The organism is Cyanobacteria bacterium QS_8_64_29 (genome assembly GCA_003022125.1).
In the GTDB taxonomy this organism is placed as follows: domain Bacteria; phylum Cyanobacteriota; class Cyanobacteriia; order Cyanobacteriales; family Rubidibacteraceae; genus QS-8-64-29.
The window spans coordinates 18,627-60,737 of record PXQH01000057.1 but is presented as its reverse complement, the minus strand read 5'-3'; the positions used below and the strand labels follow the sequence as shown (position 1 = coordinate 60,737).

The 42,111-nt window shown below is 65.2% G+C and carries 47 protein-coding genes; 30 read left to right on the top strand and 17 right to left on the bottom strand.

Going from position 1 to position 42,111, the window contains the following annotated elements; all coding sequences use genetic code 11:
• Positions 1–91 precede the first annotated feature (91 nt).
• From BRC58_09375 to BRC58_09360, 4 genes are all read left to right on the top strand, one after another.
• Positions 92–742, top strand: coding sequence for a steroid 5-alpha reductase (locus tag BRC58_09375; GenBank protein ID PSP16438.1), 651 nt, complete (start codon positions 92–94; stop codon positions 740–742).
• 68 nt (positions 743–810) lie between these two features.
• On the top strand, positions 811–2,076 hold the full coding sequence (locus BRC58_09370; GenBank protein PSP16437.1) for a hypothetical protein: 1,266 nt from the start codon (positions 811–813) through the stop codon (positions 2,074–2,076).
• Between the two features lie 17 nt (positions 2,077–2,093).
• Entirely contained in the window at positions 2,094–3,290 is a 1,197-nt protein-coding gene (locus BRC58_09365; protein ID PSP16436.1) for an FAD-dependent oxidoreductase, read from the top strand.
• Between the two features lie 64 nt (positions 3,291–3,354).
• Positions 3,355–3,672: a peptidase gene (locus BRC58_09360; protein ID PSP16445.1), complete on the top strand. Its 318-nt coding sequence runs from the start codon at positions 3,355–3,357 to the stop codon at positions 3,670–3,672.
• Here BRC58_09360 and BRC58_09355 read toward each other — a convergent pair.
• Positions 3,669–4,562, bottom strand: coding sequence for an alpha/beta hydrolase (locus tag BRC58_09355; GenBank protein PSP16435.1), 894 nt, complete (start codon positions 4,560–4,562; stop codon positions 3,669–3,671). The two genes, BRC58_09360 and BRC58_09355, sit on opposite strands and share 4 nt — an antisense overlap.
• Positions 4,563–4,616: 54 nt before the next feature.
• Positions 4,617–5,573, bottom strand: a complete 957-nt coding sequence (locus BRC58_09350) for a glycosyl transferase family 2 (protein ID PSP16434.1) — start codon at positions 5,571–5,573, stop codon at positions 4,617–4,619.
• Between the two features lie 358 nt (positions 5,574–5,931).
• On the opposite strand from BRC58_09350, the gene BRC58_09345 reads away from it, so the two are divergent.
• From BRC58_09345 to BRC58_09320, 6 genes are all read left to right on the top strand, one after another.
• Positions 5,932–6,231, top strand: a complete 300-nt coding sequence (locus BRC58_09345) for a ferredoxin (protein ID PSP16433.1) — start codon at positions 5,932–5,934, stop codon at positions 6,229–6,231.
• A gap of 100 nt (positions 6,232–6,331) precedes the next feature.
• Entirely contained in the window at positions 6,332–7,129 is a 798-nt protein-coding gene (gene panB / locus BRC58_09340; protein ID PSP16432.1) for a 3-methyl-2-oxobutanoate hydroxymethyltransferase, read from the top strand.
• Positions 7,130–7,214: 85 nt separating this feature from the next.
• The gene (locus tag BRC58_09335; protein ID PSP16431.1) at positions 7,215–8,195 is read left to right on the top strand and encodes an MFS transporter; all 981 of its coding nucleotides are present in this window, start codon (positions 7,215–7,217) and stop codon (positions 8,193–8,195) included.
• 7 nt (positions 8,196–8,202) lie between these two features.
• On the top strand, positions 8,203–9,003 hold the full coding sequence (locus BRC58_09330; GenBank protein PSP16430.1) for an ABC transporter permease: 801 nt from the start codon (positions 8,203–8,205) through the stop codon (positions 9,001–9,003).
• Positions 9,004–9,012: 9 nt separating this feature from the next.
• Positions 9,013–10,548: an ABC transporter gene (locus BRC58_09325; GenBank protein PSP16429.1), complete on the top strand. Its 1,536-nt coding sequence runs from the start codon at positions 9,013–9,015 to the stop codon at positions 10,546–10,548.
• Positions 10,549–10,555: 7 nt separating this feature from the next.
• Positions 10,556–11,149, top strand: coding sequence for a hypothetical protein (locus tag BRC58_09320; GenBank protein PSP16428.1), 594 nt, complete (start codon positions 10,556–10,558; stop codon positions 11,147–11,149).
• A gap of 17 nt (positions 11,150–11,166) precedes the next feature.
• Here the strand turns inward: BRC58_09320 and BRC58_09315 are convergent, their stop codons facing one another.
• A complete protein-coding gene (locus tag BRC58_09315; GenBank protein PSP16427.1) occupies positions 11,167–12,678 on the bottom strand; it encodes a GTP-binding protein in 1,512 nt (503 codons plus the stop codon).
• Positions 12,679–12,862: 184 nt separating this feature from the next.
• On the opposite strand from BRC58_09315, the gene BRC58_09310 reads away from it, so the two are divergent.
• The gene (locus BRC58_09310; protein PSP16426.1) at positions 12,863–13,126 is read left to right on the top strand and encodes a DUF3146 domain-containing protein; all 264 of its coding nucleotides are present in this window, start codon (positions 12,863–12,865) and stop codon (positions 13,124–13,126) included.
• On the opposite strand, the gene BRC58_09305 is transcribed toward BRC58_09310, so the two are convergent.
• The 3 genes from BRC58_09305 to ntcA all read right to left on the bottom strand — a co-directional run bounded on the left by BRC58_09305 (position 13,123) and on the right by ntcA (position 15,792).
• The gene (locus BRC58_09305; GenBank protein PSP16425.1) at positions 13,123–13,524 is read right to left on the bottom strand and encodes a resolvase; all 402 of its coding nucleotides are present in this window, start codon (positions 13,522–13,524) and stop codon (positions 13,123–13,125) included. The genes BRC58_09310 and BRC58_09305 overlap by 4 nt on opposite strands.
• Positions 13,525–13,529: 5 nt before the next feature.
• Entirely contained in the window at positions 13,530–15,044 is a 1,515-nt protein-coding gene (locus BRC58_09300; GenBank protein ID PSP16424.1) for a DUF3084 domain-containing protein, read from the bottom strand.
• Positions 15,045–15,111: 67 nt separating this feature from the next.
• Positions 15,112–15,792: a global nitrogen regulator NtcA gene (gene ntcA / locus BRC58_09295; GenBank protein PSP16423.1), complete on the bottom strand. Its 681-nt coding sequence runs from the start codon at positions 15,790–15,792 to the stop codon at positions 15,112–15,114.
• A 239-nt stretch (positions 15,793–16,031) separates the two neighbouring features.
• On the opposite strand from ntcA, the gene BRC58_09290 reads away from it, so the two are divergent.
• The 4 genes from BRC58_09290 to BRC58_09275 are packed head-to-tail and all read left to right on the top strand — an operon-like array spanning position 16,032 to position 19,216.
• Positions 16,032–16,808 carry an enoyl-[acyl-carrier-protein] reductase FabI gene (locus tag BRC58_09290; protein ID PSP16422.1) on the top strand — a complete coding sequence of 259 codons (777 nt, stop codon included), beginning with the start codon at positions 16,032–16,034 and terminating at the stop codon, positions 16,806–16,808.
• A gap of 35 nt (positions 16,809–16,843) precedes the next feature.
• On the top strand, positions 16,844–17,488 hold the full coding sequence (locus BRC58_09285) for an imidazoleglycerol-phosphate dehydratase HisB (GenBank protein PSP16421.1): 645 nt from the start codon (positions 16,844–16,846) through the stop codon (positions 17,486–17,488).
• 12 nt (positions 17,489–17,500) lie between these two features.
• A complete protein-coding gene (xth, locus tag BRC58_09280; GenBank protein ID PSP16420.1) occupies positions 17,501–18,289 on the top strand; it encodes an exodeoxyribonuclease III in 789 nt (262 codons plus the stop codon).
• 51 nt (positions 18,290–18,340) lie between these two features.
• Complete coding sequence (locus BRC58_09275) at positions 18,341–19,216, top strand: oxidoreductase (GenBank protein PSP16419.1); 876 nt, start codon at positions 18,341–18,343, stop codon at positions 19,214–19,216.
• Here BRC58_09275 and BRC58_09270 read toward each other — a convergent pair.
• Genes BRC58_09270 through BRC58_09255 form a run of 4 tightly spaced genes read right to left on the bottom strand, consistent with a single transcriptional unit; the run spans position 19,213 to position 21,032 of the window.
• Positions 19,213–19,593 carry a hypothetical protein gene (locus BRC58_09270; GenBank protein ID PSP16418.1) on the bottom strand — a complete coding sequence of 127 codons (381 nt, stop codon included), beginning with the start codon at positions 19,591–19,593 and terminating at the stop codon, positions 19,213–19,215. The genes BRC58_09275 and BRC58_09270 overlap by 4 nt on opposite strands.
• A complete protein-coding gene (locus tag BRC58_09265; protein PSP16417.1) occupies positions 19,493–19,918 on the bottom strand; it encodes a hypothetical protein in 426 nt (141 codons plus the stop codon). Before BRC58_09265 ends, BRC58_09270 begins: the two co-directional genes overlap by 101 nt.
• A 12-nt stretch (positions 19,919–19,930) precedes the next feature.
• Positions 19,931–20,407 carry a signal peptidase II gene (locus BRC58_09260; GenBank protein PSP16416.1) on the bottom strand — a complete coding sequence of 159 codons (477 nt, stop codon included), beginning with the start codon at positions 20,405–20,407 and terminating at the stop codon, positions 19,931–19,933.
• Positions 20,408–20,444: 37 nt separating this feature from the next.
• On the bottom strand, positions 20,445–21,032 hold the full coding sequence (locus BRC58_09255) for a biotin transporter BioY (protein ID PSP16444.1): 588 nt from the start codon (positions 21,030–21,032) through the stop codon (positions 20,445–20,447).
• A gap of 133 nt (positions 21,033–21,165) precedes the next feature.
• Here BRC58_09255 and psb27 point away from each other — a divergent pair, with 133 nt between their 5' ends.
• Positions 21,166–21,570 (top strand): photosystem II protein Psb27, encoded by a 405-nt coding sequence (gene psb27 / locus BRC58_09250; GenBank protein ID PSP16415.1) that lies wholly within the window; start codon positions 21,166–21,168, stop codon positions 21,568–21,570.
• A gap of 68 nt (positions 21,571–21,638) precedes the next feature.
• Positions 21,639–22,253 (top strand): ATP-dependent Clp endopeptidase, proteolytic subunit ClpP, encoded by a 615-nt coding sequence (clpP, locus tag BRC58_09245; GenBank protein ID PSP16414.1) that lies wholly within the window; start codon positions 21,639–21,641, stop codon positions 22,251–22,253.
• On the opposite strand, the gene BRC58_09240 is transcribed toward clpP, so the two are convergent.
• Positions 22,250–22,939: a hypothetical protein gene (locus BRC58_09240; GenBank protein ID PSP16413.1), complete on the bottom strand. Its 690-nt coding sequence runs from the start codon at positions 22,937–22,939 to the stop codon at positions 22,250–22,252. The genes clpP and BRC58_09240 overlap by 4 nt on opposite strands.
• Positions 22,940–23,232: 293 nt before the next feature.
• Between BRC58_09240 and BRC58_09235 the strand changes: the two genes are divergently transcribed.
• From BRC58_09235 to BRC58_09205, 7 genes are read left to right on the top strand one after another with little or no spacing between them, the layout of a single operon-like run.
• Positions 23,233–25,524 (top strand): iron ABC transporter substrate-binding protein, encoded by a 2,292-nt coding sequence (locus BRC58_09235; protein ID PSP16412.1) that lies wholly within the window; start codon positions 23,233–23,235, stop codon positions 25,522–25,524.
• Positions 25,521–26,126 carry an aromatic acid decarboxylase gene (locus BRC58_09230; protein PSP16411.1) on the top strand — a complete coding sequence of 202 codons (606 nt, stop codon included), beginning with the start codon at positions 25,521–25,523 and terminating at the stop codon, positions 26,124–26,126. Before BRC58_09235 ends, BRC58_09230 begins: the two co-directional genes overlap by 4 nt.
• Positions 26,127–26,171: 45 nt before the next feature.
• Positions 26,172–26,768: a hypothetical protein gene (locus BRC58_09225; GenBank protein ID PSP16410.1), complete on the top strand. Its 597-nt coding sequence runs from the start codon at positions 26,172–26,174 to the stop codon at positions 26,766–26,768.
• 4 nt (positions 26,769–26,772) lie between these two features.
• A complete protein-coding gene (locus BRC58_09220) occupies positions 26,773–27,312 on the top strand; it encodes a shikimate kinase (GenBank protein ID PSP16409.1) in 540 nt (179 codons plus the stop codon).
• Positions 27,313–27,371: 59 nt separating this feature from the next.
• Positions 27,372–28,295, top strand: coding sequence for an acetylglutamate kinase (gene argB, locus BRC58_09215; GenBank protein ID PSP16408.1), 924 nt, complete (start codon positions 27,372–27,374; stop codon positions 28,293–28,295).
• A gap of 19 nt (positions 28,296–28,314) precedes the next feature.
• Positions 28,315–28,836, top strand: a complete 522-nt coding sequence (locus BRC58_09210; GenBank protein PSP16407.1) for a hypothetical protein — start codon at positions 28,315–28,317, stop codon at positions 28,834–28,836.
• 10 nt (positions 28,837–28,846) lie between these two features.
• Complete coding sequence (locus BRC58_09205) at positions 28,847–29,644, top strand: DUF3153 domain-containing protein (GenBank protein ID PSP16406.1); 798 nt, start codon at positions 28,847–28,849, stop codon at positions 29,642–29,644.
• On the opposite strand, the gene BRC58_09200 is transcribed toward BRC58_09205, so the two are convergent.
• Positions 29,584–30,063 (bottom strand): hypothetical protein, encoded by a 480-nt coding sequence (locus BRC58_09200; protein ID PSP16405.1) that lies wholly within the window; start codon positions 30,061–30,063, stop codon positions 29,584–29,586. The two genes, BRC58_09205 and BRC58_09200, sit on opposite strands and share 61 nt — an antisense overlap.
• An 89-nt stretch (positions 30,064–30,152) precedes the next feature.
• Here BRC58_09200 and BRC58_09195 point away from each other — a divergent pair, with 89 nt between their 5' ends.
• Positions 30,153–30,959 carry a 4-amino-4-deoxychorismate lyase gene (locus tag BRC58_09195; protein PSP16404.1) on the top strand — a complete coding sequence of 269 codons (807 nt, stop codon included), beginning with the start codon at positions 30,153–30,155 and terminating at the stop codon, positions 30,957–30,959.
• A gap of 114 nt (positions 30,960–31,073) precedes the next feature.
• Entirely contained in the window at positions 31,074–32,921 is a 1,848-nt protein-coding gene (locus BRC58_09190) for a cell division protein FtsH (protein PSP16403.1), read from the top strand.
• A 279-nt stretch (positions 32,922–33,200) separates the two neighbouring features.
• Here the strand turns inward: BRC58_09190 and BRC58_09185 are convergent, their stop codons facing one another.
• Entirely contained in the window at positions 33,201–33,980 is a 780-nt protein-coding gene (locus BRC58_09185) for an ABC transporter (protein ID PSP16402.1), read from the bottom strand.
• Between the two features lie 5 nt (positions 33,981–33,985).
• Positions 33,986–34,930, bottom strand: coding sequence for a multidrug ABC transporter ATP-binding protein (locus BRC58_09180; protein PSP16401.1), 945 nt, complete (start codon positions 34,928–34,930; stop codon positions 33,986–33,988).
• A 138-nt stretch (positions 34,931–35,068) separates the two neighbouring features.
• Here BRC58_09180 and BRC58_09175 point away from each other — a divergent pair, with 138 nt between their 5' ends.
• Positions 35,069–36,292 carry a hypothetical protein gene (locus BRC58_09175; GenBank protein ID PSP16443.1) on the top strand — a complete coding sequence of 408 codons (1,224 nt, stop codon included), beginning with the start codon at positions 35,069–35,071 and terminating at the stop codon, positions 36,290–36,292.
• Here BRC58_09175 and BRC58_09170 read toward each other — a convergent pair.
• On the bottom strand, positions 36,289–37,698 hold the full coding sequence (locus BRC58_09170) for an isochorismate synthase (GenBank protein ID PSP16400.1): 1,410 nt from the start codon (positions 37,696–37,698) through the stop codon (positions 36,289–36,291). The genes BRC58_09175 and BRC58_09170 overlap by 4 nt on opposite strands.
• 248 nt (positions 37,699–37,946) lie before the next feature.
• Between BRC58_09170 and BRC58_09165 the strand changes: the two genes are divergently transcribed.
• From BRC58_09165 to BRC58_09155, 3 genes are read left to right on the top strand one after another with little or no spacing between them, the layout of a single operon-like run.
• On the top strand, positions 37,947–38,858 hold the full coding sequence (locus BRC58_09165) for a 2-carboxy-1,4-naphthoquinone phytyltransferase (GenBank protein ID PSP16399.1): 912 nt from the start codon (positions 37,947–37,949) through the stop codon (positions 38,856–38,858).
• Positions 38,858–39,781 carry an o-succinylbenzoate synthase gene (locus tag BRC58_09160; protein ID PSP16442.1) on the top strand — a complete coding sequence of 308 codons (924 nt, stop codon included), beginning with the start codon at positions 38,858–38,860 and terminating at the stop codon, positions 39,779–39,781. The genes BRC58_09165 and BRC58_09160 overlap by 1 nt, the downstream gene beginning before the upstream one ends.
• Positions 39,754–41,145 (top strand): 2-succinylbenzoate-CoA ligase, encoded by a 1,392-nt coding sequence (locus BRC58_09155; protein ID PSP16398.1) that lies wholly within the window; start codon positions 39,754–39,756, stop codon positions 41,143–41,145. The genes BRC58_09160 and BRC58_09155 overlap by 28 nt, the downstream gene beginning before the upstream one ends.
• Here the strand turns inward: BRC58_09155 and BRC58_09150 are convergent.
• Positions 41,142–41,549: a 1,4-dihydroxy-2-naphthoyl-CoA hydrolase gene (locus tag BRC58_09150; protein ID PSP16397.1), complete on the bottom strand. Its 408-nt coding sequence runs from the start codon at positions 41,547–41,549 to the stop codon at positions 41,142–41,144. The genes BRC58_09155 and BRC58_09150 overlap by 4 nt on opposite strands.
• A gap of 9 nt (positions 41,550–41,558) precedes the next feature.
• The coding region (locus BRC58_09145) for a hypothetical protein (GenBank protein PSP16441.1) at positions 41,559–42,111 on the bottom strand (553 nt) is incomplete at its 5' end.

Sequence of the window (42,111 nt, the reverse complement as noted above, 5' to 3'; positions counted from 1 at the left end):
ACGACTCGCAACTGCAGCAGCAGGTGATGCAACTGTTGCTGGATCGCATCTTGCAAGAGCAGCAGCCAACGCAGTCCTAGCCGCGATCGCCATGAAAGTCAGATACCTCATTGATGCGCACAAAGGCGTCACGTTTATTGTTGTCGCGGCCCTAATGGTGGCCTACAACTGTTTCACCCCGACAGCCTGGATTTATCTGGCCCTGCACGGCACCTACGGCATCCTCTGGGTGCTCAAAGACGCGATTTATCCCGACAAGCGCTGGAACCAATCGGTGGTGCCAGGAGCGGCCGCGATCGCGCTGGTCATTCTGTCGCTTTACTGGGTGGCGCCCTACCTGCTGACCGGCCGCGGGGTCGATCTGCCGCCATGGTTGCTAGCGCTGGCTGTGGCCCTCAACCTAATAGGCGTGTTTCTGCACTTTGCCAGCGACGCCCAAAAGTACTACAGCCTCCAGTACCGGTCCGGGCTGGTCCAACAAGGCCTATTCGCCCGCACGCGCAACCTCAATTATTTGGGCGAGCTACTCATCTACCTCAGCTTTGCCATGCTGGCCAACCATTGGCTGCCCTATCTCATCCTGGCGGGTACCATCGCTGGCCTTTGGCTGCCCAACATGCGGCAAAAGGATCGCTCCCTCGCGCGCTACGAAGGGTTTGAGGCCTACCGGCGCCGCTCGGGGTTGTTGCTGCCCCAGCTCGTGCCGCCTCGCCAAACAGAATCGCTCGGCCAATCGCGCTAGCCAGCAGTGGGGACCAATCGCCCTGACACGTAGGAACTCGATGGGGCAAAATCCTTCTAGATGGAATAATGGCGACCGCACGTGAGGGGATTGGGATGCAGGCGCTACACCCCCGCCGGCTGGCGGCCCTTGTCACGGCGGCTGGTTCTGCCCTGGCCCTAGCAGGCCCCACGCAGGCAGCCGGCCCCGACTTTGGCGCCCAAAAGCTCCAGCGCAGTCAAGTAATTGCCATTGCAGAGCCCTACGGCAAAAACAAAGACAAGTACAGCCTAATTATCCTGGAGCAGCAAAGCGACAAGCGCCAGTGCTGGGCGACCCAGGGCTCGCCCGATAGCCCACCCGTTCGCGTCAAGCCGCTACTTAATGAGTTTGACTTTAGCGGCATTTGCGGGCGCGCCACCGATAGCAACGGCTACTCCCTCCGGCGCAACGGCACCGATCTGGGTCAAAAATACCTACTGGAGATCGTCCGGCGGGATGGGGCACTGCACCTGATGGCCGATCCGCGCAGCGCGGATCGCCAACCCATCCACATTGGCAGCACCCGCGGCCTAGGCGAGGGCTACCTCAAAATCTTTCTTGACGAGCAGTGGCGCTTTGCCAAGCGCACCTATCAGGGGGAAACGCTCGGGCACTTTTATTTGGCCCATCCCCAACCGGCGCCCATGCGTAGCGATGGCACCCGAACGGCATCGCTTGAGGGAGCCAGTTCGGCTGCAGCCTCTTCTGATGGAGCACCGGCCGAGGACAGCGACCCGAGCGACGAGAAGGTCCTGACCTGGCAGGCCGATGCCGACTCGGATGAGGCAGCCTCAACGGGCAAAGGCTCGCAAGAAGGCTCTAAAGCGAGTTCGGCAAGCGATCGCCAAGCAGCCTCCCAGTCGGAGGCATCGCCGTCCTCAGCCAACGCCGAAAGCACTGAAAGTAGCTCAGACGGGGCTCGCCAAGTTGCTTCCCGCTCGAGCCGGCTGCCTTCGCCACCCAGCTCGAGCGCCAAGGACACAGGCAATTCTGATCGGTCCCTAGCGCAGCTAGTCGACAACCTGGAGGACGGTAGCGCTCCCAAGCGCGAGCCCGTGCCGGTCCCGGATACCGCCATCCCCCAGGGCAATAGCGGCGGCGGCTCGGCCAGCACGGCCTACGAGGTCATCGTCATGCCCGAGGGGGCCCAGCAAAAATCGCAGCTAAAATCGCTAGCCCCCGAGGCCTTTAGCACCACCCACCAAGGCAAACCGGCCATGCAGGCGGGGGCGTTCCAAAGCAAAAGCAACGCCCAAGCCCTGCTGCAAAAGCTGCAGGACCAGGGCATGAAGGCTGAGCTCGTCGAGCGCTAGCCGCTGCGCCGGCTTGCATGCCTGCCGCGCCACGCCAGACTGACATTGCCATTGTGGGGGCTGGGCCGCACGCGCTGACCCTAACCCTGCGCTTGCTGTGCGAGCCAGGGGTGGATCGCAATCAGCTCGTCGCGCTCGACCCTAGCGGCGATTGGCTGCAGCAGTGGCGGCAGCGGTTTGCTGCCTTGGGCATTCCGCAGCTGCGATCGCCCTCGGTCCACCATCCCCACCCGGAGGCGCGGGCGCTGCGCGCCTTTGCCCGCGCCCGCAACCGCACCAGCGAGCTGCATGCGCCCTACCAGCGCCCCAGCACCGCCCTGTTTAACGATTTTTGCCGGCATGCCATCGGTCGCTGGCAGTTGGCCCAGCAGCTTCGAGCCGGCTGGGTGAGCGATATCGTTTCGGTTGAGGGCGGCTTCCGCTTGCCCCTGGCCGATGGCGCGGTGATCGCGGCCCGCCGGGTGGTGCTGGCCGTAGGCGGCGGACGCCTGGCCTGGCCCGAGTGGGTGCGGCGCATCCCAACTGCCTATCCCCCCGAGCGGTTGCGCCACGCCTACCAGCTCGATCTGCGCCAGCTGCCGCTAGCCGGCGAGCGCGTAGCGATCGTGGGCGGCGGGCAAACGGCCGGCCGGCTGGCCCTGGGCGCGATCGCGCGCGGCGCCCAGGTCATGCTGCTAGTGCGGCGCGCGCTGCGCGTCCGACAATTCGATACCGATCCGGGCTGGCTGGGGCCCAAGCGGCTGCGCGCCTTCCGGGCCCAGCCCGATTGGCAAGCGCGGCGGGCCGTCATTGCGCAAGCGCGCGGGGGCGGATCGGTACCGCCCGGCGTCATGGCCCGGCTGGAGCATGCCCAGCAGGACCGGCAGCTGGCGATCGCCGCTCCCTGTGAGGTCAGCGAGGCCCGCTGGCAGGGCCAACGCTGGCAGCTGCATTGCAGCGACGGCCGCCAGCGGATCGCGGACCGCGTCTGGCTGGCAACGGGCGAGAGCTTCGATGCCGCCCAACTGCCGCTGCTGCAAGGAGTCCGCGCGGCCCATCCCGCGCCACTGGTGGGCGGGTTGCCGGTGCTAGACGAGCAGCTGCGCTGGCCGGGGTGCCAGCTGCATGTCATGGGCGGTCTGGCGGCCCTGCAGCTGGGGCCGGTGGCGCGCAACCTCTCGGGGGCGCGCATGGCCAGCGAGCGCATTGCGGCTGCCCTGGTGCCCCAGCGGTGATCGCCGGTTGCAACCGGCACGGCTCGCTAAGATCGGGCGCGGCGTTCCCTACCCGGCACCGACCATGACCCCGCGCGCGCTGCGCCAGCTCCACCGCCGCATTGCGCCCATCGTGCTGCTGCCGCTTTTGGTCACGGCAGCCACCGGCATTACCTACCGGCTGAGCCAGGACTGGTTCGGCATCGATAACGACCGCGTCAGCTTTTTGATGACCATCCACGAGGGCGAGTACCTGGGGGACTTCCTGGAGCCCATTTACGTGCTGCTCAACGGCTTGGGATTGCTGCTGATGATGGCAACCGGCACCGGCATGTTGCTGCGCGGCATTGCCAGCTGGTTTCCCAATCGCAACCGCCAGAACCTGGGCGAGCAGAAGCGCTAAGCCAGCGGCAAAAATCCCCGCATGGCCTCAAAGGTGGCCTCGGGGAACTCTTCGTGCGCGCCCAGCGCGCCCGGGATGCGTGCTGACTGCACCTCGGGCAGCGCTGCCAGCGCTTCCATATTCGCCCGGGACTGGCGCAGGGCATCCTCGGCCACCAGCACGAGGGTTGGCAACGGCGGCGGCTGCAGGCGAGCGAGCGCCGCGCTGCACTCGGCAACCGGATCCAGGGCGCCGGTGACGAACGCCGCCGGGGCAAACCGGGCGCCCGGCTGGCGCGCGATCTGCTGCTTGGCGCGGATGAAGGCTGGCGTTAGCTGCTGGTGATCGCAGTAGACGTGGCCGGCGTACATGGCGCGCAAAAAGGCCGGTAGCGTGTTGAGCCCATAGAGCGCGCTGCCAATCCCGGGCGCCCGCACCAAGCGGCGGACGAGCGCGTGCCAACGGCGGCGCTGGCCGCTCATGGCCACCAGCGGACCTTGCCAAGTGGGTGCCACCAGCACCAGCTGCGAGGCCAGCGGTGGCTGGCGCTCGGCCAGCGCGATGGCGTAGCCGGCCGCTTGACCGGGTGCCACGACCGGCACGGGCGCCGCCAGCACCTCGCGCCCAAAATCCTGCAGGAACTGCCGGTACAGCTCGGGGGTATAGGCCAGCGGCGGGCGATCCGAGTCGCCCAAGCCCGGCCAATCGAGCGCCACGACGCCAAATCCAGCAGCCAGGCGCTGGGCTAGCCCGCGCAGTTCCCCGCGCGAGGCAACCGTGCTGAACGCCGGCAGCAGCAGCGGCTCGCCTTGGCCCAAGGTTTCGTAGGCGACGGCTAGCGGCTGCCCCTGCCAGGACCAGCGGTAGTGCGGCGCGTGCCGCCAATGTCGGCGGTGGTTGCGCCATCGCAGTGGGTGGCCGTCATGGGGAATCGGTCGGGCTGTCTCTAGCTCAATGGTCGCGCGCTAGAGCGCAACCGTTTGCCCGGTTTCGGCGGAGCGGCGGGCGGCATCGCTCACCTGCAGCGCGTAGCAGCTGCGCTCGGGGCTGAGATAGAGCGGTTGTTGCCCCACGAGCGCGTCCAAAAACGCCGTCGTGTCGCGCGCGAACAGGCCGCGGCGGCTCTCAACCTCGATGGGCATGTGATCGCCGTTGCGGATGAGCGCGCCCTCGCTGCCTTCAAAAACCAGCGTGCCCTGGGTGCCGTGCAGCTCCAGGGTGCGGCAGCTGGTGCCGATGGCATTGCCTTTGCCATAACCCGCCTCGGCAATGAGCTCGCTGCCAAAGCGCAGCTGGGCGTGGCAAAAGCACGCGTTGTAAAAATCGGGATCGGCGCTGGGCCAGTAGCGGGCCTGACAGCTGACTGCCCGGACCGTCCCAAACAGGTCAATCAAGCGGTGGAAGCGCGAGAGTGCACCGCTGAACGGGAACCCAAACAGGCTATGGCTGTAGCTCCAGGGGCGCGAGGTGCGCTGCTGGGCCACTAGGGTGAGGTAGCGCGCGTAAACCGGCGTGCCAACTTCGGGTAGGTAGCGGCGGACTGCCTGATGGACCCCGCCCAGCAGCTCGATGTGCTCGACGTGCAACAGCAGCTGCCGCTGCCGCGCCAGGGCAACCAGCCCCTGGGCTTGGTCGGGATCGAGCGCAGGCGGGTACTCCACCACCACGTGCTTGCCCGCCTCTAGCGCGGCGCGGGCAATGGGGGCGTGGTCGCGGTTGACGGTCGCGATGCCGATGGCATCAACCTCGGCATCGGCCACTGCCGCCTGCCAGGACTCGGCAACGCGCGCCCCGTAGGCTTGCGCCAGCTCGCGGGTATTGTCGGGGGTGTGGCCGGCAACGGCGACCAAGCGCGCTCGGGCATCGGCGTGCAGCGCTTCGGCCCGGCGTTGGGCGGCAAAGCCAGTCCCCACCAGCGCCATGCGAACGGGCGGCTGGAGCGGCGAAGGTAGCAATGAAGCCACGGTCGTTCCCTCTAAAGACGAATCATTACCTGCTTTATAAAAATAACTAATGCTAATACCGAGACTTAACCCAATCAATATTGGGTGCAGAAGCCCCACCAGATGGTATTTCTGGCGACCGATCGAGCCAAGAGATAGCCCAAATGACGGCGCAAACTGCATAAGAAGGGCTTATCCAAACTTGCCTCCAGAATCTCATTCCTAATGCTGCCCAACACGAGCGCCTATTTTGCCTAATATCAGAGATGGGGTTGCTGCAAGCAGCGAGCGTAAAACGCAGCCTGGCAACCCGACAGCGAACGAGGAGCAACGAGTTATGGCAACTTACAACGTCCGCGTTGTCAACGAAGACGAAGGCTTAGACGAAACGATCGAAGTTCCGGACGACGAATACATCCTGGATGTTGCCGAGGAAGAAGGCATCGATCTGCCCTACTCCTGCCGCGCGGGTGCCTGCTCCACTTGCGCCGGCAAGATTCTCGAAGGCGAAATCGATCAATCGGATCAGTCCTTTTTGGACGACGATCAAATCGAGGCAGGCTACGTGCTAACTTGCGTTGCCTATCCCACCTCGGATTGCACCATCCTCACCCACCAGGAAGAGGAACTTTACTAAGCCCAACGCCCAAACGGTATGGGCCGCCGCTGCGGCAGCTGGCAGGGACCTCGGTTGAGGCCCTGCTTTATTATGCCCGCAGGGCTCTCAGGACGCGATCGTGGCAGTCACCATCCGGCAGCTAGCGCAGTGGAAGCAGCAGCAGCGCCCCATCGTCGCGCTCACCGCTTGGGATTTCACCCTGGGCCAAATTCTGGATCGCGCCGGGGTCGATGTGATTTTGGTGGGCGATTCGCTCGCGACCCACGCCCTGGGCTATCCCAATACCCTGGCCGTCACCCTGGATGAAATGCTGCACCATGCGGCGGCCGTGCGTCGCGGCGTCGAGCGCGCGCTGGTGGTTTGTGATCTGCCGTTTTTGAGCTATCAGGCCAGCCCCGAACAAGCCATCCAGGCTGCCGGCCGCGCGCTCAAAGAGGCGGGCGTCCAAGCCGTCAAATTGGAGGGCGGAACGCCTGCGATCGCGCAAACGGTGGCGCGCCTGGTCGAGATCGGCATTCCCGTGCTGGGGCATCTGGGCCTGACGCCCCAATCGGTCCACCAATTGGGCCACCGCCAGCAAGGCACTACCCAGGCCGGCGCCGAGCACCTAGTGCAACAAGCCGACGCCCTGGCCGAGGCCGGGGCGTTTGCCCTGGTCTTGGAGCACCTGCCTAGCGCGCTGGCAGGCCGCATCCGCGATCGCCTCGCCATTCCCACCATCGGCATTGGTGCTGGGCCCGGCTGCGACGGTCAAGTCCTGGTCACCAGCGACTTGCTGGGCCTATCGCAGCAGCTGCCGCCGTTTGCCCGCGCCTACGCCCAGCTGCGCCAGCAGGCCGAGGCAGCTGCCCAAGCCTTTGCCAGCGACGTGCGGCAGCAGCAGTTTCCGGAGGCGGATGGCACCGAGCGCGCCTGATCGGGCAACAGGGCCGCTGAGCTTGCGGTCGGACGTTCCGCATGTACAATGGCCCCGCAATTGGGTACCTGAGCCAGCACCGCCCATGATTGAAGTCGAGGGCCTCAGCAAGGTTTACAGCACGACGGCCGCCCTGCACGATGTCAGCTTTACAGCCCAGCAGGGCGAGATTTTGGGGTTTCTGGGCCCCAATGGCGCCGGCAAGACCACCACCATGCGCATCCTGGCCGGCTATCTGCCCGCTACCAGCGGCACCGCTCGCATCGCCGGCTACGACGTCCATCGCGCCGCGCTAGAGGTGCGCCGCCGCATTGGCTATCTGCCCGAGACGCCACCGCTCTACGACGACATGACGGTGGCCGGCTTTTTGCATTTTGTGGCCCAGCTCAAAGGCGTTCCCGGGCGCAATCGCGCGCAACAAGTTACCTCGGCGATGGAGCGCTGCAACCTGGCCGAGAAGCGCAACGTCCTCATCCGCAAGCTCTCGCGCGGGTTCCAGCAGCGCGTGGGTATCGCGCAAGCCATCGTTCACGATCCGCCCGCCATCATCCTGGACGAGCCCACCATCGGCCTCGACCCGCGCCAGATCATCGACGTGCGCAACCTGATCCAAACCCTGGCCGGCGATCGCACCGTCATCCTCTCCACGCACATCCTGCCTGAGGTCAGCACCACCTGCGATCGCGTCACCATCATCAACGCCGGTACAGTGGTGGCCACCGATACCCCGGACAATCTCACGTCCCGGCTAGCCGGCGGGACCCGCTACGAAATCGAAACCGACGGCAGCTTCGAGCAGCTGCAACCCCGGCTGGCCAACGTGGCGGGTGTGGCGCAAGTGGAGCGAGGCGATACCAGCGACCGGACTGTGCTGCGCGCAGTGGCCGAGGCGGGCGCCGAGCCTGGGCGCGAGCTGGCAGCCGCGCTAGTACAAGCCGGTGCCGGTCTCTACGAAATGCGGCGCACGCGCGCCAGCCTGGAGGATGTCTTTTTGCAGCTAACCACGCAGGAGCCAGCCACCGGCAGCACGGCGCCCGCAACGGCGGAAGGGACTGCGACCGGGTAACGATTCCATGCGCACCATCCTGGGCAACGTCATTGCCATCTTTCGCAAGGAGCTGCAAGGCTATCTGGCCTCGCCGCTGGCTTACATCATTGCAACGCTCTTTTGGCTGCTGGCGGGATATTTTTTCGTCACGCTTCTGCTAGGGCCGGGCGGGGTTTTGCAAAGGGCCGCGCAGCTGGAGCAGCAAGGGGCAAATGCCCCAGCGGTCGACGTTGCCTCTCAATTCCTAACCACATTTCTCCGCCAGCTGGGCGGGCTAATCCTGTTCGTGCTGCCCGTGCTGTCGATGGGGACCTACACCGAGGAGCGCAAGCGCGGCACGCTAGAGCTGCTAGCAACCTCGCCGGTGACCAATTGGGCGGTTGCCCTGGGCAAGCTTTTGGGGGCAATCGCGTTTTTTACGGTCATGGTCCTGCCGCTGTTTGCCTACCAAGCTGTTGTGCTCAGAGGTGCCGAGCCGCCCCTGCCCTGGCACATTCCGCTGCTGGCCAACGCAGCTTTGATTTTGCTGGCGGCCGCCATCCTGTCGCTGGGCCTATTTGTCTCCTCGCTCACTAGCAGCACGACGCTGGCCGCCATCGGGACGTTTGCCCTAGTCCTACTGCTTTGGGTCGCAGATTCCATCGCCCAGAATGTGGGCGGGCCGCTGGGGGATTTGCTGAGTCACCTGTCGCTGCTGCAGCACTATCAGGATTTGGTGCAGGGGGTGGTGAGTGCTGGCAGCATTGCCATGCTGGTTAGCTACATCCTGCTGGGGCTGTTCCTAACAGCCCAGTCCATCGATATTCTGCGCTTTGCGCGTCGCTAGGGAGCGCCCATGCAAGCGATCCGCAGCTCGCTCAAGTACCTGTCGCTGGTAGGCCTGGCACTGCTAGTGGCCGGTTTGGTGGTGGGCCTGGTAACGGGCCAATGGGTACCCACAGCAGCCAGCTTGCTGGGAGTGGGGACAGTCGCCCTATTGGTGGGGATCGCCTTTTGGCGCCGCCCGGGCGCGGTCGCGGCGGCCCTGGGCCGCTTTTTGGGCCAGCGCTCCACCCAGGCCGGGGGCAACGCCTTGGTGGCAACGCTGGCGGTGCTGGCGATCTTGGGGGCGCTCAACTTTGCCGCCGCTCAATATGGCGGCCGCCTCGATCTGACCCAGAACCAGCGGCTGACGCTTGCCGAGCAATCCCAGCGGGTCGTCCAAAACCTGCAAAAGCCGCTCAAGGTATGGGTCTTTAGCGCCAATCCGGGCAGCAATACGCGCGAGTTGCTGCAAAAGTACGACCGCCAAAGCCACAAGTTTGACTACGAATTTGTCGATCCCCAAAAGCGGGTCCGGCTCGTTCGCCAGTTTGGGGTCAGCCAGCGCGGTGAGGTCTATCTCGAGTACGGCGAGCGGCGGCAGTTGGTGCAGACGCTGGGCCGCGGTTCCCAGCTCTCCGAGCCCCAACTGACCCAAGCCATCGTCAAAATCCAGCGCGATCAGGCGCAGTCCGTCTACTTGCTGCAAGGCCATGGCGAGGCCCCGCTAGAATCCGGGCGCCGCAGCGTCTCGCAGGCCGTCAGCCGGCTCAAAAATCGGGGGTACGAGGTCAACAGTGGCGATCGAGTGCCGCAGCAAGCGGATACTGTCGCCCTCATGGGTCCACAGAATTCGCTGAGCGAAGCTGCGGTGGGCGCCTTGCGCGACCACCTCAATGCCGGTGGTGGCCTGCTGCTGGCGTTCCAGCCGCAAACCGATCCTGGCTTGGGGCTGCTACTGGCCGATTGGGGCCTGCAACGAGACGAGCGCATCATTATTGACCCCTCCGGCCGCGGTCAAGCCAACGCGCTGGCGCTCGTGCGCAACTACGGCGACCATCCCATCACCGAGGACCTAGCGGGGGTCTCGCTCTACCCATTGGCGCAACCGCTCAACGCCAGCGAGACAGAAGGCATCCGTGCGACTCCGCTGCTCCAAACCAGCGAGCAGAGTTGGGCGGAGAGCGATCCCCGACAGGAAGAGGTCAGCTTCGATGCCGAGGGGGGCGACACGCGCGGACCGCTAACCGTGGGCATTGCTTTTGAGCAGGCCGAGGCTGAGGGTGAGGGGCAGAGCCCGGCGCGCATGGTTGCTATCGGCAGTGCCGCGTTTGCCACGGATGCTGTCTTGAGTAGCGGCCGCGGGATCAACAGCGACGTGTTACTCAACGTGGTGGGTTGGTTGAGCGGTAGCGAGGAAGAAGAACTGGGCATCCGGCCCAACAAACCCGCCAACCGCCGGCTCAACCTCGTCCCCTGGCAGATAACAACCGTTTGGGCGGCTGCCCTCATTGCAGTGCCGGTTTTGGGCCTGCTGGCGGCCGCGATCGCGTGGTGGCGCAGGCGCTAGGGACAGCATGCAGCGAACGACCCTGGGACTGGCAATTGCGGCAATGGCGATCAGCGGCGGCGTTGCCGTCTACGCCGGCTACATTGCGCCCCAGCAGCAAGCCGCCCAACAAGCGCGCAAGCAACTGTTCGACTTTAGGGAAGCCCAAGTCCAGCGTCTGCGCGTTAAAACCCGCGAGCGCACGCTCGAGTTCGAGCGCAGCGATGACAGTCCCACCGGCTGGCAGATGCTCGCCCCCGAGCAGGTCCCGGCCTCTAAATCCACCGTGGTGTTTCTGCTCGATTTGCTCGCCAACGAATCCTACGAACGCCGCTTCTCAGCGCCGCCGCAAAAGCGCGAGGCATACGGCCTTACCGAGCCGCTGGCCCGCATTACAGTCGAGCTCCAAGGCGATCGCCGCCACACTTTGGTGCTGGGCAACACGGGCCTGGAAGGCCAATCCGTCTACGCCCTGCGCGATCCCCAAAAGGCAGACGGCAACCCCTCGGTGCTGCTGGTCGCCAATGACTTTAAAAAGGCGGTCGAGCGCGAGCTCGCTGGGTGGAAGCAGCCGGAGGCCCCCAAGGCCTCAGCGGAGAGCGAAACCAACCCCGATGGCTGACCCGGCGCTGCGCGCCCCTAGCACGACGGCGAAGGAGCGGGCCTGCTGGTTGCCTGGAGCCGCTCGCCCAGGTCGTGCTTGATGCGGTGCAGGATCGAGCGCTCGTCGAGCGAGTCCAGGATGGCCGCGATCGCCGCTTTGGGGCCGTGCCGTCCCCAGGAAGCACCGTTGGCGAGATAGGTTTTGCTGGCGTGGCCGATGGCGTACGCGGAAACGCCCGCCACGCCAGCTTGGGTTACCGCGACCGAGGCGTAAGGCGCCAGCGCTGCTCCCCCCGAGGCGGGCACGGAGATGCCCAAAACTCCCTTGAGCGAGCTCAGGCCCAGCGTGCCCAGAACGTCGCCGGCTCCAATGCCGCCCATGCTGACCGCAATTTGCTGCAGCAGGCCCACGGCTGCCTGCTGCGTCATGGGAATGCCGTAGAGGCGCGCCAGGGCCAGGATGGTGGCGACATCCACCACCGATCCGGTCAGCAGGTCGATGGCCGTGACAGGGTTGAGCGCGACGACCGTGGCTTTGGTGAGGGCCCCTCGCCGGATGAGCTCGTCGGCAGCCGCGGCGCGCAGCACCATTTTGCGCTGGGTGAGGCGCTCGCTGAGGCCATCAGCGTAGAGCATGGTGTTGAGCGCCACCAGCGATTTGCCCTCGCGCTCCAGCAGTGCCAGGATTTGCTGCCGCAGGGCTTCGACTTGGGACGCGCCGCGGCGGCGCTCCAGGTGGAGGCTGCCATCGGGCTGCCGCACGGCTTCGGTGGCGAGCGGGTCGGCAGCGACCGTCACGATTTCCGCCGGTGCGAGCACCTCTCGGAGGCGCTCGTCGCGCAGCTGGCGGTAGATGGCGTCGCGATCGGCTGGCGCGTATTGGTCGATTTTGTTGAACGCTAGCAGGATGGGCTTGCCCGAGGCGCGCAACTGCGCCAAGGCATCGTACTCCAGCTGGGTCAGATCCCCGGCGACCACAAACAGGATCAGGTCGGCTTGTTGGGCGATCTGGTGGGTGAGGGCTTCGCGCGCCTCGCCGTCGATCTCGTCCAGTCCGGGCGTATCGACCAGCTCGATCTGGGCGCGATCGCTGCTGGTGCGGGTTAAGCGAATGACCTCGCGATCGCTGCGGCCGGCTGCCTGGCGCGACTGCTGCCACGTGGCACTGGCCACCGCCTGCGTCACGCCGTGCAGCGGTCCGGTTTGGAACGCCGCTTCGCCCAGCAGGGCATTCAGCAGGGCCGACTTGCCACGCCCCACCGCGCCGACAGCTGCAATTTGGAGGCTGGCGCGATCGAGCTTGTCCAGCAGGGCCGTGAGCTGGCCGATGTCGGCCTCGAGCCCCGTCCGCTCCTCGGGGCGCAGATCGAGGTTGCGAACCAGGCGGCGCAGCGCCGACTGCGCTCGCTGGTAGTTGAGATCGGCCTGGATGGACTCAAAGCTGGCAATGGCCTGCTCCAGCTCTTGCAGGTCCCATCCGGATGGAATGCGGGCAGACGGCGCGGACACGAAACCCCCTCCACCCCATCGGTCGGCGTGCGAGTGCATTCGTTAGCGATCTTATACCAATTCTCGTGGCTTGTGCACTAGATTGCGATCTCCAAAAATCCTTCAATATGGGAGTTATGTCCTTTGGTTAGCGTGCATCCGCTGCTCAAATTGGTATTAGCCCTGGCGGGCGGTGGCTTTGCTACCCTTTGCCAGGGAAAGCCGCTTTGGGAGCGTACCGACGTTGCCTGCCCAGCGCTTGCCCGAGACCATCGCCCGCGTCCGCATTACCTGGCAGTCGCTGCAACAGGGGGAGATTGCGGGTGAAGTGCAGGCAGCGGCTTACCGCTGGCAGTTTCAGTGGCGCTTTCGCGACGGGCAGTTGCTCGTTCGCCCCTCGCTGGGTCGGGCGCTGATCCGCGAGCCGCTGAGTCGCTTCCTCGAGCGCTGCGACTACCAACTCGAGCCCGGCGGCGATTACGAGTTCAAAATTCGGGCGCGGCTCTAGGCATCTGCCTGCTGCCAGTAGCGCTCGATCAGCAACCAGGCGACGATGCCGTCAATGGGGCCAGGCGGCGTGCGCAACCCCCGCGGAACGAGGCGCAGCAACCCGCGGGGCGGATGCAGCTTCCAGTAGCGATCACGGGCCTCCAGCGAGCTGTGGCGTTCATCCACCAGCGTAATGGGCACGGGATGGGACAGGCCCTCGCGCAGCCGAGCTTGCCACTCACCGGCAGTAGTGCCGTTGCCCATGACAATGCGCTCGATGGGATAGTGGCGGCACCACCGCTCGACCGCGGCCAGCACCGCCTGCGAGCCAACCGATTGATGCGCGCGCAGCTCGCCTGCCTCGTCGGCTAGCGCCAAACCGCATTTATCCCGGCCGGGGTCAAAGCCTACTATCACGGCAGCTAGCTGGCTTGGGGGGAGTTGGTTCCCAGTTCCGAGCTACTAAAAACGACTTTGCCATCTTTGAGCGCAACCAGCTTGAGCTCGAGCGGTCCGGCCGTCTCGGCCGGCTGAGCCGCCTGGGCCTGGATGCGATCAAACTGGCCGGCTGAGGCTTGGTTGAGCCGCTCGAAAAAGTTGGTTAGCGCCAGCGTACCGGTCTCGACGCGAACGTCGCCTAGAATGCCAGAGCGGCGCGCGCGGAACTTGGCGGCCGATAGCAACCGGTCGAGCCGGTTTTGCAGTTGCGAGCGCCCCATTTGCTCCGTGTCGATCGACACGGTCGAGATCGCCTCGCCTGCGCCAAATATTTGCTTGTTGGGCGCCACGATCGTAAAAACGCCCACTTTGTCCTCACCCATGACGTAGTTGCCATCCGAGCGGATTTGGAGCACGTATTCGCGACCGTCGCTGATTTTTTGCCTGAGGTTTTTGACCTGGGCCTTGGTTATGGCAATGACGCGCTCGTCAACCTGGTTGTTGTTGGGACGCGTCGCGCGGTAGGCGCGCTTGTTGGCTTCCTGCAGCAGCTTGTCGACAATTTGCTGGGCGTCGCTAGATTTCTCGATGCGCGTAATGGCGCTAGCGAGCACCCGATCTTTAGGCAAAACCACATCGCCCCGCCGCAGGGTCTGGTACTCCTGGCGAAAGCGGCTCGCCCGCCTTTGCAGTAGCGATAGTTCTTGTTGGAGGTCTTGGAGGCGGGCTTGCCGCTGCTTGAGGGTCTCGTTTTTCTGGGCGATCTGCTCGTCGAGCTGAGCGATTTTATTATCGCGCTGCTCGATTTGCGCTTTGAGCTGTTGTTGCTGCTCCCGCAACGCTTGCAAGCGGTCGCGGGTTGCCTGCAGCTTTTGTTGCTGTTGCGCGATTTTCTGTTCGCGCTGCTCGATTTGGGCTTTGAGCTGCTCTTGGCGCCCCTGCAGTTCCTGCAGGCGGTTTCGGCTGGCTTCCAGTTTTTGCTGTTGTTGGGCGATCTTTTGCTCGCGCTGCTTGAGCTTGCCATCGAGGCTCTCAATTTTGTTGGCTAGGCGATCGCGCTCGGCAACTAGCGACTGGCGCTCGCTGCGCAGCGATGCCACTTGCGATTGGAGCTTGTCGAGTTGCTTGGAGGTGCGATCCAGCTTCGATTGGGCGTGCTGGTAGTCGCGGTTGGTGGTTTGCTGGCGCTCCTCCAGCTTCTGGAGCTTGTCGCGCGCTTGCTCGAGCTCGCGCTGGGCTTGCCGGCGCTTGGCCAGAATTTCATCCAGTCGAAAGACGCCTTGGCGCAGCGATTGGCTCGTGGCGAACAAGATGCCCAGCGTGGTCGCCGCAATCGAGACGCCCGTCAAGAAAGTAGCGGCGATGGCCGTTTGGCGCGGCCGCAGCTTGAACAGCCGCAACCGCGATTTGCCCACTTTGCTCCCCAGGTGATCGCCGAGGATCGCCAGCACGCCCCCCAGAAGCAAAACGGCGGCGATGAGGATGTAGGCGCTGGTCATTGCGGCAGTGGCAGCGGCTGGGCGCGCCCTTCCACTGTAAGCGATTGTCCCGATGGCCGGGCCCGCGCTAGCTGAATTGCTGGCTGAGCGCTACTGGATTGTGTACGGTAATGCGTTTTTTGCGGATCGAGATTTGGGCTTGCTCGCGCAGCTCGCCCAACAGGCGCGTCACGGTGACGCGGGTGGAGCCAATGGCCTCGGCAATGGCTTGATGCGAGAGCTTGAGGTCGATGCGCACGCTACCATCCGGGGTGGACTCGCCAAAGTCTCGGCACAGCACGAGCAAAAAGCTCACCAAGCGCGACTCCATGTCCCGGTGGGCTAGGGTTTCGATCATCGTCTCGGTCTGCAAGATGCGCGAGGCGAGTCCCTGCAGCATCAACCGCGACAGCTCGGGGTTCTGGTGGAACGCACGCTCGGCGCGCTCGATGGGGGCCGACAGCAGCTCGACGGGGGTAAACGCCACGGCGTGGTAGAAGCGATCGGAGTTCTGGCCGGTTAGCAGCGATAGGACGCCGAAAACGCTGTTCTCGCGCAGCAGCGCCACTGTAATTTCCTCACCGCTTTCGTAAACGCGCGATAGCTTGACGGCACCGGTTAGCAAAAAGTAGACGCGCTCGGCCGGATCCCCGGGAAAAAAGACGGTTTTGCCACGCTCGAAGGTCTCCACGATAGGCGGTAAGCCATCGCCGCCCATTTCGCGAAAAACGGTCTCGAGGGAGCGATGGGAGGCAACAAAGGCGTTCATCGGTCCCTGTTGCGGCTGCGAGTTGGGCGCGTTCGTCCGGGTCTGGGATGGACTCACCATTCGGCCACGCTTGCGCTCGCTCACGATCGATGCTGCCGCTTGCCTGCTCCCAACGCTGTATTGCCCGATACAACACGAGCATTGCCAGCCGCCGCGCAGGCAATAGGCGCCTGCTCCTTTCATGGTAAGATACTCGCCGCCGCTGGCCTGGCAGGCATCGCCCGAGACGGAGCGCCATTGTGCTGGATTTAACGGGAAAAACGGCTTTAGTGACCGGCATTGCCAACAACCGCTCGATCGCATGGGGCATCGCCCAGCAGCTCCATCAGGCGGGGGCAAAGCTCGGCGTTACCTACCTGCCCGATGACAAAGGGCGCATGGAGAAAAAAGTCCGCGAGTTGGTCGAGCCGCTCGGGCCCAGCCTGTTACTGCCGTGCGACGTTCAAAACCAAGCCCAGCTGAGCGCAACGTTCGAGCAAATCGGCCGGCAGTGGGATCGCATCGACATTTTGGTGCACTCGCTGGCATTCGCCTATAAAGAAGAGCTCTCGGGCGCGTTTAGCGAGACCTCCAAGGAAGGGTTTCTCAAAGCCATGGAAGTCAGCACCTACTCGCTGACGCAGTTGGCCCAAGCAGCCAAACCGCTGATGGGCGATGGCAGCAGCATCATTACCTTGACTTATTTGGGTGGCGAGCGCGTGGTGCCCAACTACAACGTCATGGGCGTTGCCAAGGCTGGATTGGAGAGCAGCGTGCGCTATCTGGCTGCCGAGCTGGGCGATCGCAACATTCGCGTCAATGCCATCTCGGCCGGGCCCATGCGGACGCTGTCGTCATCGGCCGTGAGCGGCATCACTGAGATGATCCGCCACGTGGAGGCAACGGCACCGCTCCAGCACACCGTTACCCAGGCCGAGGTGGGCAATGTGGCAGCGTTTTTGGCCAGCGATTTGGCCAGCGGCATTACCGGCCAGGTGCTGTATGCCGACGCCGGCTATAGCATTATGGGCATGTAGGCCGTAGTGCCGCCACCTCTGCGCAACGAGCTTCCATGCCAGCCAGCGACAGCCTCGCTCCAACGCAACTATCCGCTAGCCACGCCCCGCCCGCGCGCCAGGCGCAGGTGCAGCGCACGACCGGCGAGACCGCGATCGCGCTCAGCCTCGACCTCGACGGTCAAGGTAGCTGCCAGGCTGCGACCGGGATTCCGTTTTTGGACCACATGCTGCAGCAGCTGGCCTCGCATGCGCTGCTGGATTTGACCGTGCAGGCGAGCGGCGATTGGGCCATTGACGACCACCACACCAACGAGGATGTCGGGATCGCCCTCGGGCAAGGGCTCAACCGGGCGCTGGGCGATGCGCGCGGCATTCACCGCTTCGGGCATTTTTTGGCACCGCTCGATGAAGCCCTAGTCCAAGTCGCTCTCGATTTCTCCGGCCGCCCCCACCTGAGCTACGAGCTGGCTATCCCCACCGAGCGCGTGGGCACCTACGACACCCAGCTGGTGCGCGAGTTCTTCGCAGCAGCGGTCAACCACGCCCCCATGACGCTGCACCTACGCCAAATGGCGGGCGTCAACTCGCACCACATCATCGAGGCCGCATTCAAAGCATTTGCGCGATCGCTGCGCATGGCCATCGAGCGCGATCCCCGCCGCGCAGCCCGGGTTCCCAGTTCCAAGGGCATGCTGTAGCCGCATTGCGCCATGCAGGTCGCCACCTGGAACGTCAACTCCATCCGCACGCGCCAGCAGCAAGTCGCTGCCTGGTTGCAGGAGCATCCCGTCGAGGTGCTGTGCTTGCAAGAGACCAAAGTCCCCGATGCCGATTTCCCGCGCGCCCCCTTCGAAGCGCTGGGCTACCATACCTACGTCCTCGGCCAAAAGGCCAACAACGGCGTTGCCATTTTGAGCCGAACGCCTGCTGATCGCGTCTTGACGGGTTTTTCATCCGTTCTAGAGGGCGAGCGAGCCGCCGAGCTCGACGCGCAAAAGCGCGCCATCGCGGCCGAGATTGCCGGGATCTGCATTGTCAATCTCTACGTGCCCAACGGCGCCAGCGTTGGCAGCGACAAGTACGACTACAAGCTGCGTTGGCTGGCGGCGCTGCGCGACTACCTACAGCAGCTGCGCCATGGAGGCAACGCGCAGCTCTGCGTCTGCGGCGATTTCAATGTTGCGCCCGAGAGCCGCGACATTCACGATCCGCGCGGTAAGGACGATCGCATTATGGCCTCCCCTGCGGAGCGCGAGGCCCTGCAGTCCGTGCTGGCGTTGGGCCTAGGCGATGCCTTCCGCAAGTTCACTGCCGAGAGAGGGCACTACAGTTGGTGGGACTACCGCACCCGCGCCATCCGCGGCAATCGCGGCTGGCGCATCGATCACTGCTACCTTAGTCCCGAGCTCTACCAGCGCGCCCGCGACTGCTACATTGATGCTGCCCCGCGCCACTGGGAGCGCCCCAGCGATCATGCTCCAGTGGTGGTGGCGCTTTAGGGCAGCGCCGCGCTCGCTAAACGACAACCAAGCCGTTCACCGCAGGCCAGCATGTTTCTAGTTACTGGCGCCACCGGGCAAATCGGACGCCGCATCGTGCGACAGCTGCGCGACGCAGATCGGCCCGTTCGGGCGTTCGTGCGGCTCACCTCGCACTATGAAGAGCTCGAGCGGCGCGGAGCCGAGATCTTTGTCGGCGATCTGCGCGAAGACAAAGCCATTCGCAGAGCCTGCCAGGGCGCGCGCTACGTTGTTAGCGCCCACGGCTCGGGCGGCGATGCCACACAGCTCGATTACCGCGCCAACATCGAGCTCATCGATCGCGCTCGCGAGAGCGGCGTAGAGCACTTTGTCTTTATCTCAGTGCTGGGCGCCGATCGCGGCTATCAAGACTCGCCCACGTTCAAGGCCAAGCGCGAAGTTGAAAAGTACCTGCAAGCCAGCGGCCTCAACTACACCATCCTTCGCCCCTCGGGGCTGGCCTCCAATTTGCTGCCGCTGGCCGAGCGCTTTCGCGATACCGGGCTCTACATCATCATCGGCGATCCGCAGAACCGCACCTCCATCGTCAGCACCGACGATCTGGCCCAAATTGCCACTCGCTCGGTGACGGTTGAGGCGGCGCGAAATCGCACCTTTGCCGTCGGTGGCCCCGAGATCCTGCAGCGCGGTGACATTCCCGAAATTTTTGCGCGGGTGTTCCAGCGCGAGCCCTGGACGGTCAACGTGCCGTTGGCGCTGTTTGACGGCGCGCGCGATGGTTTGGGGCTTATCAACCCGGAGCTGCAGCGCTCGCTGGGCACGCTTCGGGTCCTGTCGGCCAACGAGTTTTTCTGCACCCAGCAGGAGGTCAGCGAGCTGGAGGCCACCTTCGGCCTGCAAATGGAGTCGCTGGAGCAATTCGTCCGGCGCTACTTGGTGACCTAGCTGCCGGGGCGTGATCGCCGAGCCCCAACGGTGCGCGCTTGAGCTGCCTGGCGCGGCGCGAGCATGCCCGCCTCAACCATGCGGCCGATCACGCGGTTGCGCTGCTGCCGGGCCCGCTCGGGGTAGCGCTTGGGGTTGTAGCGATTGGGGGCCGGCAGCATGCCCACCAACAATGCCGCTCGGGCCAAACTGAGATCGGCAGCGGTGCGTTCGAAATAAAACTGCGCTGCTTCGTCAAAGCCAGCCAGATCGGGCCCCAAATAGACGCGGTTCAAATTAGGCGCGCAGCAACCGCTTTTTGCTGTAAAAGGCCTCCAGCTTGAGCGCCACAGCGCTCTCGCGCCACTTGCGCGCCAGGGTATCCTGCCGGCCGACATAGCTCGGGTAGAGGGTGCGCGCCAGTTGCTGCACGATCATGCTGCCGCCCTGGCGGATGCCAGGCTGCTGCCAGTTGACCCAGGCCGCTTGCGCCATGCTGATGGGATCGATGCCAATGTGGCTGTAGTAGCGGCTGTCTTCTGCGGCGACGACGGCCTGGCGCAGTTCGGGGGCAAATGCCGAGAGCGGCTCTCCCCGAATGCCCGGCAGCGGCCGCACCGAGACTTGGCTCCAAACCACCCCCAAGTTGAGCGCCAGCAGCAGGATGGCGCCGCCGGTGCCATAGAGTCCGCAGCGAAGGCAGCGAGCGAAGGCAGCAGCCATGGCAATGGGTAACTAGCGGTGGCGAGGCGAGCGCTCCCAGAGCGCGCTCGCTAGCAAGCTGACAATGCCCAAATTGATGCCAACGTCAGCCAGGTTAAAGATGGGAAAGCCAATCAGGCGCACATCCAAAAAGTCGATGACGTAGCCAAAGGCAAAGCGATCGATGCCGTTGCCGATCGCGCCCGCCAAAATCGCGCCGTACCCCAACTGCTCCAGGCGCTTGAAGCGCGGCCCAAACCAAGCCCAACCCGCCAGCCCGAGGCTGACAGCCAGCGACAGCCAGCGCAGCCACCCCCCGGTCTCATCGAACAAGCTAAAGGCAGCGCCGGGGTTGACGGCGTAGGTGAAGTGGAAAACGCCCGGCCAAAGCGGCACCGTCTGCCCCAAGACCTCAAAATGGCGCGTAACCCAGTACTTGGCGATGCGATCAGCAACTGCCCCCAGCAGGGCAGTGGCCCAAAACAGCCGGTTTCCGCTTGCAGGCAGCATGGGCGCTCCTCAAATGGGAAAGTAGCAACGGTCGGCCTCAGTAGAACAGTAGCTGGCGCAGCCCAAAGGCAAGCGCCACTGCCGAACACGCAACGGCTAGCTGACCGGGCAATAGCTCGAGCGAGTACTGCGATAGCGCAGCGCCGAGCGGGAGGCGATCGCCGTCAGCAGCCGTCAGACCGTAGCTGCCCAGCAAGTAAGCAACTCCGCAAGCGTGGATGGCCGCTAACCCCACCAGCGCGCCTGCGGCCAAGCGCTCCAGGGGCGGCTTGTCCTTGCGGGCCACGCGCCCGCAAAGCCAAGCCCCCGGCACAAAGCCCAGCAGGTAGCCAAAGGTGGGCTCGGTCACATAGCCCAGCCCGCCGCCATGCGCAAACACCGGGATGCCGGCCAGCCCCAGGCCCAAATAGGCCATTTGGGACCAAGCACCTGCCTGGGCTCCCCCAGCGCATCCCACCAACAGGACTGCCCCCACCTGGCAGCTCACGCCCAGCGAGGCGATCGGGGGGCGCGCGCCGTCCCACGTCCAAGGCCAGGGGGTAACAAAGGCCTCAATGAAGGTACCGCCCACCGTCAGCATCAAACCGATGAGCGCCCACAGCAACCGGTGGAGAGCCGACACGATCCAATGCCTGGGCCGCGTGCAACCTAGCAACCCTAGCACAGCACGGGAGAGCGCCCGGCTGCCAGCCTGTACCGACCAGGTGCGATAGAATTAGGCCGAACTGAGCCCAATAGAGCGTTCTGGGGGAGTGGCTATGTCCGTTCGGAGCGCGATCGCGCGCCTGCTGGTGCTGGTTCTGGCGGTAGCGGTAGGCGTTGCTGGCTGCACCAACAGCGCAGTCGGGTTGAGCGGTGACTACCGCGAAGACACGCTCAAGGTGGTGGATGCGCTCGAGCGCGCCATCGATACGCCCGACTCCGACCCGCAAAAGGAAGCGCTCCAAGAACGGGCGCGCCAGCAGATCGACGAATACATCGCCCTGTACCGGCGCGACGAAGATGTCTCCGGCCTGCGCTCGTTTACCACCATGCGCACGGCGCTCAATACGCTAGCCGGCCACTACAGCGGCAAAACCCAACGGCCCGTCCCCGATGAGGTCAAAGAGCGCCTCAAGCGCAAATTCGCCCAAGTCCGAAGTGCCCTGCAGCGCAATAGCTGAGCGCTGGCGTTCCGGCGGGAACTGCTCGCTACAATCAAAGCGGTAGCGCACGAGGCTCAACCGACCCTATGATTCCCACCGTCATCGAAACCTCCGGCCGCGGCGAGCGCGCCTTTGATATTTACTCGCGCCTGCTGCGCGAGCGCATCATTTTCCTCGGCCAGCAGGTTGACGACGAAATTGCCAACGTCATCGTCGCGCAGATGCTGTATCTGGAGGCCGAGGACCCCGAGCAAGATATTTATCTCTACATCAACTCGCCGGGGGGATCGGTCACGGCGGGGCTGGGCATCTTCGACACCATGAACCAAATTCGGCCGGATGTCTCTACCATTTGCTTGGGCCTGGCGGCCAGCATGGGGGCTTTTTTGCTCGGAACCGGGGCCCCGGGCAAGCGCATGAGCTTGCCCCACTCGCGCATCATGATCCACCAGCCGTTGGGCGGCGCTCAGGGCCAAGCCGTCGACATTGACATCCAAGCCAAAGAGATCCTGTACCTCAAGCGCCAGCTCAACCAGCAACTCGCCCAACGGACCGGGCAATCGTTAGAGCGCATCCAGCAAGACACCGAGCGCGACTTCTTCATGTCGCCGGAAGAAGCGCGCGCGTACGGGCTGATTGATCGCACCATCGAGCGGCGTCCCTCGGCTAGCAACCCGCCGGCCGGCGTCGCTGCTGGCTAGTTTGCTCCCTCTTCAGGGGACGGTTGTGCCTCGAGGTAGCGCAAAAACGCCGTCAGTTCGCTCTCGCTGAGCAATTGGCGCGATCGCTTGCCGTAGGTGTTGAGCAGGTAATCGCGCCCTCGCTCTCGCGTCCAGCCCAGGCGTTTGAGTTCCACATCCGTCCGGGCGATCAGATCGGAAAAATCGATGGACTCGGACTCGGCACCATCGGCGGCCGGGGCCGCTGCCTCGCTCGCAGGCGCCTCGGCCTCTAGCGGTGGGGCCTCCTGGGGGGCAGATGGGGCAGGCGCTTCGGGGGTTGCCACGCTCGCATGGCCGTTGCTACCAGCTTCGGCCTCGAGCGACGCGTTCGGGACGGGCGCTTCCAGCGACGGCGGATCGGGCGGGCTGGGGGGATCGGTTGCAGCCGGTGGGGCAGGCTCGGGGGTGCTGGGGCTTGCTGCCGATACCGCATCAGGGGCTCGATCCGCCGCCTCTGCCTTACTCTCAAGGGCGAGGGCAGCCAGCGCGCGGCGGCGCGCTTCGTCCTCGGCTTGCTCGATCGTCTCGGCCCCAGCTAGCCCGGTCGCGAGCGTGGTATCGCCGTCGCGAACGCTCGCCCGCACCAAATACCGGCCGCGGTCGATGGCGATCAGCTCGCTCGTCAGCCCGCCTTGCGGATAGGCCGTTCGAAACTGGCGGTACATGGAGCAAGCAGCTGGAGCGCTTGCCATCCCACAGCGAAACTTGAATAATGGAGGTAAATAGTTACTTATAGCGTAACGCATCCGCGGCTGGCCGGTTGCAGCGATCACAGGACGCGCCTGCAATCGGGACGAGCAGTGGCCGTTGCAGTGCCGAGCGGCTGCCTCCGGATGCTACGGTTGCCGCCAGCCGCGCCTTAAACGATTGCCGGGCGGGAATGGCACAGGGTTGCCCCTGGCAACCCCCAACCGCCCGCTCCCCCTCGCTTCACACGGGTACATCAAGGTCTAGCTGCATGGAATTTTCGATCGCGACGTTGCTCTCCCAGCTGAGCGAAAGCAAACTCGTTGCACCCAAGGTTCTGGAGAAAAAGCTCGAGTGCCAGGACGAGGAGAGCCTGCAAAAGCTCCACATCGCGCTCGATGCCCTCGAGCGGACCGGCACGATCGCCAAAGAGCGCGGCAAGTACCGGCGCGTGCCGCAACCCGATGCAATCGAGGCCAAGCTGCGCTGCTCCAGCAAAGGCTTTTGCTTTGCCATTCCAGAACATGATGAGAGTGCCGACGATATCTACATCCGCGAGAGCCAGCTCGGCAGCGCTTGGAACGGCGATCGGGCGCTGGTCAAAGTGGTCAAAGAAGCAACCCGCCGCCGCTCGCCGGAAGGCTCGGTTCAGCTCGTACTCGAGCGGGCCAACCCGTCGCTGTTGGCTTGGATCCAGCGCTCGGAGTCGGGCTTTAGGGCCGTCCCGCTCGACGATCGCTTGCTGTTTGAGCTCGAGCTCGAGGCGGGCGATGTCGACTTGGAAGCTTCGCTCGAGCACTTGGCCCATGTGGAGGTGCTGCGCTATCCGCTGGGGCAGACTCCGCCGCTCGGGCGCGTCACGCGCGTGTTGGGCGACAGTCCCGAATCCGCCGCCGACACCGATCTGGTCTGCTGCAAGTACAACTTGCCCCGCCAGTTCCCCAGCGCCGTCGCTGAGGCAGCCCAATCGCTGAGCGAGGGGCTCGATCGGCCCGAGATCAAAAAGCGCAAGGACCTGCGCCAGCAGCTGACGCTGGCGCTGGAGGAAGCGCCCCGTTCGGCAGAGACCCCCTTCATTGAGAACGCCTTCACCCTAGAGACCGCGCCAACCGGCGACTGGCAGCTGGGCATCCACATGGCGGATGTGGCCCACTACGTCCCCGACGATGGGCCCATTGATCGCGAGGCCCGCAAGCGCGGTACGGCTGCCGATCTGGGGGAGTTGGTCCTGCCCATGCTCCCTGAGGCCGTGCTGCAGCAGAGCTCGCTGCAGCCCGAGACCGATCGGCTGGCGGTAAGCGCTTTGCTAACGCTGAATGAGACCGGCCGGCTCGTGTCGTTCGAGCTCGCGCCCAGCGTGGTGCGCGTCGACCGCCAGCTCAGCTTTGCCCAGGCGCAATCCCTGCTAGGGCAGGGCGAGTCAGGCAACGCCGATCGAGCGGCGGCGATCCAGATGCTGGATCGGCTCTTTTTTACGGTATCGCCGCTGGTCAAAGCCCAGCGGCTCCAGCGCGGCGGTTTCGAGCTGGAGCTAGGCGACGATCGCTCGCTGTTTAAAGATGAGGGGCGCCTGGGCGCGATCGCCACCTCGAGCGCCCTACCCGTGCGCGCGCTGCTGCGGGAGGTGGTGGTGCTAGCGGGGCGCGCTGTTGCCGCGCACTTGCAAGCGCTGTCGCTGCCTGGCGTCTACCGGGCCCAGTCCGCGCCGCCCCCCGGCGAGCTCAACGACCTCATCCGGCTGGGCAACAACCTGGGGCTGGCGTTGAGCCTCTCGGACCCAGAAACCGTGCAGCCCAAGGACTACCAGGCCTTTACCCACCAATTCAGCCAGTCGCCCTCGCCCCAAGTCCTGGCGCACCTGCTGCGCTCGACGCTCAAGCCCGTGCGCGCGAGCGCAACGCCCGAGTTTTACTTTGGCCTCGCCGAGGACGAGGGCTACGCCCCTTGCACGGCCCCTGGCAAGCGCTACGGCGATTTGCTGGTCCAGCGCGCGCTCAAAACCCTGTTCGAGTTCGGCCGCGATCGCCGCCACCGCCGCGCCAAAGAAGGCTACGACCTGGGCAAAAGCGCCAATCACGACAGCATCAACTGGAACGTGCTCCCCGCGCGCGTGCACTCGGATCTGGAAGCGCGCCTCCACGGCGCGATCGGCCCAATCGGCGAGCGCGAGCGCACGATTGCCGACGCCGAAGCCGACCTGGTGGGCCTGCAAAAAGCTGCCCAGATGAAAGCGCGCACGGGCGAGGTCTTTGTCGGTCCCATCACCGGCGTCCAGTCCTACGGCTTCTTTGTCGAGATCGAGGCGCTGCTGGTCGAGGGACTGGTCCATGTCAGCTCACTCAAAGATGACTGGTACGAATACCGCGCCCGGCATGCCTGCCTCGTCGGGCGCAAAACCCGCACCACCTACAAGCTGGGGGCTCGGGTCCAGGTGCAGGTCAAAAGCGTGGATTACTACCGCCAGCAAATCGATCTGATCGCGGTGGGTGGTGCCGAGGCCACCGATGCCGAGGCATCCGAGCGCGATGGCGCCCAGGCAAGCGTGCAGGCCAGCGAGGCATGAGCGCGCTGATCGTTGGCGTGAGCGGCGCCTCGGGTCCCATTTATGCCGAGCGCGCCCTCAAGTTCCTACTCCAGGCAGACTACACCATCGAACTGGTGGCCTCCCAGTCCAGCTTTATGGTGTGGGAGGCCGAGCGCGGCCTGCGCCTGCCAGCCGACCCGGAACGGCAGGCCGCATTCTGGCGCCAGCAGGCGGGAGTCGAGCGCGCAGGGACCCTGCACTGCCACCGCTGGAGCGATGTAGGGGCCGCCATCGCCAGCGGCTCCTTTCGGACCCTGGGCATGCTGGTCATTCCCTGCAGCATGAGCGCTATCGGCAAAATCGCAGCCGGGTTTAGCTCCGATTTGCTCGAGCGTGCCGCCGAAGTCCAGCTCAAAGAAGGGCGCCCGCTCGCGCTGGTGCCGCGCGAGACACCGCTGAGCGCGATTCACCTGCGCAACTTGACGGCGCTGGCGGAAGTGGGGGCTGCCATCGTTCCCGCCATGCCGGGCTGGTACCACCAACCGCAAACGATTGAAGACTTGGTCGATTTTGTCGTCGCGCGGGCCCTGGATCGCTTTGGCATCGACTGCGTCCCCCTCCAGCGCTGGCAGGGACACTAAGATTGAGGCAACGTTGCGGTAGCGGGTGGAGGGAGCGCTATCACCATGCGGCTTTGGAAACCGATCCTGACGGTGGCACTCGGCCTGGCAGCGGGCATTTTTTTCATCCAGAACCGCTCGCCCGAGCTGCCGCTGGTGTTGGGGCGCGGCGAGAGCGGGCTCCAGACCCAGCCCCTGCCGGCTAGCGCCTGGCTGCTGCTGGCGGCGGTCGCTGGCTTTGTGACTGGCATCCTGCTGCAGCTGCTCTATGCCATCCCGCGCCCGCAGTCGCGCAGTAGGGCCTCCAGGCAACCCCAACCCGCCTCGCCCGAAGCTGGCCGCCCTGCGCGAGAACCGGCGGCGAGCGAGCCCCAAGCGGGCGCACCAGCAGCCGAGGCTGCTAGCTCGAGCGAGTGGGGCAACACCGAAACGCGAGACAGCAGCGAGGATTGGGACATCGAGACCCCGCCCGAGCGCCCATCGAGCTCTCAAAGCGCCCCACCGGCCCAGGCGGATGAGCCTACCCCTGGCGAGCCCGAGACCTCGGCGTCCCGCGATCGCGTCTTCGATGCCAACTACCGCGTCATTCGGCCGCCGCTCTGGAGCCAACCGCCGGCCGAGTCCGAGGACGACGACACCAGCGAAGCGTCCAACCGCCGTTAGGGGAATGGCCATGCGCGAGTCCCTACAAGGTACGGACGTGTTTTTGATCGGCATGATGGGGGCGGGCAAAACGAGCGTCGGGCAGGCGCTCGCCCGCCAGCTGCACTACCGCTTTTTCGATACGGACGTTTTGGTCTCGCGCTCGGCCGGCAAATCCATCCCCCAGATTTTTGCCGATGAGGGCGAGGCTGGCTTTCGCGATTGGGAAATGCGCGTGCTGCAGGAACTGGCTGCCGAGACCCGCAGCGCGATCGCTACAGGCGGCGGCATCGTCCTGCGGCGCCAAAACTGGGGGTACCTGCAGCAGGGCGTGGTCGTGTGGTTGGATGCGCCAGTCGAGCTCATTGCTGAGCGCTTGGCGGGCGATACCACCCGGCCGCTGTTGCAGGCCCCCAACCCCGTCGAGCGCTTGGCCTCGCTATTGGAAGAGCGCCGTCCGCTCTACCAGCAAGCCGATTTGCGCGTTGCCATCGAGCCGGATTGCTCCCCCGATGGCATCGCCACCCAGGCCATCGAGCGCATGGCCAGCGTCCTCAAGCCGTAAGGGCACGGAGCGCCGGCTCGCCTTTGCTAGGCTAAACCCCAGTCGCGGGCCGATTCCCTATGGTGGGCGAGCGCGAATACATCGGCGAGGCCGAGGCAACGCGGGTGCGCGTGCTGAGCGAGGCGTTGCCCTACATCCAGCAGTTTGCCGGGCGGATGATCGTCATCAAGTACGGGGGCGCCGCCATGCAGGAGGAAGCCCTCAAAGCGCGCGTCATCCGAGACATCGTCTTTTTGGCTTGCGTGGGGGCCCGCCCGGTCGTGGTTCACGGCGGCGGCCCCGAGGTCAACGCTTGGCTAGGACAGCTGGGCATCGAGCCGCAGTTTAAAAACGGCCTGCGCGTCACCGATGCCAGCACCATGGCGGTCGTCGAGATGGTGCTGGTGGGCCGGGTCAACAAGGAGCTGGTGGCAGCCATTAACAGTGCCGGCGGTTCGGCGGTGGGCCTTTGTGGCAAAGACGGTCACTCCATTGGCGCACGTCCCCAGCAGCAGCCAGACATTGGCTTTGTGGGCGAGGTCAGCCACATCAATACAGCGCTGGTGGAGTCGCTAGTGGGCAGCGGCTACGTACCGGTCATCTCCAGCGTTGCTGCCGATGCGGACGGACAGGCCTACAACATCAACGCCGATACGGTGGCCGGGGAGTTGGCAGCGGCGCTGAGCGCCGAGAAGCTCATTTTGCTAACCGATACGCCCGGTATCCTGACCGATCCCAGCGATCCGGCCACGCTCGTGCCCAAACTCGACATCCACAAGGCCCGCACCCTGATCGAGCAGGGGACGGTTGCCGGCGGCATGGTCCCCAAGGTGCAGTGCTGCGTGCGATCGCTGGCTCAGGGGGTGCGCGCTGCCCACATCATCGACGGCCGCATCCCACACGCCTTGCTGCTGGAGATTTTTACCGACGAGGGCATCGGTTCCATGCTGGTGGCCTCGCAGCAGCACGACCCGATGGCACCAGCCGGCACAACGACCGAATGAGACAGGCGAGCGCGACGCCATGGCGCCCCAGGAGCTCGACTTCCAACAAGCGTTCCAAGCGGGCCAGACGGCCTTCGAACGAGGCAACTATCGCGCCAGCGTGGACTGCTTGGAGGCGGCCAGCCAGCTCACGCGCCGCCACTCGCGCGCGGGCGGCGAAGCCCGGCTGTGGTTGGCAGCCGCCTACCAGGCAGCTGGCCAAACGCAAGCAGCGCTCGATCTGTGCCGCGCCCTGCAGCAGCATCCCAGTCCCAACGTTCGCAAGCAGGGCAAAGACATGCGCTACATCCTGGAAGCCCCTTCCCTGCAGCGGCCTGCCCGCTGGATGACCTCAATGCCGGATTTTTCGGCCCTCGCCGATAGCGAGCCGCGCGATCGGCGCGGTGGCAGCAGCCGCCTGCGGCGCCAGCGCGCCCGAGGCACCCGGTCCGAGCCTGAATCCCTCGATTGGAGCGAGGTCAATACGCAAGACAACCGCTTTACTGGGGCTGCCCTGGTGTTGAGCGTGCTGGGTTTGATGGGATTATTGTGGTGGTCTTGAGCGAGGCAAGCTGGTGAGCGTCTCCATCTCCCATGGCAACCGTCCCCAGCGCGCCGTGCTGCTGCTGGTCCTGCTGAGTGCCCTATTGCTATCGGGCTGCGCGCGCTATGAGCTGGGCCTGCAGTTTCAGGGTCCGCACCGCGGGACCTTGGTGCAGCACGTCCGCCTGGGCGAGCAATTGGCGCAGCTGAGCCCCGAGCGAGCGCAGCAGTGGTTGCGCAGCATCGAGCGGCGGGCCCGGCGCTTGGGCGGTCGGGCCCAACGCCGCTCCCAGCGCGAAGTGCGCGCGATCATTCCCTTTGCCAGCGCTCCAGAGCTGGTGCGCCAATTCGAGCGCTTTTACCATCCCGCCTGGGGCGACCCCAATCGCCAGGCTCCGGAAGCGCCGCAGCTGGATGCGAGCATCGAGCTGCAGCAAAGCAACCTGCTGCTGCTGCAGCGCAATCGCCTGCAGCTAAACCTCGACCTGCGCGCGCTCGAGATGCCGCTCCGCGAGGGGGCAGCAGACCCGAGCGCCCGCGGGTGGGACGGTTTGACCGTTCGGTTGCGTACGCCCTGGGGCGCCAGCCATTCCGCCGGTGGCGGGAAGCTAGCGCCCGAGCGCGAGGCCGACGGGACGTTGGTCTGGCAGCTGCAACCTGGCCAGCGCAACGCCATCGCCGCCACGTTCTGGCTCCCGGAGCCACTGGGCATTGGTGCTGTCGCGATCGCGCTGCTGGCGGCAGTTGGGTTCTACCTCAAGTACCGCTACTGGCCCGGCTCGCCGGCGGCTGGCGCGAGCGACTCGAGGGCAAGCTCGGGCGGATAGGGAAAGGCCAGCCGCTGGTGGTAGTGCCAGAACGTCAGCACCAACCGCCCCCAAGGTTCGCCGCCGGCATAGGCCGTCAAATAAAACGTGCGTCCCTCGCAGTCGGTGGCGTCGCGCTCTTGAGACTCGGGAAAGCGACCGGGGAAAACCTCGTCAAACTGCAAGCCCAGTTCGCGAGCTGCTCTCAGAAACGGGCGGCCCACGGCTTTAGCGGCATTGTCGTAGGCTGGGTTGGGAATGGCTTGCCGGTAGCAGCTCTCATCGAAGCCGGCTTGCTGCAAAAAGGCAAAAAAGTCCTGCAGCAGCGGCAGCTCCGAGCTGTTGACAAACGCCTGCCAGCCTTGGTGCAAGCTGGCCTGTAGGGTTTGCTGCACTGGCTGGTATTGCTCGGAAACGGGCGGGCGCGCTGGCGAAACCATCGATTGCCTCAGCTCGTTCGTAACTACCTTACTGTTGTAGCGGCTGGGAGCAGCGCGCGTCAGTCGCACTGGCAGGGGGGCAGGATGCCATGTTTTGGTACTGCGGGCAGCTGCAGTCAGGCAACACGCTGGCGCTGGCTGGCGACGATCCGGGGCTGCTGTACGGAGCCACGCTGTTTAGCACCGTCCGCGTTTACCGGCAGTCGCTGGGCCATCCGCTCACTGCCTGGGCGGCTCACTGCGAGCGCTTGGCTCGCGGGGTCGATGCGCTGGCGTGGCAGCCGCCCGATTGGCAGCGCCTGCAGGCTGGGGCTCAAGCGCTGAGCGAGCGCTACTCGGTGTTGCGGGTGGTGCTGTTTCCGGACGGGCGGGAGTGGATCGCGGGGCGCTCCCTGCCAGGCGATCTGGCCCAGTGCCAACAGCAAGGCATTGCCGCTTGGGTGGCCCAGCGCGGCTGCGCGCGGGCGCTGCCCCAGCTCAAAACCGGGAACTACCTGCCGGCTTGGTGGGCCCGCACCCAGGCGCAAAAGCGCGGCGCCCAAGAAGCCATCCTGGTCGATGGTGAGGGCAATTGGCTGGAGACCAGCACGGGGAACTTGTGGGGCTGGCAGGACGGCTGCTGGTGGACGCCAGCCGATGCGGGCTCCTTGCTGCCGGGCGTGGCGCGATCGCAGCTTTGGACGTGGTTGCAGCAGCAGCAGTGGTCGGTCGGCCAGTGCCAGTGGGATGGCGCCTTTATTGAGGGCTTGCAAGCACTGGCCCACACCAACAGCGTGGTGGAAGTGGTCCCCATTCGCGCAGTTGAGGGGAGCGAGCGGCAGCTGAGCTTTGACCCCCAGCACCCAGCGCTCGCGCCCCTCAGGCAATATTTCAGCCATTCTGAGCGAGCGCGTTAATATAAGTTAATAAGCCATCTTGGCAGCTGCCCGCCGGCCGTTGCCCCATCCCACCGAGTGCAATCGCGGGCTCGATAGCATGCTGAGATAGGGCCAAGCAAGGGAGGTTTTTCTGTGAATAACAATAAAAAGTGGCGCAACGCGGGCTTATACGCGCTGCTGGTGATCGTGGTTGTGGCGCTGGCAACAGCGTTTTTTGACGATCGCGGCTCGCAACAGCAAATCAGCTGGAAGTACAGCACCTTCGTCGACAAGGTAGAGAGCGGTCAGGTGGAGAAAGTCACCCTGAGCGCCGATCGCTCCCAAGCGAGCGTCGTCCGCCAAGACGGACAGCAAGTGCAGGTCAACCTGCCCGAGGATCCGCAGCTGATGGATCTGCTCTCGCAGAACAATGTCGACATTTCAGTCGAGCAGCAGGAAGGCGAAGGCGGCCTGTTCCGCGTGCTGAGCAGCCTGGTATTCCCAATCTTGCTGTTGGTGGGGCTGTTTTTCTTGCTGCGGCGCGCCCAAGGCGGCCCGGGCTCGCAAGCCATGAACTTTGGCAAATCGAAAGCCAAAGTCCAAATGGAGCCCCAAACCAACGTCACCTTCGGCGATGTTGCGGGCATCGAGCAAGCCAAGTTGGAACTCAACGAAGTCGTTGACTTTCTCAAAAGCCCCGAGCGCTTTACCAGCGTCGGGGCCAAAATTCCCAAAGGCGCGCTGCTGGTGGGGCCGCCCGGAACTGGCAAAACGCTGCTGGCCCGCGCTGTCGCCGGCGAAGCTGGCGTGCCGTTTTTCAACATCTCGGGCTCGGAGTTTGTCGAGATGTTTGTGGGCGTGGGCGCCTCGCGCGTGCGCGATCTGTTCGAGCAAGCCAAGCAAAACGCCCCTTGCATCGTCTTCATCGACGAGATTGACGCTGTCGGCCGCCAGCGCGGGGCCGGCCTTGGTGGGGGCAATGACGAGCGCGAGCAGACGCTCAACCAACTGCTGACCGAGATGGACGGGTTTGAAGAAAACACCGGCATCATCATCCTGGCCGCCACCAACCGCGCCGACGTCCTGGACCAAGCCCTACTGCGCCCCGGCCGCTTCGACCGGCAGATTGCCATCAGCAGTCCTGACTACGCCGGCCGGCTGGAGATCCTCAACGTCCACGCGCGCGGTAAGACCCTATCCCAAGACGTCAACTTGGAAAAAATCGCCCGCCGCACGCCGGGCTTTACCGGCGCCGATTTGGCCAATCTGCTCAACGAAGCGGCCATCCTCGCAGCGCGCCGCAACCTCACCGAGGTCTCCATGGACGAGATCAACGATGCCATCGATCGCGTCCTGGCCGGTCCCGAGAAAAAAGACCGCGTCATGAGCGAAAAGCGCAAGTCGCTCGTGGCGTACCACGAAGCCGGTCACGCCCTGGTGGGCGCGCTCATGCCCGACTACGACCCGGTGCAGAAAATCAGCATCATCCCGCGCGGCGGGGCTGGCGGCATGACGTGGTTTACCCCCAGCGAAGAGCGGTTGGATACTGGCCTGTATTCGCGGGCCTACCTGCAGAACCAATTAACGGTTGCCTTGGGCGGCCGCGTGGCCGAAGAAATCGTCTTTGGCGATGAGGAAGTCACCACCGGTGCCGCCAACGACTTGCAGCAGGTCGCGCGCATTGCCCGCCAGATGGTAACCCGCTTGGGGATGAGCGATCGCCTCGGCCCGGTTGCCCTAGGGCGCCAGCAAGGCAACCCGTTCATGGGGCGCGAGATCGCCTCCGAGCGGGATTTCTCCGACGAGACGGCAACCACCATCGACGAGGAAATCAATCAGCTCGTGGAGCACGCCTACAGCCGCTGCAAGGATGTGCTGGTCAACAACCGCCACATCCTCGACGAGCTCGCCAACTCGCTGATCGAAAAAGAAACGGTTGATGCGGAAGAGCTGCAGCAGCTGCTGACCGACAACGAGGTCAAAATGGCCCCTGTCGCCTAGCGAATCGCGCCCAAACGCCAACGAGGGGAGCGCCGCGGCGCTCCCCTCGTTGTTATTCGCAGCCGGCGCGATCGCGGCTAGCCGCGGGTGCGATTGATGTGTTCCATTACGCGTTCCTTGCGCCCGCGGCTGTCGCTCGTGCGGCTGCCAGGAGCGGTATTGGTCGTGCGCTCGACGTGTTCCAAGATCCGGCGCTTGCGCTCTTCGGTATTTGCCATAGGGGATCGCTTGAGTGACCGTTTCCAAGGTAACCGAGAGCGCGCCACCAGCGGCTTGCGCTCACTGAAATAGCTGCGGATAGATCTGGCGCCAGGCCAGTACGCTCAATACTGCCGTCCAGAGCAACAGCCATCCCAGCGACAGTCCCCACCAACCGGGCACGCCCAGCGGCCAGCGCAGCAAGTCCACCAGTGCCGACAGCGGCAGAACGGCAGCCATTTGCCCCAAAGCAGCGGGCAGCGTCTCGCGCGGGAAGTAGGTGCCGCAGAAGGTAAACATGGGCACGACAAACGTAAAGACCGGAATGTTGATCTGATCCACCGTTCGCACGGTCCCAGCCGTCAGCAAACCGGCTGCGGCAAACAGCAGGCTGCCCAGCCCCATTGTCGGTAGCGACAGCACCAGCTCGCCCAGCGAGTACAATCCCCAAGCCGCAGCCAGCAAACCGGTCAGCACGCCGGCCAAAATGCCTTTGCTGGTGGCCCAGAGCAAGTCCCCCAAAAACACTTCCGTAAAGGTCAGCGGCGAGGTGAGCAGCGCGCGCCAGGTTTTTTGAAAGCTCAGGCGAATGAAACTGCCGTAGGCCCCTTCAAAAAACGACTGGAACAGCACGGCAACGGCCATCATGCCGGGCGCCAGAAAAGTCAGGTAGCTGACCGTACGAGCTTGGTAGGTGACCTCACCCACCAGCGGGCTCAAACCGTAGCCGAACGCCACCAAATAAATCAGCGGTTCCGAGAGCGGCGGCAGGCTGTTGATCAGCCACGTTTTTTGATACACCCGCGCGTGGCGCCGCCAAACGGCGTACACGCCCCAGGCGGTCACGGGATTGCTCTGCATGCGATCTAATCCAGCTGCGTTCCAGTCAAGCGCAGGAAAACATCTTCTAGGTTGGCCCGGCGGCGCTGCGGGCGCGCGCCCTCAATGGCATTGAGCGAGCGCCAAAACGCCTCGGGCTGGGTGGCGCTCCCCCCTAGCAAGTAACCGTTACCAAAGGGCCGGTACCAGCTGCCGTACTGGCGGGCGAGCGGCTGCAGCTCGGCTTCGCTGACCCCCGCCACCTCAATGACCTGTTCCCCCACCGTGCGTTCGATCAGCGCCTCGGGCGGGCCGCTATCAATAACCTGACCCTGCTGCAGTAGCAATAGCCGATCGCACAGCCGCTGCGCTTCTTCCATGTAGTGCGTGGTCAGCACAATGCCGCAGCCGCTCTGCTGGAGCTGGGCAATGGCGCGCCAAAAGTCCTGGCGCGCATCCGGATCGAGCCCGGTGGTGGGCTCATCCAAAAACACGATGCGCGGGCGGTTGATGAGCGCGCGCGCCAGCACCAACCGCCGCTTTAGCCCGCCCGAGAGTTCGTCGATCCGGTACTGGCTGTAGGCCTGCAAGCCCACTTGGGCGAGCAGCTCGCCCGCACGGTGCTGCGCGGCCCGACCGGTAATGCGGTAGTAGTGGGCGAAGTAGGCCAGGTTCTCAAAAACATTAAAGTCGGGATCGAGGTTGTCCTCTTGGGTAACGATCCCCATTAAAAAGCGCGCCTGCCGTCCCTGGCGGCGCACCTCGTAGCGATCGACGCGGACGAATCCCCGGCTGGGGATTACCGAGCCGTAGAGCATGCCCACTGTGGTGGTTTTGCCCGCGCCGTTGGCGCCCAAAAGCCCCAGGACTTCGCCGGCGCCCAGCTCAAAACCGATCCCCCGAACGACCGCGCGATCGCCGTAAAACTTCCACAGATCGTGGGCTGCTAGCGGTACCGTATCCCGCTCGGTCCGCGGCGGTGCGGCCTTCATGCCGGATGGCCCCGTCTCATCCAGCCCCCATGCTAGGCAATGGGACTGCCAGCCCGCAGGCGGCGCTAAGATTGCCGTGGCGTGCGGCGCGAGCCGCACGGGCAGCCAACCCAAGGCGCGCCTTTCCAAAGCGCACTCATGCGGGGGCAACGCATTCCGCCCAGCGTTTCGCCTGGCGATGTGGCCTGGCCGTTTTGGCCGGCGGTGCCGCTCTATCCCTACGGCAAGCGGCAAACGCTGCGCCGCGAAATCGTTAGCGAGACCATCTGGAGCTTCGAGCAGCTGCAGGGCATTTTCTACGTTGTCGTGCCCATCCGCATGACGGTGGTCCGGTTGGCGGCAGGGGGATTGCTGGTTTATGCCCCCGTTGCGCCCACCCGCGAGTGCGTGCGCTTGATGCGCGAGCTGGAAGCTGTCCACGGCGAGGTCCGCTACATCATCCTGCCCACGAGCTCAGGGGTAGAACACAAGGTTTTTGTCGGCCCGTTTGCGCGCCGCTTTCCCCGGGCGCAGGTATTGGTGGCGCCGGATCAGTGGAGCTTTCCGCTCGACCTGCCGCTGAGTTGGCTGGGCCTGCCCGGCAAGCGGACGCAGCTGCTGCCGCAAGCGAGCAGCCAAGCCCCCTTTGCCGACGAATTCGACTGCGCCCTGCTGGGCCCGATCTCGCTGGGCATCGGGCCGTTTGAGGAAGTCGCGCTGTTCCATCGGCCGTCGCGGACCCTGCTGCTGACCGATACCCTCCTCTCGGTCCCGAGCGAACCGCCGGCCGTGGTGCAGCTGAATCCCGATCCGCTGATGTTCCACGCCCGCGACGATGCCTTTGACGCGGTTGCTGAGGGACCCGAGAGCCGCCGCAAGGGATGGCAGCGCATCGTGCTGTTTGCCCTCTACTTTCGGCCCAGCCCAGCCGAGGTCGTCCCGCTGGGCCAGGCGTTGAGCCAGGCCTTGCGCGCCCCGGATCGCTCCAAAAAGACCTACTTTGGGATCCTGCCGTGGCGCTGGAACGAGACTTGGCAGCAGTCGTTTCGGGCCCTGCAGCGAGGCGGCGCTCCCCTTGTGGCCCCCATCCTGCAAACGCTGGTGCTCAACCGCGCCCCAGCCGAGACCATTGCCTGGGCCGATCGCGTGGCCAGCTGGCCCTTCGAGCGCATCGTGCCCTGTCACTTCCAGGCTCCCATTGAGGCCACACCGTCCCAATTCCGGCAAGCCTTCGGGTTTCTGGAGCGCGAGCCAGCTTTTGGGGCCGATCCCACCGGCACCGAGAGCCAACCCCTACCGGAGGCCGATTTGGCCGTGCTCCAATCGCTTGAAGCCAGCCTAATGCGGCGCGGGCTGCTGCCACCGCGCCGGGAGAAAGTCTAGGCGAGCGCCGACAGCAGCGAGCGCTGCTTGAGCTCCACCTCGGCCAGCTCGCGCTCGGGGTCCGAGCCGGCCACAATGCCGGCACCGGCATGCAGGCGTGCCCGATGGCCCGCGATCGCGGCCGAGCGAATGCCGACAACCAGCTCGCCGTTGCCGCGGCCGTCGACCCACCCCAGTGGGGCTGCGTAGAGGCCGCGATCGCCGCTCTCAAAACGGTGCAGGCGCTCGCAAGCGGCCTGGGTGGGCGTTCCCGCTACAGCCGGGGTGGGATGCAAGCGGGCCGCAATATCGAGCGGATCGAGGTTGGGGCCCAACCGGGCCTGAACGGGCGTCCAAAGGTGTTGGATTTGAGACAGCTGCCGCAGCTGCAGCGGCGATCGCAGCGGTTTCAGTCCCAGCGCGCGCAGCTGCTGGATCAAGGCATCGCTCACGGCCCGGTGCTCGCGCTGCTCCTTGGCGCTCGCACGCAACTGGGCGGCCCGCTCGGCATCCTCGCCGCCATCGCGGCCGCGCGGGGCCGAGCCGGCCAGCGCATCGGCGGTCAGCCACCCATCGTGGAGGCTCAGCAACCGCTCGGGACTGGCGCCCACAAACGACTCGCCCTGGCTGTTGCGGGTGGCAAAGACATAGCAGTCGGGATGGCGCTGCCGCAAGCGCTCCAGAGCGGCGACCGGCTCGAGCGCGACCGGCGAGCTCACCTCCAAGGCGTGGGCAAGGACGATCTTGCGCAGCTTGCCGCTGCGGATGGCGGCCAGCGCGCGCGATACGGCGCCTTTATAGGCAGCCGGCGATTGCGGGATGGCCTGCAACCGGCACTCGGCAAGGGGCGGATCGGGGAAGCTGTGCGGCGCTTGGCAAACGGCCTGCCATTGCGCCGCTAGCAAAGCGCCGATGCGATCCAGGTCGCTGTGGGGGCCAATGCTGGCATTGGCCACGAGCGTACAGCCCTGGGGCCGGCAAACAAGCTGAATGGCGGGCAGCAAGACAGTGGCTGGCGGGAACGCGCGGGGGCCGCGGCCCCGGGCAAAGAAGGTAAAGCTGCAGGCAAAGTAGGGGCCAGCCCCAGCAGCTGGCTGCTCGCCGGCTCGAAGCAGGCGGTCGGTGCAGCGCCGGACGAAAGCGCGAGCGCGCGCAAAGCGGTGGCCCGGCCCGGCTGCCAGCGACCGGGCAGCCCCCCCGGCCGCCAGGGCTTCGCCCCGGCTGCGGTTTTGCCAAAAAAACGTGGGCCCCGCCGCGCGCGCGAGGGTTCGGTAAGCAGCCAGCGGGTCGCGGGGCTCGACAGTCTGGGCGAAGCTCAGGATGCGCTCGGCATTTTGACTTTTGGCGATCGCCTGCGCGCAGCGCAGCGATCGCTCGAGATCGCACTCGAGGGAAAGGCTATGGGGAGAGTGCAGCAGACCGGGCATGGCACCAGCCGTCGTAAATTTTTTTATAATCGCATCCGCTCGAGCGGCGTCAGAATGGTAGGTCTAGAAGGGTGCTCTAAACGAGCAGCAGCGCGATTCGCTCGAGCCGTTTTTTCCCCCAAGCGACAGGTTGCTAGCTAGCTTCGCGTAGCAATAATTGTAGCGAATGGCGGGGAACCGTGCGGGGCTTGGGTTCCGCTCGGGCATTGCCATCGCAACGAGCAGTAGCGGCCAAAAGGCTGCAGTTGATGGCACTCAAACGGCGGACCGATCGGATCGATTTTAGTGTTTGGTGGGCGGCGATCAAGCCGCCAATTTATAGTGTTGCTATCGTTCCCATTACGGTCGGCAGTGCTATCGCATTCGCCGAGACGAATGCCTTTAATTTTAGGGTTTTTGCCACCTTTTTAGCCGCCGCCGTTTTGATTGTTGCGTGGCTCAATCTCAGCAACGATGTTTTTGACGCCGAAACGGGGGTCGATCGCAACAAAAAGACCTCAGTCGTCAACATCACGGGCCGCAAATCGGTGGTGTTCTGGGTGAGTCAAGCTTGCCTGATCCTCGCCCTGCTGGGACTGGCCGCGATCGCGTGGTGGTTGCGCGATCTCACCGTTTTGGGCCTGGTCTTGCTGGCTTGCAGCTTGGGCTACAGCTACCAGGGGCCGCCGTTTCGGCTGGGCTATCGGGGTTGGGGCGAGCCCATTTGCTTTGTCTGCTTTGGCCCCATCGCGATTGCGGCGGCTTACTACGCCCAAGCGCAGGCCTTCTCGAGCGCTGCCTGGGCTGCCTCAACCGTCATCGGCCTAACCACAACCATCATTCTGTTCTGCTCGCACTTTCACCAAGTTGAGGACGATCAGCGCGCGGGCAAGCGATCGCCCATCGTGCGCTTGGGGACCGCCCGGGGCGCGCAGGTCCTGGGTGGGCTGACGGCTGGGGTTTTTGCTTTGGTTGCAGTCTTTGTGGCGGTGGGGCTCTTTCCGCCGTCGGCCCTGCTTGCGGGAGGCAGCCTGCCGTTTGCCGCCGGCTTGGTGCGTTACGTCCGGCGCTACCACCACCGACCCGAGCGTGTGCGCAGCTGCAAGTTCATTGCCGTCAAGTTCCATTTCTGGAGCGGCATGCTGCTGAGCTTGGGCTTTGCCGGATTGGTCTGGGCGTGATGGCCTACCGCTTGCACGTTCGACCCTACCGGCACCCCCTGCAGCAACCGCTGGCCACCGCGCGGGGCAGCTGGTCCGTGCGCGAAGGCATCTGGGTGCAGCTGAGCGACGGGGCGGAACGGGTAGGATGGGGCGAGATTGCTCCGCTGCCGCGCTTTGGCTCCGAGACCCAGGCCCAGGCGCTGGTATTTTGCCGGCAGGCCGAGCCTGCCATCACCGAGGCTGCGATCACGGCCATCCCGGATGCGTTGCCGGCCTGCCAGTTTGGGTTTGAATCGGCCCTGACGGCGCTGCAATCGCCCGAGCGCGGGTTGCCCGCGCTGCGCTACAGCTACCTGCTGCCCAGCGGCGCTGCAGCCTTGCAGGCCTGGCCGGCTGCCTGGGCAAGCGGCGCGCGCACGTTCAAGGTCAAAATCGGCACGCAGCCGCTGCCGGTGGAGCTGGCGCAGTTCGAGCGGCTGAGCCAAGCCCTACCGGCAACGGCGCGGCTGCGGCTCGATGCCAACGGCAGCCTCACGCCCGAGACTGCCCGGCAGTGGCTGGCAGCTGCCGATCGCGCCGGGATTGTGGAGTTTTTGGAGCAGCCGCTGCCACCCGAGCGCTGGCCGGATCTCCAAGCCCTGCAGGGAGAGTTTGCCACCGCCGTGGCGCTGGATGAGTCGGCTGCCACGCTGGCGCGCTTGGCCGCTTGCCACCGCGCCGGCTGGCGCGGTCCCATGGCCGTTAAGGTGGCCGTTGCCGGCTCGCCGGCGCGCCTGCGCCGGTTTTGCCGGGCCCACGCCATTGATGCCGTGCCCAGCTCGGCCCTAGAGACGGCCACCGGCCGGCAGGCAGCCCTGCGGGTAGCGGCCCAAATTGCCAGCGCCGACCGTGCCGTGGGCTTTGGTGTGGAACCATGGCTGAGCGAAGCAGCACGCTCGTGACGGCATCCCCCGGGGCCTGCTTGCAGCGGCAGCGCCATCGCCAATGGCTGAGCGGTTGCGATGGCGCCACCTTCGAGGCGCTGGTCGAGCGCTACGGCGCGGCCTTGGCGCAGCTACCTGCCCGCCCGGCTCGGGTGTTGCTGCTGGAGCCGCGGCCGTACCGGTTTCTGGCTGCCTTGTTGGCGGCCGTGGCGGCCGACTGCCACGTGTTTTTGGGCAACCCCTGTTGGGGCCAGCGCGAGCGAGCCCAGGTGGGCCGCTGGGTGCAGCCCGATTTGACCTTGGGCGCGCTGCCGCTGGCGCCCCGCACCGGCGGCGAGCCCCGGCCCGCCATTGCCGCGCGCGCGGCGCGAGTTGCCATCCCCACCGGCGGCAGCTCGGGGGCGCTCCGCTTTGCCCTGCACAGTTGGGAGACGCTCATGGCGGCCGCGGCTGGATTCGCCCGCTATTGGGGAGGTGTCCCCGCCCACACCCTAGACGTCCTGCCGCTATACCACGTCAGCGGCCTGATGCCCTTCCTGCGGGCGCTGGTCACGGGCGGGCAGTTCGCAGCGATGCCGTTTAAGGCCCTAACGCCCCAGCGGCGGGCTGCGATCGCCCCCGAGGGTCAGTTCCTGTCGCTAGTGCCACTGCAGCTACAGCGGCTGCTGGAGGCGGGCGCTGGCACCTGGCTGGCCCGCTTTCGTGCCGTGCTGTTGGGGGGAGCGCCGGCCTCGGCCGAGCTTTTGGCTGCCGCTCGGGCACAGCGCATCCCGCTGGCCCCCAGCTACGGCATGACCGAGACGGCGGCGCAAGTGGCAGCGCTCGCGCCGGCGGCGTTTGGGGCGGGCTGCAACAGCAGCGGTGGGGCCTTGCCCCACGCGCGCATTACCGTGCGCGATGGTAGCGGTGCGGTGCTGCCACCCGGCCGAACCGGCACGATCGCCATCCGCGCTAGCTCGCTCTACCTGGGCTATTACGGCGAGTCCGGTTCCCCACCCGACCCGTTTCTGAGCGACGACCGGGGCTATTTGGATGCCGCTGGCCGGCTGCATTGGGTGGGCCGCCGCAGCCAGACCATCCTTACCGGCGGCGAGAGCGTGGCCCCCGAGGAGGTGGAAGCTGCGCTCCTCGAAACTGGGCTCGTCAGCGAAGCTTGCGTGGTGGGCCTGCCCGACCCGGTGTGGGGCCAGGCCGTGGCCGCCGCCTACATACCGCGCTCGCCCCAGGTCACCACCGAGCGGTTGCGCGCGGCCATCGCCCGCGGGCTCAGCGCCTGCAAGCGGCCCAAAACCTGGCTCGCGCTCGAGCGCCTGCCCCGCACTGATCGCGGCAAGCGCGATCGCACCCGCATCGCCCAGCTGCTCGAGCGGGGGCGCTCTTAAGCCGCTTGCAGCCACTGCCAGAGGGCGACTGGCAAGGGGATGCGCTGCCGCTGCTGGGGCTGGATGCAGGCGTGGCGGGTGGTGGCCTCAGCCAGTTTGGGGCCAGTCGGCTCCTGGCCGGTGAGCTCATAGGCCACCGCAAACTCGCTATCGCCCAGCGGCTGCGGCGCCAGGGCAATAGCCAATTGATCGCCGCAGCTGAGGGGCCGGTAAAAATCGGCATGGGCATGCACGATGGGCAGCGCGATCGTGCCCTCGCGAATCCAGCTGGCTAGCGGGACCCCGGCTGCCTCCAGCGAGGCCTCGTACGCTTCGTGGCACATCGATAAGACGCGCGCGAAGTAGACCACCCCCGCTGCATCCGTATCGGCCAGGCGGACCGTGCGCTCGTAGCGAAAGCCCATCGCCGACCGCTACCCCAGCTTGAGGTGAATGGATTTGGTCTCGAGGTATTCTGCCAGGCCAGGCTGGCCCATTTCGCGGCCCAAGCCGCTTTGCTTGTAACCGCCGTAAGGGAGCGTGGGCTCCAGACCGGAGCTGTGGTAGGTGTTGACCCAAATCGTGCCGGCCTGGATGCCTTTGGCCATGCGGAAGGCTGTATCCAGGTGCTTGGTCCAAACGGCGGCGGTCAGGCCGTAGGTGGTGTTGTTGGCGAGCGCGAGCGCTTCAGCCTCGTCGCGGAAAGTCAGCACCGATAGCACGGGGCCAAAGATTTCCTCCTGCGCGATCGCCATATCGGGGCTGACTGCATCGAAAATCGTGGGCTTGGCAAACAGGCCGCGCTCGTAGCCCGCAACGGCCTCGTACCCGCTGCCGCCGGCAATCAGGGCGCCGCCTTCGCGCTCGCCGGCCTGGATGTAGCGCTGCACGCGCTCGAACTGCTGCTCGTTGATGAGCGGTCCCATGGTGGTGCCGGCCGCCATGGGATCGCCGAACTGGATGTTGCGCGTGGCCTCGATCAGCCGC

Bases quoted from the DNA above. Each gene is read 5' to 3' on its own strand.
- BRC58_09375 (PSP16438.1), top strand. From the start codon at position 92: ATGAAAGTCAGATACCTCATTGATGCGCACAAAGGCGTCACGTTTATT.
- BRC58_09370 (PSP16437.1), top strand. From the start codon at position 811: ATGGCGACCGCACGTGAGGGGATTGGGATGCAGGCGCTACACCCCCGC.
- BRC58_09365 (PSP16436.1), top strand. From the start codon at position 2,094: ATGCCTGCCGCGCCACGCCAGACTGACATTGCCATTGTGGGGGCTGGG.
- BRC58_09360 (PSP16445.1), top strand. From the start codon at position 3,355: ATGACCCCGCGCGCGCTGCGCCAGCTCCACCGCCGCATTGCGCCCATC.
- BRC58_09350 (PSP16434.1), bottom strand. From the start codon at position 5,573: ATGGCGCTGGTGGGGACTGGCTTTGCCGCCCAACGCCGGGCCGAAGCG.
- BRC58_09345 (PSP16433.1), top strand. From the start codon at position 5,932: ATGGCAACTTACAACGTCCGCGTTGTCAACGAAGACGAAGGCTTAGAC.
- BRC58_09335 (PSP16431.1), top strand. From the start codon at position 7,215: ATGATTGAAGTCGAGGGCCTCAGCAAGGTTTACAGCACGACGGCCGCC.
- BRC58_09330 (PSP16430.1), top strand. From the start codon at position 8,203: ATGCGCACCATCCTGGGCAACGTCATTGCCATCTTTCGCAAGGAGCTG.
- BRC58_09325 (PSP16429.1), top strand. From the start codon at position 9,013: ATGCAAGCGATCCGCAGCTCGCTCAAGTACCTGTCGCTGGTAGGCCTG.
- BRC58_09320 (PSP16428.1), top strand. From the start codon at position 10,556: ATGCAGCGAACGACCCTGGGACTGGCAATTGCGGCAATGGCGATCAGC.
- BRC58_09315 (PSP16427.1), bottom strand. From the start codon at position 12,678: ATGCACTCGCACGCCGACCGATGGGGTGGAGGGGGTTTCGTGTCCGCG.
- BRC58_09300 (PSP16424.1), bottom strand. From the start codon at position 15,044: ATGACCAGCGCCTACATCCTCATCGCCGCCGTTTTGCTTCTGGGGGGC.
- ntcA (PSP16423.1), bottom strand. From the start codon at position 15,792: ATGAACGCCTTTGTTGCCTCCCATCGCTCCCTCGAGACCGTTTTTCGC.
- BRC58_09285 (PSP16421.1), top strand. From the start codon at position 16,844: ATGCCAGCCAGCGACAGCCTCGCTCCAACGCAACTATCCGCTAGCCAC.
- xth (PSP16420.1), top strand. From the start codon at position 17,501: ATGCAGGTCGCCACCTGGAACGTCAACTCCATCCGCACGCGCCAGCAG.
- BRC58_09275 (PSP16419.1), top strand. From the start codon at position 18,341: ATGTTTCTAGTTACTGGCGCCACCGGGCAAATCGGACGCCGCATCGTG.
- BRC58_09270 (PSP16418.1), bottom strand. From the start codon at position 19,593: ATGTCGGCCGGCAGGATACCCTGGCGCGCAAGTGGCGCGAGAGCGCTG.
- BRC58_09265 (PSP16417.1), bottom strand. From the start codon at position 19,918: ATGGCTGCTGCCTTCGCTCGCTGCCTTCGCTGCGGACTCTATGGCACC.
- BRC58_09260 (PSP16416.1), bottom strand. From the start codon at position 20,407: ATGCTGCCTGCAAGCGGAAACCGGCTGTTTTGGGCCACTGCCCTGCTG.
- psb27 (PSP16415.1), top strand. From the start codon at position 21,166: ATGTCCGTTCGGAGCGCGATCGCGCGCCTGCTGGTGCTGGTTCTGGCG.
- clpP (PSP16414.1), top strand. From the start codon at position 21,639: ATGATTCCCACCGTCATCGAAACCTCCGGCCGCGGCGAGCGCGCCTTT.
- BRC58_09240 (PSP16413.1), bottom strand. From the start codon at position 22,939: ATGTACCGCCAGTTTCGAACGGCCTATCCGCAAGGCGGGCTGACGAGC.
- BRC58_09235 (PSP16412.1), top strand. From the start codon at position 23,233: ATGGAATTTTCGATCGCGACGTTGCTCTCCCAGCTGAGCGAAAGCAAA.
- BRC58_09230 (PSP16411.1), top strand. From the start codon at position 25,521: ATGAGCGCGCTGATCGTTGGCGTGAGCGGCGCCTCGGGTCCCATTTAT.
- BRC58_09225 (PSP16410.1), top strand. From the start codon at position 26,172: ATGCGGCTTTGGAAACCGATCCTGACGGTGGCACTCGGCCTGGCAGCG.
- BRC58_09220 (PSP16409.1), top strand. From the start codon at position 26,773: ATGGCCATGCGCGAGTCCCTACAAGGTACGGACGTGTTTTTGATCGGC.
- argB (PSP16408.1), top strand. From the start codon at position 27,372: ATGGTGGGCGAGCGCGAATACATCGGCGAGGCCGAGGCAACGCGGGTG.
- BRC58_09210 (PSP16407.1), top strand. From the start codon at position 28,315: ATGGCGCCCCAGGAGCTCGACTTCCAACAAGCGTTCCAAGCGGGCCAG.
- BRC58_09200 (PSP16405.1), bottom strand. From the start codon at position 30,063: ATGGTTTCGCCAGCGCGCCCGCCCGTTTCCGAGCAATACCAGCCAGTG.
- BRC58_09195 (PSP16404.1), top strand. From the start codon at position 30,153: ATGTTTTGGTACTGCGGGCAGCTGCAGTCAGGCAACACGCTGGCGCTG.
- BRC58_09185 (PSP16402.1), bottom strand. From the start codon at position 33,980: ATGCAGAGCAATCCCGTGACCGCCTGGGGCGTGTACGCCGTTTGGCGG.
- BRC58_09180 (PSP16401.1), bottom strand. From the start codon at position 34,930: ATGAAGGCCGCACCGCCGCGGACCGAGCGGGATACGGTACCGCTAGCA.
- BRC58_09175 (PSP16443.1), top strand. From the start codon at position 35,069: ATGCGGGGGCAACGCATTCCGCCCAGCGTTTCGCCTGGCGATGTGGCC.
- BRC58_09170 (PSP16400.1), bottom strand. From the start codon at position 37,698: ATGCCCGGTCTGCTGCACTCTCCCCATAGCCTTTCCCTCGAGTGCGAT.
- BRC58_09165 (PSP16399.1), top strand. From the start codon at position 37,947: ATGGCACTCAAACGGCGGACCGATCGGATCGATTTTAGTGTTTGGTGG.
- BRC58_09160 (PSP16442.1), top strand. From the start codon at position 38,858: ATGGCCTACCGCTTGCACGTTCGACCCTACCGGCACCCCCTGCAGCAA.
- BRC58_09155 (PSP16398.1), top strand. From the start codon at position 39,754: ATGGCTGAGCGAAGCAGCACGCTCGTGACGGCATCCCCCGGGGCCTGC.
- BRC58_09150 (PSP16397.1), bottom strand. From the start codon at position 41,549: ATGGGCTTTCGCTACGAGCGCACGGTCCGCCTGGCCGATACGGATGCA.